Below are 56,346 nucleotides of genomic sequence, written 5' to 3'. Positions count from 1 at the left end.
AAGATATCGGCATCGACATTGCCGCCGGAGGTGACGGCGATGACCGTGTCGTTTTCCAGAGCATCGCCATGGAAGAGGGCGGCGGCAAGTGCCACCGCGCCGCCGGGCTCGACGACGATCTTCAACCGCGAGAAGGCGAGTGCCATGGCGCGCAGCGCCTCGTCGTCGGTGACGACGATGCCGGCGCCGGCGAGACGCTTGAGGATCGGGAAAGTGATGTTGCCCGGCTGCGGCGTAACGATCGCATCGCAGATCGAGCCCGATACCGCCGCGTTGCGTTCGATCTTGCCGGAGGCCAACGAGCGGGTGGTGTCGTCGAAATCCCTGGGCTCGCAGGGACGGACGCGAAAGCCGGGAGAACTGGCTTCAAGGGCGAGCGCGATGCCGGAGGTCAATCCGCCGCCGCCGCAGGGAACCAGGACTTCGGCTGATGTCACGCCTTCCTCTCCAGCCTGCTCGGAGATTTCAAGACCGGTCGTGCCCTGACCGGCGATGACAAGCGGTTCGTCAAAGGGCTTGATCAGCGTCAGGCCACGCTCGGCCGAAAGTCTCGCGCCGATCTCGTCGCGATCCTCGTTGACGCGGTCGTAAAGCACCACTTCGGCGCCGAAGGCGCGGGTGTTGGCGATCTTCAGCTTCGGCGCATCGCTTGGCATGATGATGACGGAGGGGATGTTGTGCAGCTTGGCCGCAAGCGCAACACCCTGGGCGTGGTTGCCGGAGGAGAAGGCAATGACACCTTTGGAGCGCACGGCCGGATCGAGGCCGGAGACGGCCGACCAGCCGCCACGAAACTTGAACGAGCCGGAATGCTGCAGACACTCCGCCTTCACGAACAGGCGCCGGCCGGCGATCTCATTGAGGAAAGGGGAGGAGAGAAGCGGCGTACGCCTGATATGACCGCGCAGACGGGCGCGGGCTGCGACAATCATTTCAATGCTGGCCATTCGGGAATCTTTCTGCTTGCGGGTTCGCCCATGCATAGGGCGAGGCAAGCCAATTGTGAACGGCGACTTTGTCACGGTGACATGAATGGTGCCACCGCTGCTTCTTCAGCCGCGTTGCGCTTCTACCGACTGTTTGATCAGGCGATCTTGAAGCGTCAGTAGCCGCTTGCCGAACCTTCCGCTGCGCGGCTGTCCATGGCGCCGTTGTAGCGAGCGCCGCCGCCTTTTTCGATGGCAGCAAGGCTTTTGCCGCCGACGAGGATGCCGGCGGCCTGGCCCCATTGCGGCGTGTCATTGCCGCCATCGAAGCTGTAGCCCATGGCGGCGAGCGTCTTTTCCGTATCCGGCGAAAGTGCATAAGGTTCGAGAAAGACCTTGTCGGGCTGCCATTGGTGGTGGAGACGCGGGGCGTTGACCGCCTGACTGATATCCATGCCGAAATCGACGACATTGAGGATCGTCTCCAGCGTGATGGTGATGATGCGCGAGCCGCCGGGGCTGCCGATGACCATGAAGGGCTTGCCGTCCCGGGTGACGATCGTCGGGCTCATCGAGGAGAGCGGCGTCTTCTTCGGGACAATGGCATTCGCCTCACCCTGCACCAGTCCGTAGAGGTTCGGCACGCCGGGCTTGGAGGTGAAATCGTCCATCTCGTTGTTGAGCAGGACACCCGTGCCGGGTGCTACGACGCCGGCGCCGAAAGAGCCGTTCAGCGTATAGGTGACGGCGACCGCATTGCCCGCGTCGTCGATGATCGAATAATGCGTCGTCTCGGTGCTTTCCTTGCCGCCGAGCGGCTTCAGATTCGCCGAGGTGCCGGCCTTGTAGGGGTCGATCTTGGCGGCAATTTCCGAGGCATATTTCTTATCGAGCAGTTTCTCGACCGGGTTCTCGACGAAATCGGGATCGCCGAGTGCTGCATTGCGGTCGACATACGCATAGCGCATCGCCTCGAGCATGATGTGCACGGTTTCGGCCGAGTTATAGCCGAGATAGGAAAGCGGATAGCCTTCGAGAACGTTGAGGATCTCGCAGATGATGACGCCGCCGGAAGACGGCGGCGGCGAGGAGATGATGTCGTAGCCGCGATAATTGCACTCGATCGGCTTCAACTCGCGCACGGCATATTGCTCGAAATCCTCCTTGGCGAGGATGCCGCCCTTGGCCTGGCTCGCCTTGACGATCGCCTCGGCGGGCGCGGCTTTGTAGAAGGCGTCGGGACCTTTTTCGGAGATGGCTGTCAGGACTGCGGCAAGGTCCGGCTGCTGGAGTTTTTCGCCCGATGCATAGGGTTTGCCATCCGGTTTCAGGAAGATTTTCGCTGCCGCCTCATCCCTGGCGAGGCGCTTGGCGCTGCCGGCAAAGCTTGCGGCATCGCCCTGTTCCAGCGTGAAGCCCTCCTTGGCGAAGCGGAGCGCCGGTGCGATCAGTTCCTCGCGCGGTTTGGTGCCGTATTTCTCGCGTGCGGTCTCGAAGCCCATCACGGAGCCCGGCACGCCGACGGCGAGATAGCCGTCGAGGCTGGCGCGTGGCACGACATCGCCCTTGGCATCGAGATACATGGTTTTTGTCGCGGCAAGCGGCGCGCGTTCGCGAAAATCGAGAAAGGTCTTGGTGCCGTCCTTCAGGCGGATGGTCATGAAGCCGCCGCCGCCGAGGTTGCCGGCCGTGGGATAGACGACCGCCAGCGCATAACCGACGGCGACCGCGGCATCGACGGCATTGCCGCCGCTCTTCAGCACCTCGACGCCGACATCACTCGCCAGATGCTGGGCGGTGACCACCATGCCGTGCTCGGCTTCGACGGGTGCAGGCGAGGCGGCGAAAGCCGAGGTCAGGCTCAGCGACAGTGCTGATATGACGGAGATCGTCCCGATATGCAGGCGGCCCATGATTTCCCCTCCGATGGACAATGATGGAAAAACATATGGGACCGGGGCCGCCCGAGGCAATGCAGGGGGTTGGCTTTATGCAGAGCATGATGCCGAAAAGTGTAAGAAGCGGTTTTCGGACGACATAGCTCCCACTCTTTAATTTAGAACAGGATTCAGATTTTAGGTCGACCCGTCATAAAATCATCCTGTTCTAGGAGCTCGGCGAGTTTCCCGTTGGTGTCGTCGTCATCGAGCGGCGTATAGACGATAACCTTCATCTCCGGCCGGTTTGTCAGCGTCAGGCCGGTATGTTCGAAGGACATGCGGCCCTTGACGGGATGGTCGATGCGCTTGATGCCGGACAGCGGGCTGATGACCTCGTGGCGCTGCCACCAGTGGCGAAATTCGTCGCTTGCCTGCTTCAGCAGCGCGATCAGCCGTTCGAAATCCGGATCGCCGGCATAACGCGCGCTGTCGGCGCGGAACATTGCCAGCGAGACGCGGGCGACCGATTCCCAATCGACGAGCAGCCGGCGATGCGCCGGGTCGGCGAAGAGACGATGCATGATGTTGCGCTCGTCGCGGTCGAGCGTGTCGTAACCACCGAACAGCATGTCGGCGGCGCGGTTCCAGGCGAGCACGTCCCACCGGCGGCCGAGCACATAGGCCGGTTGGTGGGTCAGGTTGGCGAGCATGCGTTGCAGCGGCTCGTCGACGCATTCGGGTGCGGACGATACAGCCTGCGGCGCATGGCGATTGTTGAGGGTGAAGAGATGCCGGCGTTCGGCCTCGTCGAGGCGCAATGCATCGGCAAGGGCGTTGAGCACCTGTGCGGAGGGCCTGATGTCGCGGCCCTGTTCCAGCCATGTGTACCAAGTGGTGCCGACGCCGGCGAGCATGGCGAGCTCCTCGCGCCGGAGACCCGGCGTGCGCCGACGAAAACCCTCCGGCAAGCCCACCTCGGACGGCGTCAGCCGCTCGCGGCGAGAGCGCAGAAAGGCTGCGAATTCACGGCGGCGGGCTTCGAGTGTGTCGGCTCTCTGGTCCATGACGGTGATCATATCAGTATAGATACCAGGATAAAACTGGAACTGTTTGCCGTTTCCAGGGCGCGCATGATGCCGGCGCTGCGGGTGGTTCAACCGCCTGCGGATCGATCAATTCAAGGAGCAGCATCATGTCTTTGCAGCATGTGGTCGTAATCGGCGGTTCTTCCGGCATCGGCCTCGCCACGGCGAAATTACTTTTGAAACAGAGATATACGGTCACGATCGCCGGCCGTGACGGTGAAAAGCTGGCGACGGCGAAGGCCTCGCTCGATGGTGATCTGCGCAGCTCGTCCTCGATGCGGCGGTGCTTTCCACACTCGGGGAGGCTTTTGCCGGGATCGGCGCATTCGGTCATCTCGTGCTGGCGATGGGCAGCGGTCACGGCGCCGGACCTTTTGCGACGCTCGACATGACGGACCTGCTTGCCGGTTTCCAGACCAAGCTCATTCCGCATGCCGCGGCAGCCCAGGCGGCACTGCCGCTGCTGCAGCCGGGCGGCAGCATCACCTTCGTTTCGGCGGTCAGCGCGCAGGCTGCGATGCCTGGGACGGCTGGGCTTGCGGCCGTCAATGCCGGCATCGAGGCGATGGTGCCGGTGCTTGCCGCCGAATTGAAGCCGCTGCGCGTCAACGGCGTTTCCCCCGGGGTCGTCGATACGCCGTGGTGGAGTTTCCTGCCGCCTGAGCAGCGCGGCAGCGTCTTTGCGGATTTCGCCGGCCGCACGCCGGTCGGCCGTATCGGCAGGCCGGAGGATATCGCGCAGGTGATTGCCTTCCTGATCGGAAACGGCTTCATGAGCGGCCATGTCGTCACCTGCGACGGCGGCATGCGTCTCGGCGCCTGAGGCAGGTTTCCGGCGAAGCTGGAACAAAATGATGCAGCAATTCAAAGTGCTAAAGCGTGTTTTGCGCGTCGGAAAAGACGTGCGGCGCTGTCGGCTCTAACGACGGTGCGGCTGCGGCTCTCTGATCGCGTGAGGCGGCGGCAAGCCTCTCCTCGGCCCTGCGGGCGATTGTCTGCAGGTCGCGCGGTTTGCCTGATATCTTCTCCATGGCGGCGATGGCGACATCGGTTGCGAGATAATCCGGCTTGTGGCCGACGCCGCTGACGGTGACGAGTTCGGAGCCTGATATATCGCGGGCAAGGCCGCGCGAGTGCAGGTGTTCCCAGACGATCTCGTCGCTGTCACCTGTTATGATGACGGTCGGTGCGGTGATCTGCGAATAGAGCAGCGACTGCTCCTTCACATAGGCGAGCAGCCTTTTGAAATCGGCGGCGTTGTTATGGAAAGCATTGGGTCGCAGCACCAGCGACGGCCCGGTTTTTTCGATGTAGTCGGCCGGGCGCGGATTGGGACGGAAGACATTCAGCGTGCCGCGCTCCAGCCGGCTCAGACCGAGAGGCACGACGATCGCGTGGTTGAAGAGCCATCCGACGATCGGCACGGTTGCCACATGATAGTACCAGTCGATGCCACCCGGCCATGGATGGGTGGCGGGCGCGAGGAAGAGCAAGCCCGCGGTCTTATCAGGATGACGCAGGCCGAAGGCGGCGGTGATCGCGCCGCCGAAGGAATGGCCGACGATAACAGCCTTTTCGATGCCGCGCTTCTCCATCAGTCTGGCGATCGCATCGGCCTGGCCGGAGGGGACGGCGTTCTCAGGGCCGCCGCGCTCGGAATAGCCATGACCGGGGCGGTCGACGAACAGCATTTCCGCCCGGCCTTCGAGTGCGGCGCGGAAGGCAACGACCTGGTCGAGCAAATTGCCGCTGGCGCCGTGAATGAAAACCAGGGCGGGCAGATCCGCATTTTCGGGACGCTCGATGTGGACGGCATTCATGCGGTAGCCGCCGACATCCGTCAGTTCGCCGATATTCGGATAGGCGTGTTCGAATTGCCGCGCCTTATAAGTGGAGTAACCGATGGCGGCGGCGAGCGGGGCGAGAAGAGCGGAAACTTCTGCAAGCATGATCTCAACGAGCGATAATTGCGGAACGACCTGCTGGCGGACAACCGCCATGTCGTTCCCTCCATATGCTAAAATTGCGCGGCGAGATCCGACGTCAAGATATCAGTCCAGGAATCAGGTGCGGTTGCCGGCGAGTTTTTCCGCAAGCGTGTTGGCCTGTTCCTGTGCAGTGCGCTCGGCGGGATAGACGTCGAGGAAACGCTCCCAAGCCTTCAAGGTCAGCTGATCGTTGCCGGAATTACTGAGGATCGCCGCCATGCCGGAGAGCGCGCCGAAATGGCGTGGCTCGAGATCGAGCACATGTTCGATGTCGGACATCGACTTGCGATAATTGCCCATGACGAAATTCAGCGTGGCGCGGCGGTTCCAGCTTTCGGCATAATCGGGCTTCAGCGCGATCGCCTCATCGAGGAAATCGAGGGCCGCGGGATTGCGCTTTTCCTCGATCGCCTTGTCGGCCCACTGCATCAGCAGATTGACGGTGGCGCTGCCGGAATCGTTCCATTCCATGCGGATTTCATTGGCGATGCCGCTGGCCTTTTCGGGATCGCGTTCACGCTTCAGCTGGCTGAAGAGCTGGTCGAGGTGCTGCTTTGGCGAACTGTCGGTATCCGCCTGCTCGACGATAACGTCCTTTTTCGCGGCGGCAGCGGGCTTTTCCGCGGCGGCGGCCGGAAAGGAGGCGGTGAGGAGAATGAGGGCGAGCGGCAGCGCCGCTGATGTCAAAGCAAAAAAACGCATGGCGGACATATTAGCCCGCCAGCGCCGAAGATCAAACAAATTTGACGTGATCACCGCAGCGACCCACCGGATATATCTGCCGGCGCAAGCTCACGCGGCAGGGCGATCCGGACGCGCGAAATCAGCCCTGACGAGCCTTGAAGCGCGGGTTCAGCTTGTTGATGATGTAGATGCGGCCCTTGCGGCGAACCAGACGGTTGTCACGGTGACGAGCCTTAAGCGACTTGAGCGAATTCTTGATCTTCATTTTTCTGATCCGCGATCTCTATGGGGGAATTCACATTCGCCCGTATCTTTAACAATCAAAAGCGCGCCATCGGGCGCGCTGTTTAGGTGGGGGAGCAGATACCCCGCCACCTTTTCCGTGTCAACCACATGAAGGTGTTTTTCCGAAGGCGCAGGGGTGTTTTCTCAGGCCAAAACCGGCGATTTCGGAGTCAAGGTGGTGACGTGACCCATCTTGCGGCCGGGGCGCCACTCGGTCTTGCCATAGAGATGAACCAGCGTATCGGGGCGCCTCAGCCAGTCGGGAACGGCAAGGATATCATCGCCGATCAGGTTCTGCATGATACAGTCGGAATGGCGTTCAGAACTGCCAAGCGGCAGGCCGGCGACGGCGCGGATATGCTGCTCGAACTGGCTGACGACGCAGGCCGCTTCCGTCCAGTGACCTGAGTTGTGGACACGCGGCGCCATCTCGTTGGCGATCAGGCCACCATCGACAAGCATGAAGAATTCGATACCGATGACGCCGACATAGTTCAACGCGGCAAGGATCTTTTCGGCCGATTGGCGCGCGGCGTCCGCCGTCGATGCAGAGATCGCGGCTGGAACCGTCGACGTGTGAAGGATACCGTCGCGGTGCACATTCTCGGCGGGATCGAAGCAGACGACTGTCCCGTCGGTGGCGCGCGCGGCGATGATCGAGACCTCGCGCTCGAACGCGATGAAGCTTTCGAGGATGAGCGGTACGCCGCCGAGTGCGGCATAGGCGCCATCCGGGCTGTCGGCCGCCGAGCGGAAAACCTTCTGGCCCTTGCCGTCATAACCGAGGCGGCGGGTCTTCAGCACGCCCTGGCCGCCGAAATCCTCAAGTGCCGTCTCAAGATCGGCCTGGCTGTCGATCGTGTGGAAGCGGGCGGTTGATATGCCGCAGTCATTGAGAAAGAGCTTTTCGAGGAGGCGGTCCTGGGCAGCTTCTAGCGCCTTCGGTGGCGGAAAGACGGATACGTTTGCTGAGAGCCTTTCGGCGGCTGCAACGGGCACGTTCTCGAATTCGTAAGTGACGACATCGCAAATATCAGCAAGTTCGGCCAGTGCCGCCGGATCGTCGAAGGCGGCGGTAATCTGCCGGTTGGCGAGCTGGGCGGCCGGGCAGTCCGCCTGCGGCTCGAGAATGACCGTACGAAAATTCAACCGGGCGGCGGCAATGGCCAGCATGCGGCCGAGCTGGCCGCCGCCGATAATGCCGATCGTTCTTGCCGTCATAGGTTGTCCATCGGGTATTCGGCGACGGCAGCACTCTGGCGCTCGCGCCATTCGTCGAGCCGGTCGGCGATTTCTTCGTCGGAAAGGGCAAGTACGGCAGCGGCGAGAAGCGCGGCGTTGACCGCGCCGGCCTTGCCGATGGCAAGCGTGCCCACGGGAATACCGGCCGGCATCTGCACGATGGAAAGAAGACTGTCCTGGCCGGACAGGGCTTTCGACTGGACCGGCACGCCGAAAACCGGCAGCGGTGTCATCGCGGCGGTCATGCCCGGCAGGTGGGCGGCGCCGCCGGCGCCGGCGATGATGACCTTGAAGCCCTCCGCGCGTGCGCCCTTGGCGAAATTGACCAGCCGGTCCACTGTGCGGTGCGCCGAAATAATGCGCGCGTCATAGGGAATTTCCAGCGCCTCCAGCGTGTCGGCGGCGTTTTTCATGGTCTCCCAGTCGGACTGGCTGCCCATGATGATGGCGACGGGTGGTCTGTCTGTCATCGATGCTGCTATTCCCTCTCAGGCGATAATGTCAGGGATGATCTGATCTTCCAGCTTGGAGAGCCTGTCCTTGATGACAAGTTTTTTCTTTTTCATTCGCTGGATTCGCAGAGCATCGCATCCGGTCTGGATCATGGCGTTGATCGCGGCATCGAAATCCTCATGCTCCTGACGCAGGCGCGCCACCGTGAGCCTGATTTCCGCCTGTTCCTGATCGGCCATATGCATTCCCCGTTACCGTCCCTGGACCTTGTCCGATCTGGCGATGATTTCCGCAAGCTCCTATCACCAAATACGGGTAACGGCTAGTTAGTCTTGATCATGAAATTGCCATCCAGTCTTCATCTTTTGGCCTTCGACAAGCCTTCAAAAATATGTCACAGTCCGGCCGTTGACACCTTGATCCCCGACGATGTTGGCCGGGGAGGGTAAGAGGAAGGAAGGGTCATATGACTGTTCAAGCTCATCTTGAGTCACTCCAGAAAAAGCATGTCGCTCTCGAGGAGGAGTTGCACGCGCTCAGAACATCTCCCTCTATTTCCGATACGGAACTTGCCGAATGCAAGCGCCGCAAGCTGCGCATCAAGGACGAGATTCAGCGTCTTAAATCATCCGTCCACTAATCTTCCCAAGGGTCGCCGGGCGATCATCTTGCGCAAGAAGGTAAATCCATCCATTCCGCCAAGAATTAGCAAGAACCGGTGATTTGACACCATATTTGCGCCAGTCCGATGCATCCGGCATCGTGGCTGGCGCTTTTGGGTCCGCCACGTCTCGCATCGCATTCTTATGATTCACATCGTATCCCAGATCTTATGGGAACCTGCATCAGGCCCAGAACTGATCCAGCCATAAATTGAGCTTGTCGAAGCCGCGGTTGTTGACCGTATAGATGCGTTTGGTGCCTTCCGAGGTCACGGAGACCAGATTGCTGTCGAGAAGCGCCTTCAGGTGCTGTGAAACAGCTGGACGGCTGATCGGCAGGCCTTCGGCGAGCTCGTTGACCGTCCGTGGCGCGCGACGCAATTCCTCCAGCAGAAACCGCCGGTTCGGATCGGCAATTGCAGAGAAAGGGTCCGTGTTCGACATGGCGGGAACGCTACGTCAAACCGGCCGCGCCAGCAAGGAAATTGTGCATTGCAGCGTGCCGCGCTTTAGGTCTTTGTTTTTACGCATGTCGTTAGCGTAAAACCGCCGCACACTTGCGCGACATGCTTTAGCGGTTTCTACCAGCCAAGGCCCTCGCGCACGATCAGGAAGGCGGCGATCAGCGCCATCGCATACATGAAGGGATAGAAGATCTGTGGCTTCATGCGGCGCACGCACCAGGCGCCGGCAATGGTGGCGAGCGGGGCAAAGGGCAGAAGCGTCGCGGAGGTCGCAAGATTCTGGTTGTCGAGTTGGCCGAGCGCAAAATAGGGGATCAGCTTGATGGCGTTGAGGATCGCGAAGAAGCGCACGCTGGTGCCGGTATATTCGCGTGGCTGCAATTTGAGCGGCAGGGCATAGATCTGGAAGGGCGCACCGCCCGCATGAGCAACGAAGCTGCCGTAACCGGAAAATGTCCCCCAGAGGCTGGCGGCCACCGGTCGCTGGCCGCGCGGCGGGATCACCTTGTCGGCGCCCGGGCCGAAATTGTTCCAGAAATAGCGCAGGCAGAACAGGATGGTCACCGCGCCGATGACGATGCGCAGCATGTTGCCCGGAACCAGCGCCGAGGTCGCCCAGCCCAGCGCAATGCCGAAGACGGCGCCCGGCAGCATGATCTTCAGCGTCGCCCAGTCGCCATGCTTGCGCCAGATGACGAGCGAGATCATGTCCATGAAGACCAGAATCGGCAGCAGGATGGCGGCCGCCTCAACCGGCGAGACGACGAGGGCAAGGAAGGGCAAGCCGATCAGCGACAAAGCGTCGCCCATGCCGCCTTTTGCGAGGCCTACCAGCAGAACGGCGGGCACGGCGGCGTAGTAGAATGACAAATCCTGCGGCATGCTTTCGACGTCCTCCTCTTGCAAGCCTCGTCTAACGGAACTACTCACACAAAACGAGTGCGGATCCCTCATTTCGAAGGGGAATTCGCAGGAAACGGAAAGACCTCATGACCGAACCGGAAAACCGCTGCCGCCTTGTGCTCATCGTACCTGATATCGCTGATGCCGATGAACAGGCAAAGGTCGTCGCCGACGCGCTGAAGGGCGGCGATGTCGCTTCGGTGATCGTGCCGCAATATGGGCTTGACGACGGCAGCTTCCAGAAACATGCCGAAAAGCTGGTGCCATTGATTCAGGATGCTGGAGCAGCCGCGCTCATTGCAGGCGACAGCCGTGTCGCAGGCCGCGCGAAAGCCGACGGCTTGCACATTTCCGGCAATGTAGCGGCGCTTTCGGAAGCGATCGACAAACACGCGCCGAAGCTGATCATCGGCGGCGGCAACGCGGCCGACCGGCACCATGCGTTGGAGATCGGCGAAGCCAGGCCGGACTATATCTTCTTCGGCAAGCTCGATGGCGACATCAAGCCGGAGGCGCATCCGAAGAACCTTGCGCTCGGCGAATGGTGGGCCTCGATGATCGAGATCCCCTGCATCGTCATGGGTGGCGCCGATCCGGCCTCGGCGCTCGCCGTCGCCGAGACCGGAGCGGAGTTCGTGGCGCTGCGGCTGGCGGTCTTCGCCGAGCCCGCCCGGGCACCGTCTGTCGTCGCCGAGATCAATGCGTTGCTTGACGAAAAAGCGCCACGGTTTGAGGATTGAAATCGCGCTCATGCCGATCCCACCCGTCCGCTTCCTGAAATATATCCTTGCCAGCATGGCCGTCCTCGTTGCGGCCGGACCGGATGTCGTCTTGGCGCAGGCGCCGGACAGCGTCGTCAGCCAGCCGGGCACGGCGCCGGCTTCGACCTTCCGCACCGACCGGCCTTCCGCCTCGGGCGCGGGGCCCTCCGATGGCGTCGGCGTGTTCGACCGCATGGGCGCGAAGCTGCCCGATCTGCCGCCGGAGAAGGATTACAAGGGGCCGATCGACGAGGCTTACGGTGCCTTCCAGCGCGGTTATTACCTGACGGCAATGGACAAGGCGCTACCGCGCGCCCAACTCGGTGATCCGGCGGCGCAGACACTGATCGGCGAAATCCTGTCGCAAGGCCTCGGCGTCAAGAAAGACGTGAAGAATGCTGCCTTCTGGTACGGCAAGGCGGCAGAAGGTGGCGATCCGGCGGCAATGTTCAAATATGCACTGATCCTGATGGAAGGCGAGGGCGTGCCGCGTGACAAGGTCAAGGCCGACGACTACATGCGCAAGGCGGCCGAGGCCGGCAATCCTTCAGCGGAATTCAACTGGGCGCAGCTTCTCATCGCCGACAATCCCGGCGACAAGGGACTGAAGCTCGCACTGCCGTTCTATGAGAAATCAGCCGAGCAGGGCATTGCCGATTCGCAATATGCCGTGGCGCAGATCTATGCGACGCTGAAAGACCTGCCGGAGGAAAAGAAGAAGCTCGCCCGCGAGTGGATGGTACGCGCGGCGCGCGCCGGCTTCGACACGGCCCAGCTCGATCTCGGCATCTGGCTGGTCAACGGCGTCGGCGGGCCGAAGGATTACGTCAAGGGCTTCGAATGGCTGAAACTTGCCGCCAATGGCGGCAATGTCGCCGCGCAGAACAAGCTCGCCCATCTCTATATCAATGCCATCGGCACGCCGCCCGATCCGATCGAGGCGGCGAAGTGGTACGTGCTGTCACGCCGGGCCGGGCTCGCCGATCCGGCGCTCGAGGATTTCTATCTCGGCATCGAAGAGGATCAGCAGAAGGCGGCGATCGAGGCTGCCAACAAATTCCGGCGGCGTTAGCGGCCGCGCGGTTTACTGGAGTTGCCCCAAAGCGCGCTACACACTGTTGCGCGACGTGCTTTAGAAAAGCGCGTCGGCGAAAAGATCCTCGTCGTTTTCGGCTTTGGCGATCTCGGCGAGAGCAGGGGGGCTGTCCTCGCTTGCCGGGATGATGTCGCGATGAATGTTGCGCTCCTGGACCATCGTATAGTGCTTGAAGATCTTGCGGTCGAGCGGCGCGATCATCTCGGCGAGATCGGAAATATCGGCGACATCGGTGCCGGCGACGCCTTCGAGCAGATCGGCGCAGCCGGCAAGGACTTCGCCGAGGTCATGCTGGAAATCGAGCTTGCCGATCAGCAGGCTGATCTTGGTGGCGACCTCGCGACCGTTCTCGGCGAGCACCTTCAGCTCGTTTTCCATCAGGTTGGCTGCAGAGCGGATGTTGCCGACGGCCGATGTCAGGCTCTCTCCCAGGTTGCCGGCTCCGGCATCGGCGGCGGGGGCGACGCGCCCGGCCGCGGCTTCGAGCGCCGGCAGGCCATTGACGATGGCGTCGGCGGAATCGTCGAGCTTGCCGGCGAAAATGCGCAGCTCGGCGGTGACGACGTTGATCGACCTGCCTTCTTCACCGAGGCGGCTGCAACGCAGGTTGGTATTCAAAGCCATATAGTGAATATCGGTCTTGACGGCGCGGATGTTGCCGATCGCTTCGGAGAGCTTGGCGGCCGTGCCGATCGTCGACTGGCTGACCTGGTCGGCCTGGCGGCTTGCCGCGTCGACCTGCCTGACGATTTCATGGGCGGCCGAAACGCTGGATTCCAGCGCGCGCATGAAGTTACCGCCGGCCTCGCCGCTCTCACCGTTCATCTGATCGCGCAGCTTGAGGATCTCCCGCATGTCGTGGTCGAAACTCGCGATCGTCTTGACGACGTTCTCAGAATCCCGCTGGAAATTTGCACACATGTCGCTCATCTGCGCGGCGGTCAGATGGTGAATGACGTTCTGGAGGCGCCGGCGCGCGCCGGCGTCGAGCTTTGCCCCATCCTCGCCAGCAAAGAAATCTTCAAGCAGCGAAAAAGTGGCCTGTACATGCTCGATACGCTGCCGGGTGATATCGCCGATCTGCAGGGCAGACAGCGTCGAGGCGACCTTGCTCTGCACGGCGCGGGCAACCGCGCCGACCTCGCGCGCAATGACGCCGAGATCCTTGCGGTGTTCGGCGATCTTGGCGGCATCATCACGCAAGGCCCCGGCGACGGCCGGAACGGTATCGGCATAACCCTTGGAAACGCTGGCGCCAAAGGAGGCGGCGAGCTTGACCTCCTTATCGAGACTGTCGAGGTGTGTGGCGAAACGGTTGACCTCATCGGTGCCGGAATAGATACGCTCCAGAATCTCCTGGGCGAAGCCGGCGAATTCGGCAATGCCGGCGCCGGTGATCTTCACGGTCACTGCGAAGGTTCTGAGATAACGCATCGTCTCCTGCATGTCAGCGACATGCTTGCGCAGCTCCCTGCCGGTATGCGCCAGCGAGACGAGCGCCTGCTGGCGGCCTTCCTCGCTGATCGGCAGCGCCGTCAGGCTCGCCACCGTGGCCCGAAGATCGGCACCGGTGTCGCTCGCCTCTTTATTGTCGAGCGCCGTGGTGACGCTCTCGAGCGAGCTCAGCAAGCGGTTGAGAACATCCATAACCGACAGCAGCACGGTGCCGCCTTCGAGGAAACGTTCCTCGACCTGGCCGCGGGCGGATTCCAGGGCCTGGCTGATGTCCCGTCCTGATGTGTAGGCTGCAGCGTTCGGCGATACCAGAGCGTGTGCCACTTTTATACCTTTTGTTAAAATTCAGGCAATTCCACTCTATTTTTACGGGTAGGATGGAAACATCCGGTAAATGCGCCGGACTCGCTAGCGTTGTGATTAACGAAAGATGTTGATGGCGTGTCGGTGAAAGCCCAACGCTCGACTTGATGATTCAACATATTGTTTTTATTTTATTTATTTCTAAATTTTGAGAGAAAAATACAACTTATCCCGGATGAGAATTGGGAGTCCCCGAGCTCGCTATACGGCAGTTTCCTACAACCGCTGTTTACCCCGCATTAACGCTGCCGTGAGAGTCCTTTTAGGGTTATCAAGTATTTCTCTGGCCCGGGAGGCTGCATTGGATACTCAAAAGCAATATTACGAATCTATAAATTTGCCGGACGTACTCAGCATTCGTAACGTGTCCGAACTATATTTCAAGCTTAACGACGTATTTCATAACCGTGATACAATCATCATCGGCATTCCCGACGGCGCGGAAGCGGATCTGAGTTTCATTCAACTCATCGAATCGTCGCGCCGCCAAGCAAAGGCTAAGGGAAATACGTTCAAACTTTCTTCGCCGGCCAGTGGCTCCGTTCTGAATGTACTTGAACGCGCAGGTTTCATCGAATCTTTCGATCACGAAGACGCAAATTTCTGGTTGCATAAAGAGGTGACTTTATGAGTGCAAATATCCTGACTGTCGACGATTCCGCCAGCATTCGTCTGACCACCAAGGTCACGCTGACCAATGCCGGCTATAGCGTCACCGAGGCGGTCAACGGGGCGGAGGGCCTCGCGACGGCCAAGGGCAGCAGCTTCGATCTGATCGTGACCGATCTCAACATGCCTGTCATGGACGGGCTGACGATGATCGAGGAACTGCGCAAGCTGCCGGCGCAAGCCGGCGTTCCGATCATCTTCCTGACGACGGAATCGGACGCCGATCTCAAGGCGCGCGCCAAGGCCGCCGGCGCAACCGGCTGGCTGACCAAGCCGTTCGACCCGGAAAGCCTGGTGAAGATCGTGAAGAAGGTTCTCGGACGATGAGTACGCTCGATCCCGTCGCCGTATTCCGCACGGAGGCTGCCGAATGCCTCGAAGCGATCGAGGCCGGTCTTCTCGACCTGACTCACCAGCTCGACAACAAGGATGTCGTCGACGCCGTGTTCCGCGGGCTCCACACGCTCAAGGGCTCCGGCGCGATGTTCGGTTTCGAGGCGCTCGCTGCCTTCACCCATCATTGCGAAACAGCCTTCGACCGCGTCCGCAAGGGCGAGGTTTCGGCGACCAGCGAACTCGTCGCCGCCGTCCTTGCCGCTCAGGACCATATGCGCTCCCTCGTCGACCAGCCGGACGCCGATCATGGCGATATTGGGCACAAGCTTCTGGCGCAGTTGCAGGCCGCCGTCGGCGGCAAGGAAGCGGCGCCGGCCGCTGTTCCAGTACCCGCAGCCGTGCGCGAGGCACCGGCGAAGAAGAAGAACAGCTGGCGCATCCGCTTCAGCCTGCCCGCCAATTCGATGGCCAACGGCACCAACCCGCTCGGTCTGCTGGACGAGTTGCGCGATCTCGGCGAATGCAACGTGCGCGCCAATACCTCGGCCATTCCGGTGCTCGACGAGCTTACTCCGACGGATCTCCATATTTCCTGGGATGTGACGCTAACTAGCGAGCAAGACCGTTCGGCGATCGACGACGTCTTCATCTTCGTGCTCGATGACATGGAACTCAGTGTCGAGGAGATCGACGGGCCGACAGCGGCAGCCGTCGCTCCGGCCGATGAAGAGGCAGCCCCTGCGCCTGTCGCCGCGGCATCGGCGGCGCCCGTTCCGCCGGCGGCTGTCCCGGAATTCCGTCCTGTCGAGGCGGTTCCGGCCAAGCGCGAGGCGCCCGCCGCTGTCAGCCAGGCGAAGGCGGCCGAGAATGTCCGCGTTCCGGCCGAACGTCTCGACGAGCTGATGGATCGCGTCGGCGAACTCGTCATCGCGCAATCGCGCCTCAGCCAGCTCGCCAGCGCCAGCACCGATATCGCGCTACGCTCCGTTTCGGAAGAAATCGAACGCCTCTCCGGCGAATTGCGCGACACGATGATGGTGTTGCGCATGGTGCCGGTCGCCACCCTGTTCTCCCGTTTCCGCCGCCTCGTCCATGATCTCGCCCGCGAGACCGGCAAGGTGATCGAACTGGTGACGGAGGGCGAGAGCACAGAAGTCGACAAAACAGTCATCGAGCGTCTGGCCGATCCGCTGGTGCATCTGGTGCGCAACTCGATCGATCACGGCCTCGAAACGCCCGGCGATCGCCTTGCCTGCGGCAAGATCGAAGCCGGCACGGTGACGCTTTCGGCCCGCCAGGCCGGCGGCGAAGTGATCATCTCGATCAAGGACGACGGCCGCGGCATCAATCGTGAACGGGTTCGCGCCAAGGCGGAATCCTCCGGCCTCATCCAGCCCGGCCAGCCGCTTTCCGACTCCGAGCTGCTGCAGCTGATCTTCGCCCCTGGCTTCTCGACGGCTGCCGCGATCACCAATCTGTCCGGCCGCGGGGTCGGCATGGACGTGGTGAAGAAGACGGTCGAAGCGCTCCGCGGCGCGATCGACATTGTCAGCGTGCCGGGACAGGGTTCGGAAGTGTCGCTGCGCATTCCGCTGACGCTCGCCATCATCGACGGGCTGCTGGTGCGCGTCGGTTCCGGCCGCTACGTCATCCCGCTCTCGGCGGTCGAGGAATGCCTCGAACTGTCGCTCGAGGAAGATCTCCGCTCGCGCGGCCGCAGCTTCATCTCGCTGCGCGACAGCCTGGTGCCGTTCCTGCGCCTGCGCGATCTCTTCCGCACCGGCACCAAGCCCGACGTGCACCAGAAGGTCGTCGTCATATCCACAGGCACGGAGCGCGTCGGTCTCGTCGTCGACCAGATCATCGGCGACCACCAGACGGTCATCAAGTCGATGTCGAAACTGCACAACAACGTTGCGACCTTCTCGGGCGCGACCATTCTCGGCGACGGCAGCGTCGCGCTTATTCTCGACGTCGGGCACCTGGTTGCCGCGGGTCAGCAACAGGAGGCGCAGTTGCGTGTAGCAGGATGAGTGCAAGAGCAGCAGCCGAACGATTCGACAATCACTGGAGCTATGCCGAGGAAGTCGAGGTCCTGACCTTCGATCTCAACGGCGAAACCTTTGCGCTGGAAGCCGTCATCGTCCAGGAAATCCTGGACCTGCTTCCCGAGACCGCCGTGCCGGGCAGCCAGCCCTTTGTCGCCAGCGTCATCAACTTTCGCGGCAAGGTCATTCCGCTCGCCGATCTGCGTCTCGCCTTCGGGATGGAAGCAGCGGAGGCGACGATCGACAGCCGCATCATCGTCATCGAGATCGATCTGCAGGGCGAGCAGACGCTCGTCGGCCTCAGAACCGACAAGGTGAACGAGGTGACGACACTTGCAAAGTCCGCGAGCGAGGCGCCGCCGAGCATCGGCATGCGCTGGCGCGCCGACTACATCAACTGCCTGGTGAAGAGGGGCGGAGAATTCATCATTCTCCCTAATTTGCAGGCGATTTTTTCATCGAGGCACAATGCGGCCGGAGCCGCCAGCTGATGTCGGCTGAGTTCAAATTGGAGTTAGACCGATGCGATTGACAATCAAGACAAAATTGGTGACCGCGTTCACCTTCATCATCCTCATGCTCATGGGCACCGCTGCCTACGGAATCGTCAGCCTTGGATCGCTGAACGACACGATTGGCAATCTCCTCGCCGGTCCGGCAGCCCGCCTCGACCTCGCCCAGCAAATCAACATTGCCCAGCTCGAGGCCATCCGCCAGCAGAAGAACCTGCTCACCGCCCGCACTGCCGACGAAACCGCGGCTGCGATCGCCAAGGGCAATCAGGCCCGCAAGGACTTTACCGATGCCTTCGGCCAGGTGCTGGCGCTGGCAACGGACGAAGGCAAGGCGCGCTGGGCGCGCATCGCCGAACTTTCCAAGACCTTCAATGCGGCTGACGATCAGATCCGCGACTATGTGAAGGCCGGCAATGCCGAAGGCGCAAATACGATTTCCGTGACGGCTGCGCGGGCCGCTGCCAACGATATCGACTCGACGCTTGGCGAAATCCTGGCACTTGAAAAGCAGCGCATGAAGGCTGCCGACGACGGCGCCGAGGCACAGTACACGACGACGCGCACAATGATGGTTGCCGTCGCCGCTGTCGCTCTGCTGGTCGCCGCCATTACCGCTTTCTGGATCGCCAGCACGATCAGCAAAGGCCTCAGCCGGGCCAACACCGTGGTTCGCGAAGTGTCGGAAGGCGATCTGACGAAAATGGCCGACATCACCAGCCGCGACGAAATCGGCGAGCTTCTCAGTAACGTGAACACGATGATCGAACGCTTGCGCGGCGTCGTCGCCGACGCACTGTCGGCCGCCGACAATGTCTCATCCGGCAGCCAGGAACTTTCGGCGAGTTCGGAACAGGTATCACAGGGCGCAACCGAACAGGCCGCTTCGGCCGAGGAGGCTTCTGCCTCGATGGAGCAGATGGCCGCCAACATCAAGCAGAACGCCGATAATGCGGCCCAGACCGAAAAGATCGCCCGCCAGTCGGCCAAGGACGCGGAGATGAGCGGTGAAGCGGTGACCCGCGCTGTCGACGCCATGCGGACGATCGCCCAGAAGATCGGCATCGTCCAGGAGATTGCCCGCCAGACGGATCTGCTGGCCTTGAACGCCGCCGTCGAAGCCGCGCGTGCCGGCGAACACGGCAAGGGTTTTGCGGTGGTCGCCTCCGAGGTACGCAAGCTTGCCGAACGCAGTCAGTCGGCCGCTGCCGAAATCAGCGCGATGTCGAGCGACACGGTCAAAGCTGCCGCCGATGCCGGCGACATGCTCGGCCGGCTGGTGCCCGACATTCGCAAGACGGCGGAACTGGTCTCCGAGATCAGTGCGGCCTGCCGCGAACAGGATATCGGCGCCTCGCAGATCAACGAGGCGATCCAGCAGCTCGACAAGGTGACACAGCAGAATGCCGGTGCTTCCGAGCAGATGTCGGCAACCTCCGAGGAACTCGCCTCCCAGGCCGAAGAGCTGCAGACGTCGATTGCCTTCTTCAAGGTCGATACGGCAGGCCATCGCCAGCATCGCGTGCCGGCCGCCAAGGTCACGGTCCGCAGCGCGGCTCCCGCCGGCCGCAAGCCTATCTCCAAGAAGCCGGCTGCCAATAGCGTCGCCGGCCAGCAGGCGCGGGCGAAAGGCTTCGCTCTCGATCTCTCCATGGGCGGTCCCGATGACGGGGACGCCGAATTCAAGGAAAGCGCATGATCATGGCCACGACATCTCTGGAAGCGCAGTTCGTGACCTTCAGCCTCGGCGAGGAGATTTTCGCCGTACCGGTTGAGGTGGTGCGGGAAATCCTCGACTATGCGGAAGCTTTCAAGATTCCGAATGGTCCCGACTATCTGCTCGGCCTGCGCGACGTGCGCGGGCAGGGCGTGCCGACAATCGATCTTCGATTGAAGCTCGGCATGACGAAGACCGTGCCGACGCCGCACACGCGGGTGCTCGTCCTCGACGTGCCAATGGAAAGCCGGCTCCTGACCCTTGGCCTCGTTGCCGACCGCGTCTTCGAGGTCACGCCATTCCGGCGCGAGCAGATCGAGGCTGCGCCTGATATCGGCGTGCGTTGGCGCTCGGACTATATCGCCGGCGTCGTTCGTCGTGAAAACGGCTTCGTCGTCGTCATCGATCTCGCACGGTTGCTGTCGCGCGAGGACGCCTCGGCACTGCAATCAGCGGCCTGACCGCATCAACTCGGAGTATTGCGTTCTATGAGCATGGCAGCGGTGGAAACCCAATTGCCGGGCGACCGGATCAGCAAGCGCAATTTCGATAAGCTTGCCCGGTTCATCTACGATTATAGCGGCATCAAGATGCCGTCGACCAAGCTGACGATGCTTGAAGGGCGGCTGAGGCGCCGCCTTCGCGCAACCAACCATGCGACCTTCGACGATTATTGCGACTTCCTCTTCAATCATGACGGCCTCGACCAGGAAACCGTCTACCTGATCGACGTGGTGACGACGAACAAGACCGACTTCTTCCGCGAAGCCAAACATTTCGACTATCTGCAGACGGTCGCGCTGCCAACGATCGCCAATAGTGGCGTTCGGACCATCCGCACCTGGAGTTCGGCCTGCTCGACGGGAGCCGAGCCCTATACGATGGCGATGGTGTTGGCGGAATTCGCTGAAAGCCGCAATAACGTCTCCTACAGCGTGCTGGCCACCGACCTTTCCACCGATGTGCTGCAGACGGCGCGCCGGGGCATCTATCCGGAAGATCTTATCGCGCCGGTGCCGTGCAACCTGCAGCGCAAATATGTGCTGACGGCCAAGCAGCCGGGTCGGCGGGAGGTGCGCATCACGCCGAAACTGCGCAGCAAAGTCGGCTTTGCCCGCATGAACCTGATGGACGAGAAATACCCGATCGGCGAGTTGATGAACGTCATCTTCTGCCGCAACGTGCTAATCTACTTCGACAAGCAGACTCAGGCCGGCGTGCTCAACCGCCTCTGTGCCTGCCTGGCGACGGGCGGCTACATGTTCATCGGCCATTCCGAATCGATCACCGGCTTCGATCTGCCGTTGAAACAGGTCTCGAATACGGTGTTTCAGCGTATCTAAAGCGCATCGCGTCATCCCAAAACCGCTGCGCACTTCTGGACGGCATGCATCAGGGGCATTCATGGCTAAGAAAATCCGCGTCCTTATCATCGACGATTCCGCGAGCATCCGCCAGACGCTGACCCATGTGCTGGAGCAGGATCCCGATATCGAGATCATGGCGGTCGCATCCGATCCCTTCATGGCGGCGCGGAAGCTGCAGGAAGAGATCCCGGATGTCATTACGCTCGATGTGGAGATGCCGCGCATGGATGGCATCACCTTCCTGCGCAAGCTGATGGCGCAGCGGCCGATCCCCGTCGTGATGTGCTCGTCACTGACGGAGGCGGGATCGGAAACGCTGCTCCAGGCACTGGAGGCAGGCGCCGTCGACGTCATCCTGAAATCGAAGATCGGCGCCGCCGACAGCCTTTCCGACGACGCGATGCGCATTCGCGAAGTCGTCAAGAGCGCCTCGCATGCACGGCTTTCCAACGTCCGCCGCGCCGCCGGAACTATCCGCTCCGCTTCGGCGGAGGGGCCGGCCAAAAAACTGACGGCGGATGTGATGCTGCCGCCACCGACGGGGCGGGCCATGGCGAAGACGACGGAGATGGTCGTCTGCGTCGGCGCCTCCACCGGCGGCACCGAAGCACTGCGCGAGTTCCTGGAGGAACTGCCGGCCAATGCGCCTGGCATGGTGATCGTCCAGCATATGCCGGAGAAATTCACCGCCGCCTTCGCCAAGCGGCTGAACGGGCTCTGTGAGGTAGAGGTCAAGGAAGCCGGCGATGGCGATCCGGTGCTGCGCGGTCATGTGCTGATCGCGCCCGGTGACAAACATATGCTGCTCGAGCGCCAGGGTGCGCGCTACTATGTGAGTGTGAAGACCGGGCCGCTGGTGTCGCGCCACCGGCCTTCGGTCGACGTGCTCTTCCGCTCGGCGGCGCGCTCGGCCGGCTCGAACGCCATGGGGATCATCATGACCGGCATGGGCGATGACGGCGCGCGCGGCATGCTGGAAATGCATCAGGCCGGCGCCTACACGGTGGCGCAGGACGAGGCGAGTTCCGTTGTTTTCGGCATGCCGAAGGAGGCGATCGCCAAGGGCGGTGTCGACCGAATCCTGCCGCTCGATCAGATCGCTCGCGAAGTGCTGATGACACAGCAGAAGTTCTGAGATCGATTTCGACGAAACGGAGCATAGCCGCCGGTTTCCGGCACCGCAGGGCAGCCATGCGTGGCTCCCCTTGAAATTTCCGCGATTTTGTGGTCTTGAGGCCGCCAATCAATGCAGCGCTGCATGTCTTGCATGTTCAGGGACACTTCCCGCCCCTGGCAGCGCGCACCTCGTATCAGTCCCAAGGAAAATGCCCGATGGCTCGTTCAGCTCTTCTCAATGTCATGGTTCAGGCTGCCCTCAAGGCAGGAAAGTCGCTGGGGCGTGATTTCGGCGAAGTGCAGAACCTGCAGGTTTCCGTGAAGGGACCGGGCGACTTCGTTTCCACCGCCGACCGCAAGGCCGAAAAGATCGTCAGGGAAGAGCTGCTCAAGGCGCGTCCGACCTATGGCTTCCTCGGCGAGGAAAGCGAAGAGATCAAGGGCACGGACGGAGCGCATCGCTGGATCGTCGACCCGCTCGACGGCACGACGAACTTCTTGCATGGCATCCCGGCCTTCGCTGTCTCGATCGCGCTCGAACGCAACGGGGAGATCGTTGCCGCCGTCATCTTCAATCCGGCGACCGACGAGCTCTATACCGCCGAGCGCGGCGGCGGCGCCTTCCTCAACGATCGGCGCCTTCGCGTTGCCGCGCGCCGGGCGCTGTCGGATTGCGTCATCGGCTGCGGCGTGCCGGCGCTCGGCAAGCGCAATCACGGCAAGTTCCTGGTCGAGCTTCGCCACGTGATGGGCGAAGTGGCGGGCATCCGCCGCCTGGGTTCGCCGACGCTCGATCTTGCCTATGTTGCTGCCGGGCGATTCGACGGCTTCTGGGAAGCGGAGCTTGCGCCGTGGGACATGGCAGCCGGCATCCTGCTCATCCGCGAAGCCGGCGGTTTCGCCACCGACTGGGACGGTGGCGCAACGATGCTGGAGAGTGGCACGATCGTCGCCGGCAACGAGATCATCCACAAGGCGCTGATCGAAGTCGTCAAGCGGCCGGTTCCCGCCAAGTGACCGAACGAAAATCTGGCTGTTGTAAAGTCACGGTTTTCGCCCCGGCATACTTCAATTCGGCACAATGTTGCTCTAGTCTCCGCCAGCAGTGACTCCGGAGGCAGCGACCCTATGGAAAATGTGAATGTGGCGGAGATCGGCTCCACCGAAAAGACGGCGGGCACTTATGCCTACAGGCTTTCGAGCCCAATGCCCTTCCTCTGGACGATGCTGCTTTTCCTCGTCATCGTCGGGTTTATCGCCGCCATCCTCTTCCGGCAAACGCAGACCGCCTTCATGCACAATCCGGGCCTCAACGGGTTGATCGTCGGCGTTCTCGCGGTCGGAATCATCCTTGTTTTCAATCATGTACTGGCACTTCGCCCCGAGGTGCGCTGGTTCAATTCGTTCCGCGCCGCGGGCAGTGCCGACAAGGTCAACCGCAATCCGCGGCTGCTTGCGCCAATGCGGGCACTGCTTGGCAGCCGCAAGTCCTCATTGGCGCTGTCGACGACGGCGCTGCGCTCGATCCTCGATTCCATTGCCACCCGCCTCGACGAATCGCGCGATGTTTCACGCTACCTGATCGGCCTCTTGGTCTTTCTCGGCCTGCTCGGCACCTTCTGGGGCCTCATTGGCACGATCGGTTCGATCAGCGTCGTCATCCAGTCGCTCGATGCCGGCTCGAACGGCACGGGGGACGTGCTCTCGGCGCTGAAGGAAGGGCTTTCCACGCCGCTTTCGGGCATGGGCCAGGCCTTCTCCTCCTCGCTGCTCGGCCTTTCAGGTTCGCTCATTCTCGGCTTCCTCGACCTGCAGGCAGGCCGCGCGCAAAACCGCTTCTACATGGAGCTGGAAAACTGGCTGTCCTCGGTCACGGATGTCGGCTCCGATCTTGCCCCGGCTCTCGACGCCGTTTCCGGTGCTTCCTCGGACGACATGCGCGCGCTCTCCGATTATTTGCGCAAGGTCGCCGAAGAGGGGGGCGCCGGCAGCCAACGTTCCGTCGCCGCTATGGCGAGCCTTGCCGAAGGTATTCAGGGCCTCGTCAAGAACATGCGCAACGAGCAGCAGATGCTGCGCGACTGGATCGAGGCACAGCAGGACGAGGCGAAGGCGATGCGTCGCACGCTCGATCGGCTTGCCGAACGCATCGGCGTCCAGGAGCGCGGAGGGGAGAGGGGGGAGCGCATGCGCGACCGCGCCGCCAGCCATGCGGAAAAGAGCGAGGGCAAGTAGGCCATGGCTCTTGCCCGCAACCGGCGCCGCGAACGCACGGTGGATTACTGGCCGGGTTTCGTCGACGCGCTGTCGACGCTGCTCATCTCGATCATGTTCCTGCTGACGGTCTTCGTCGTCGGGCAGTTCATCCTCAGCCGCGAGATCACCGGACGCGATGAGGTGCTCAATCGCCTCAACAGCCAGATCAACGAGCTGACGCAGCTTCTCGCGCTCGAAAAGGGCAGCAACCAGGATCTCCAGGACTCGGTCGCCAACCTGCAGGCGTCGCTTGCCAGTGCCGAAGGCGACCGTTCGCGGCTGCAGGCGCTGCTGAATGCCGGTTCGGGCGGCCAGGATGCGGCGCAGAAGCGGATCGGCTCGATGACGCAGGAGCTTGACGAGCAGAAGCAGGTGAGCGAACGGGCGCTCAGTCAGGTCGAACTGCTGAACCAGCAGATCTCAGCGCTTCGCAGCCAGATTGCCGCCGTCGAAGCAGCCCTTCAGGCGTCGGAGGAGAAAGACCGGGTCTCGCAGACCAAGATCGCCGATCTTGGCAGCCGCCTCAACGTAGCGCTCGCCGCACGGGTGCAGGAGTTGAACCGCTACCGTTCCGACTTCTTCGGCCGTCTGCGCGAGATCCTCTCGGATCGCGAGAATATCCGCATCGTCGGCGACCGGTTCGTCTTCCAGTCGGAAGTGCTGTTTCCCTCGGGTGGTGCCGATCTCAACCCGCAGGGGCAGACCGAGATGGCCAAGCTTGCCGCCGCCCTTCTCGATCTCGCCAAGGAAATCCCGCCGGAGATCAACTGGGTGCTGCGCGTCGACGGGCATACCGACAATGTGCCGCTTGCCGGAACGGGCCGCTATCGCGACAATTGGGAGCTCTCCTCGGCGCGCGCGATTTCGGTCGTCAAGTTCCTGATCGCACAGGGCGTGCCGGCCGATCGGCTGGTTGCCGCCGGCTTCGGCGAGTTCCAGCCAATCGCGCCGGGCGATACGCCGGATGCGCGCTCTACCAACCGCCGCATCGAGCTGAAGCTGACCGAGAAGTGATTACAGCGCCGTGCGTCTTTGAAGACGCGCAAACGACGCTATAACACTTTGAAAGACTGCATAATTCCTCAAATCGATTCCGATTTAAGGAATTATGCAGTGGGCTGCCATTACCGCTGGACGGTCTTTAACCGGCCGGCGAGAAAGTTGCGTACGGCGGGGCTGTCGCTGAGGCCGATCGCCGTCATATAGGCGTCGGCCGCGGCGGCCTTGTCGCCGGCTTGCGCCTGAAGATAGGCACGCACGGCCCAGTAAGGCTGATAGGCTGCGACGTCGCGCCGATCGAGCTTGTCGAGCTGCTCCAGCCCGGCAGCGGCGCTCGAGGCCCTGCCGATTACAGCAGCCTGGCTGACGCGTGCACCCAGCGTCGGCTTCATCATCACCAGCGCCGCGTAGAGCGTCGTCAACGCCTGCCAGTCAGTCGTTCCTGACAACCGGCGCGCCGCATGCACGGACTGGATTGCAGCCTGGCACTGGAAGGGGCCGAAACGGTCGAAGTTTCCGGCTTTGCGCAGCAGCGCATCCGCCTCTGCAATCATGATCGCGTTCCACGCGGCCGTATCCTGCTCGTCTAGCGGCACATATTGGCCGTTGCTGTCGCGCCGGGTGCTGCGGCGGGCTTGGCAGTGAAGCATCAGCGAGAGGAGGCCTATCGCCTCCGGTTCGTCCGGCAGCACCGCCAGGAGCGCACGGCCGAGCCAGATCGCCTCGCCGGCCAGCGAATGGCGTTCGTTCTCCCCGTCGAGCCCGTCCCATCCGAGACCGTAGGCGGCGTAGATCGCCGAAAGCACGGCGGCGAGCCGCCCGGGCAAGTCGGGGCGAGGGGGGACGGCGAAGGGAATGCCGGCGTCGCGGATCTTTGCCTTTGCGCGCACCAGCCGCTGGCTCATTGCCTCTGGTGCGACGACGAAGGACCGCGCGATGGTCTTTGCCTCGATGCCGAGAACGGTCTGCAACATCAACGCCGTATGCACGGAGCTGTCGATGGCGGGATGGGTGCAGGCGAAGAGCAGCTTCAGCCGCTCATCGGGAAAGACGGCGTTGCCGGCTTCGTTCATGCGTTCCTCCGCTTCCTCGAAGGCGACCGATATCGTCGTTTGCGCATTGGCCTCGACGGTGCGGTGGCGGGCCGCCTGCATGAGGTTGCGGCGGGCGGCCACCAGCAGCCAGGCTTCCGGATTGCCGGGAACACCGCGCTCCGGCCAGACGCGAAGCGCCGAAGCCAGCGCTTCCGACAACGCATCCTCTGCCGCCGGCACGTCGCGCGACCGGGCGGCGAGGAAGGCGATCAGCTTGCCGTAGGACTGACGCGCCACCTTTTCGGCAACGCGTCCGGCATCGGGCGGCATTGCCGCCTCACATCTGCAGGCGCGGGCGCACCTCGACCGAACCCTTGTCAGAGATCGGGACGCGGGTCGCCCATTCGAGCGCGGTATCGATATCGGGAACATCGATCAGATAGAAGCCGCCGAGCTGTTCCTTGCCTTCCGGATAAGGCCCGTCCTGAACATCGTGTTCCTCGCCTTTGCGGCGCACGATCGTGCCGGTCTCCGGGCCAGTCAGCCCGGCGCCACCGGTCATGATCCCCGCCTGCACAAGCGCCTTGCTGTAGGCGACCCAGCCGTCGCGATAGACGGGATCGCCGCGGCGGGCGAAATCTTCGGCGGCTTCGCGAATGATGAGAGCATATTGCATGGAGAACTCCTGATCTCGTTGTTGCGTTGATCCAGGCATGCCGGCCGGATTCTCCATCCGAAACCTCCTGCCCGGCGGAGCGGCCCGGCTTTCGGGATATCCGTTCCGTGACAATGAGACGCGGCCACCCGTCGTTTCGACATGGCCTCATAAAAAATATGCAAAAAGAGAAATGGCGCAGAAAGTCGGAAGCAAGCGTCCGGGCTCAAGGGCGCCGGCGCTGCTCAAGGGCGCGAAAGGGCAGGGCGGCAGTTCAGGCCGCCGCTGCCGGTCTGCTCAGGACTCGGCCTTCGTCTGGTCGACTACCTCGGCGCTTGGCGTGTTCTTCTTGATGGATTCGATGGCACTCATGGCGGACGCCTTCGCCTTGTAGCCCTCGGACGAGAACATGGCCTCCCCGTTCGATGCCTTGAAGCGGAACCGGAACTCGCCGGCCTTATCCTTATAGACTTCGAATTTATACATAGATGTCTCCCGAAATCCCAAATCGCTGAATTGCAACCATCAGCTTAGCGGAGGCTAGATCAAAATGGCGAGCTTTTCCACTGCCTTAATAAGAATTGGGTTGCCAAGCGTCCAATTGCCACCGTTTCCATTGCACGCAAGTGAAGGAGGGATGCCGGTACATGCTCTTTCACATTACTCCATCTGGATATTCGCGCCTTTGACGACCGGCCCCCATTTGGCGAGTTCGGCCTTTACATGGGCAGCCAGTTCGTCCGGCGTCGAGCCGACGATGGTGGCGCTGAATTCTTTCATGCGTTCAGCGACGGCAGGGTCGGCAAGCGCCTTCTTAGCCGAGGCGTTGAGACGCGTTACCACCTCATTCGGTGTCTTGGCCGGCGCGAAAAGCGCATTCCAAGTATAGGTCTCGTAACCTGGAATGCCCGACTCGGCGACAGTCGGCACGTCGGGGAAGGAGGGTGCACGCTCGGCCGTGGTCACCGCCAGCGCCCGCAGGGTGCCAGCCTTGATGTGGCTCGACGAGGAGGGCAAATTGTCGAACATGATTGGCACCTGGTTGCCGATGACGTCGTTCAATGCCGGACCGGCGCCCTTATAGGGTATGTGCTGCATGCTGACACCGGCCATGGATTTGAAGAGTTCTCCGGAAAGATGCAACGGCGTGCCGTTGCCCGATGAGGCGTAGCTGTATTTGTCGGGCTCGGCCTTCAGCAGGGCGATCAGCTCCTGCACGGTCTTTGCCGGCAGTTCCGGATTGACGACCAGCACGTTCGGCACGACGACGAGCAGCGAGACCGGCGCAAAATCCTTTTCGGCGTCATAGGGCGTCGATTTCAGGATGAGCGGATTGAGGGCGTGGGTCGCGACCGTGCCCATCAGGATGGTGTAGCCGTCCGGTTCGGCGCGGGCGACGTTACCGGCGCCGAGATTGCCGCCGGCGCCGGCGACGTTCTGGACGATCACTTGCTGGCCAAGATCCTCCGACATCTTCTGCGCAACGATGCGAGCGACGACATCGGTTGAGCCGCCGGCCGCGAAGGGTACGACCATGGTGATCGTGCGATCGGGAAAATCCGCAGCAGCGGCAGACGCGCCGACGGCAAAGGCCGCAAGCACAGCGAAACCGAGCGCAAGGCCCGTACGTCGCGTTATATCGGAAAGCGCCATTCCTATCTCCTCCCAAGGATTTCAGCCGCAATATCCCCACCCCCGGGGAATGAAGAGGTTAGGGCGGGACGCGCGAAAGACAACCGCGGAGATGTGCGGCGGGTTCAGACTTTAGTCGCTGTCGGCCGGAGAAGTAGCGCCGGCTATTTCGCCGCGGCGAGCACATCCTCATTGGCGGCGTCGAATTGCAGCCGCGCCAGCCGCGCATAGAGGCCGCCATGGCGGATCAGGCTCTGATGCGTGCCCTCCTCGACGACGCGGCCCTGATCCATGACGAGGATGCGGTCGGCCTTCAGCACGGTCGCCAGGCGATGGGCGATGACGAGCGTCGTGCGGCCGTCCACCAGGCCGTCGAGCGCCTTCTGCACCAGCGTCTCGCTTTCCGCGTCAAGCGCGGAGGTTGCCTCGTCGAGCAGCAGCACCGGCGCGTTCTTCAGGATGGCACGGGCAATGGCGATGCGCTGGCGCTGGCCGCCGGAGAGCATGATGCCGCGTTCGCCAACCTCGGTCTCGTAGCCCCTGTCCAGCCGAGCGATGAATTCGTCGGCCTGCGCGGCAAGGGCTGCAGCGCGGACCTCGTCACGCGAGGCGCCGGGACGGCCGAAGGCGATGTTGTCATGGATCGAGGCGGCAAAGATGGTGACATCCTGCGGCACGATGGCGATGCGCTGGCGCAGCTCGTCGGGCGTCGTCAGCTGCGCATCGACACCGTCGATCCTCACGCTGCCCTGCTGCGGATCGTAAAAGCGCAGCAGCAGCGAAAAGACGGTGCTCTTGCCGGCACCGGAAGGGCCGACAATGGCGACCGTCTCGCCTGGCGCGACGGCGAAGCTTAAGCCATGTAGCGCCGATTTGCCGGGGCGCGAGGGATAGGCGAAGTGCACGCCTGAAAATTCGACGCGGCCGCGGCTGGGCGAAGGAAGCGGCTCAGGGCTGGCGGGGGCTGTGATCGGCGAGACCTCGTCGAGAAGCTCGGTCAGCCGGTCTGCGGCACCGGCTGCCTGCGAAAGTTCGCCCCAGACCTCCGACAGCGCGCCCAGCGAACCGGCGGAGATGACGGCATAAAGCAGGAACTGGCCGAGCGTGCCGGCCGACAGCGTGCCGGCGAGCACGCTGTGGGCGCCGACCCAGAGCACGGCGACGACGCTGCCGAAGATCAGCGTGATGGCGATCCCCGTCAGCAACGCGCGCGAGCGGATGGCGGCGCGGGCGGCCTCGTAGGCGGATTCGACGGCAGTGCCGTAACGCGTCGCTGCGGCATCTTCGCCGTTGAAGGCCTGAACCGTGCGGGTCGCGGCGATCGTCTCGTTGGCGAAGGCGGAGGCATCGGCGAGCGTATCCTGGGCGGCGCGCGAACGTTTGCGCACCGAGCGGCCGAAGGCGACGAGCGGGAAGACAATCAGCGGGATCGCTCCGATGACGAGGCTCGAAAGCTTCGGCGAGGTGACGATCATCATGCCCATGGCGCCGATACAGAGGATGAGGTTCCTGAGCGCTACAGAGGCAGTGGCGCCGACGGCGGACTTGATCTGCGTGGTATCGGCGGTCAGCCGCGAGACGATCTCGCCGGACTGGTTGACATCGAAGAAGGAGGGCGACAGCCTCGTCACATGGGAAAAGACATCGCGGCGAAGATCGGCGACGATGCGCTCGCCAATGGTGATGACGAAATAATAGCGCAGCGCGCTGGCGACCGCGAGCACGATGGCCATGACCATCAGCATGGCGAAGTAACTGTTGATGAAGCGACCATCCGACTGGGTGAAGCCGTGATCGATCATGCGACGCACGGCGAGCGGCAGCGCCAACGAAGTGACGGCGGCAAGCGCCAGCGACATCAGCGCACCGGCCACCATGGCGCGATAACGCATGACGTAGGGCGTCAGCCTGCCGAGCGGCCGCAGCGATCGTCTTTTGTTTTCCTCAGCCCGTGCCTGCTCTGCCAAATCGTCTCCGATCGCCCGCAGGACCCGCGCAATGCGGCCTGTAGGCTCTTGTTATCTAGGCGTCCTTCATGTATAGGCACCGCATCCTAATGGGAAGCCGTAGCCATCACGACTGCGGCTTCATTTATTCAATCGGTTCGGTGGCTGCAACTGCATGCGGCAATTTGAACTCCGGTATCGCAGGAAGATTGTTATGAAGGCAGGCATCCATCCCGAATATCACATGATCAAGGTGGTCATGACCGATGGCACCGAATACGAAACCCGCTCGACCTGGGGTTCGGAGGGCGCTGTCATGAACCTTGAAATCGATTCCAAGTCGCATCCGGCCTGGACCGGCGGCAACCAGCAGCTCATGGACCGCGGTGGCCGCGTCTCCAAGTTCAACAAGCGTTTCGGCGGCCTCGGCCTCTAATCGCTTCTGCTCGACGGAATTCGAAGAGAGCCCGGTTACGCCGGGCTTTTTGCGTTCGCAATGCCCTACTGCGCCACGCGTCTTTTCAGACGCGCAAAGGACGCTCCAGGGATGCCGGTGTTCAGAGGCAAACAAAAAACCGGCCGCGTATAAGACGCAGCCGGTCTGTTTCGAAGAAGTCTGCAGATCCGGTCAGTTGTTGCCGAAGGCGGTCTGCAGCAGGGAAAGCTGAGCCTGGACGCTGTTCTGATTATCATGAACGATCACGGCTTCGGACGGGCGGTAGATCTCGCGGTCGAGCAGGGCAATGCGGTTCTGCAGACGCAGTGAGCGCTCGACGAGGTCGCGGAAGGATTCCGGCAGGTCGCCCCAGCCGGGCGCAGCGCGGTCGACGTTGAAGCCGTCGAGACGGACCTTGTTCTTTTCGGCCAGTACCTGGTCGCGGGACATTTCGCCATTGTTGACGGCGCGCTGCAGCAGCAGCCAGGAGGCCATCTGCATGAGGCGGGTGGTGAGACGCATCGATTCCGCGGCGTAAAGGACCGAGGCCATCCGCGGCAGAACCTTGGAGGCGGCGCGGCCCTGGCCGTCGAGGTAGGCGGCAGTCTCTTCGACCAGCGACATGCCTTCCGCGTAAAGTGCTTTGAACTGCGAGGATGCAGCGGCGCGGCCTGCAAAACTGATCGTGTTCAATCCAACTTCCGACATCGCAATAGTCCCTGTTTGCACGCAGCTACATATATTCAGGTAACGCCGGCACCGACGGAAAAGTTTCCGGGCCCCGTCTTTATGACTTTAAGATGGTATCATTAGCTCAAATGCGCAAGCCGTTTCTTAAGAAAGGGTTAATCTCCACAGTTTCGTGGAAGTGCGCCGGCCATAGGAAAAAGAAGAGCCGCAGACGCGGCTCTCAAGGTAAAACAGGGAGAAAAATCAGACCAATTCACCGCTTGGAAAACTGTCTGAGATCCAGAGAAAATCCGGATGAATATAGTAATACCTTATAAAGCTTAATATTTTATTAACATTGTGCTGAATTAAGACTTGAGGCGGTCCGTTTTATCCACCTATAACCTTGTTTTCGGAGTTTTGGCGGGTTACGAGCGGAAGAAGCTTTCCGCCGCGCGCCGCCCGGAGGCCTTGCGAGTGGCCTCAGCCTCGAGACGGGCGATCTCCGTCTTCAGCAATTCCACCCGCGCCTTCAATTCGTCGACCGAAAGCATAGAGAGATCGGCGCCGATCTCATGGGCGACCTTCTTCTGCGGCCGGTCGTCATCGATGAAGCTCATGGGTTCGTCCTCCGTTGGCTGCATATAGCTTGTTACGCAACTCCCGGCAAAATCGCTTCGCAGTTTTGCTGGAATTGCTCCGGAGCATGATGCCGAAAAGTGTGATCGGCTTTCGGACGACATCACGCTCTCACTACATAATGTAGAACAGGATCCAGATTTTAGGCCGACCCGGCCTAAATCATCCTTTTCTAGCCGAACTTTACAGCAGGATCGTCGCTTTCGGGAGACTTTCCGGTTTCCGGAGGTTTGCTGGTGCCGCGGTCGGCAAGCGACATGCTTTGCGGTGTCAGCATCGGCGAGGTGCCGGTCGGGATCGTCGTGTAGGCGTCGCGGTCGCTGGCGGGGATCGCAGCGCGGATGCGGCTTCGGATGATGGCGTAAACGGTGATCAGCACATGGGCGATGGCGGTGACGAGGAAAAGCGCATGCGGGGTGATCGCCGACATGACGGGACCGCTGATCGTCGGGCCGATCACCGTGCCGATGCCGTAGAGCAGCAGCAGGCCGCCGGAGACCTTGACGAAGTCCTCCGACGCCGCGAAGTCGTTCGCGTGGGCGACGGCGATCGGATAGAGCGTATTCGCCACTGCGCCGTAAAGGACAACGAGCCCGATCAGAAAGGCGGGGGACGTGGGGTGAAGCAGAAAGATCAGCAGGCCGGCAAGGGCGGCGATCCCCGACATGGCGGCGAGCACGTAGCGCCGGTCGATGCGATCGGAAAGCCGGCCGGCGGGCAGCTGCATCACTGCGCCGGCGAAGATGGTGGAGCTCATCATGACGGCGATACTGGTGTCGGAAAGGCCGGCGCCGGCACCGAAAACGGCGCCGAGCGTGCCGTAGGCACCGTTAGCGATACCGACGAGCAGGATGCCGAGGCAGGAGACCGGCGAGTTGCGATAGAGCGCCGGCAGGTCGAGGCGCACTGCCTTCAGCGGCTGCGGCGAAGCGGCGGTCGACAGCGTCGTCGGCAGCATGGCGATGCAATAGAAGATGCCGCAGATCATGAACAGCACCGGCGTGCGCACATCCTCGAGCGGGATCATCATCTGGCCGCCGACGACGCCGAGCAGTGTGATGCCGATATAGAGCGAGAAGATCGCGCCGCGGCTCTCGTTGCTGGCGCGCTCGTTCAGCCAGCTTTCGATGATCATCGACGTGCCGGCGGTGGAGAAGCCGGTGACGGCGCGCAGAACCACCCACCAGACCGGATGAATGATGATGCCGCTGACCAGCGCGATGATGGCGATGATCGAGATGAAGCCTGAAAAGGCACGCACATGGCCGACGCGGCGCACGATCTTCGGCGCAACCAGGCAGCCGATGACGAAGCCACCGGCCCATGAGGTGCCGAGCAGGCCGAGCGTCGTCGTTGCGTAGCCTTCGAGATTGCCGCGCACAGGAAGCAGGATGCCCTGCAGGCCGTTGCCCATGAAAAGGAAGAGCGTGCCAAAGAGCAGCGCGGCGACGGACAGCAGATTTCTCTTCATTTCCCCAGACTCGGTCTTAGCGATTTGCAATGAGATAAGGCAGGACCTGCTTCAGCCCAGCCTCAAGATGATTGATTGTGCCCCGGAATGTCTTTACGGCGTGTCGAGATCCTCTTGTTCGCGCGGAAAAATGTCCGTCCTGTGACATTCCGAAAAACGGAAAAAATAAAGCATGACAAAGCTGATAGCCTTGCTGCTCATCCTTGCCATGGCGATACAGGTGATCAAACCGCTCGGCCTTCCCGGCCTCAGGCGGCGGATGGATTTCTGGAAGCTCGCGCTGATCGCTTTCGCCGTCTGGGCAGTGGCTCTGCTTTCGCGCGATTTCCTGATGTAGCCCCTGGATTACATATAACCCAGGGGCGACGACCCGATCCGGGATCGTCAGTCTTGCAAGCTAATTTCTCCGCGCATGACGGAAACGCAGCCTCCCGAGATGACCACATCGGTGACGATGCCGTCGGATTTCACGACATCAAGAGTGATGACGCTGCGGCGGCCCATTTCGACGCCCTGTTCAATGGCGATGCGGACGTTGATATCGACCTCGGGCGCAAGCGAGACGAGATAGGCGCCAAGCGCAGCTGACGCGCTGCCGGTTGCCGGATCTTCGGGCACGTTGTCGAGGGGCGCGAACATGCGGGCGCGAATCTTCCATGGATTTTCGGCTGTTCGCACATAAAGGAAGAGCGAGAAGTCGTGGCCGCTGGTCGTCTGGCGGCCGGCAGCTGCCTGAAACCCGGCAAGGTTCGGGCGGGTAGCGGCCAGCGCTTCGAGCCCGTTCAGTTCCGCGACGGCGAAGTTCAGGCCGACCGAGGCAAAGACCGGGGCATGGGTGGTGCTGACGATGACGCCGGGGTCGAGTGAGACGCAGCCGGCGACGGTTTCCTCGGCGATGGTATCGCCGATCGTCAGCGGCTGCGGCGCGCGGATGGAGGCAGCAGTAACCTTTCCGCCGCTGCGTTTCAGGTTGACCTCGACAATGCCGGCCTTTTCCTCGAAGCGCAGCGTATCGCCGACCGGCTTGCCGAAGATCTCCGCCTGCTGGCCGAGCACATAGGCCGTGCCGACGTTCGGGTGGCCGGCGAAAGGTATTTCCATCGTCGGGGTGAAGATGCGCACGCGGGCGGAATTCTGAGCGTCTTCCGGCGGCAGGACGAATGTGACTTCGGAATAGTTGAACTCGGTGGCGATCTTTTGCATCGCCGCGTCGCTCAGACCGCGCGCATCGGAAATGACGGCAAGCGGATTGCCCTCGAAGCGGGTGGAGGTGAAGACATCGACGGTGACATAGGAGAGGGTGTTCATGGCGGCTCCTGTTGTGACAGGGCGCTATGAGTAATCACGGTTTTTCGCGGAACGAAGCAGTTTCTTGTCGCCGTGACAATGAGGGGAAAGGAAAGGGCTGAGGGCAGGAAGCTGCGTTTGCCGCTCCCTGCCTATCTCGAACGTGAAAAGTCACGCGGCCTTTTCCAGGTCCTTCTTCCAGTTGCCCTTGGCGGCGAGGCTGTTCATCTCGGCGCGGTGGGTGAATTCGCGCTGGCCGGCGGCGACATTTTCCTGCTTGCCGTTCCAGGCCTTGAGCGCGCTGTCCTGCAGGGCGCGACCGTAGGAGAAGGTGACGAACCAGGGCAGGTGGCCGATGGCATTGATCGCCGAAAGGTGGGCTGTCGCTTCTTCGGTCGTCTGGCCGCCGGAGAGGAAGGCGATACCGGGAACGGCAGGCGGAACGGTCGCCTTCAGCACCTTGACGGTGCGTTCGGCAACTTCCGCGACCGAGGCCTTGCGAGCGTTCTTGCCGTCGATCACCATGTTCGGCTTGAGGATCATACCTTCGAGATTGACGCGGGCGTCGGCGAGTTCCTCGAAAACGATGCGCAGCGTGAACTCGGTCACTTCGGCGCAGCGGTCGATATTGTGGTCACCCGGCTTGCCGTCCATCAGGCATTCCGGCTCGACGATCGGAACGATCCCGGCCTCCTGGCAGAGTGCGGCATAACGAGCAAGCGCCTGAGCGTTGGCGCGGACGGAACCGCGGGTCGGCAAGGTCGGCGAGATGGCGATGACGCCGCGCCACTTGGCGAAGCGGGCGCCTGCTTCATAATATCTGGCAAGGCGTTCGCCGAGACCGTCGAGGCCTTCGGTGATGGTTTCATCGGGATATTTAGCCATCGGCTTGGCGCCGGTATCGACCTTGATGCCGGGAATGGCGCCGGCGGCGCGGATGATATCGACGAAGGGCGTGCCGTCCGCAGCCTTCTGGAACAGCGTCTCTTCGAAGAGGATGACGCCGGAGATATATTTCTTCATCGCTTCGTCGGAGCGGAAGAGCATTTCGCGGTAGTCGCGCCGGCTCGTTTCGGTCGATTCGAGATTGATCGCGTCGAAACGCTTCTTGATGGTGGAGGTCGATTCATCGGCGGCGAGCAGTCCCCGGCCGCCCGTAACCATCTGCACTGCAATGTCTTCCAGTCGTTCGCTCATTTCGTTCTCTCCACAACAATAAACATCGGCACTTCAGGAATATAGAATGCGGATAACAGAAGTTTATAGGGAGGAAAATGCAAGGCTAAGTCATTGAAACGATTGAATTCAATTCAATCGTTTGAAAGTTGGGATTTTTTTCGTCCTCTGAGCAAAAGACCGCGGAAGCTTCTTTTCTTCCGCGGTCTATCCACATGTAAAATCTGCGCAATCAGTCTTGGTGCCTATTTAGCAGCGTTGAGGACGGCGACGCCGGGAAGCTCTTTGCCTTCCATCCACTCAAGGAAGGCGCCGCCGGCGGTCGAGACATAGGTGAAACCGTCGGCAACGCCGGCATGGTTGAGCGCGGAGACGGTATCGCCGCCGCCGGCAACGGAGGTGAGCTTGCCGGCTACCGTGCGCCCAGCGGCATATTTCGCAGCAGCGACGGTTGCAGCATCGAAGGGTTCGATCTCGAAGGCACCGAGCGGACCGTTCCAGACCAGGGTTGCGGCGCGCTCGATCCAGGCGTTGATGGCCTCGACGGACTTCGGGCCGACATCGAGCACCATGGCATCGGCGGGAATGGCGTTGATATCGACCGTCTCGTTGGCGGCGCCCGCCTTGAACTCGCGGGCGATCACGCCATCCTCCGGCAGGATGATGGCGCAGCCGGCAGTGGCGGCCTCGATCATGATCTGCTTGGCGGTTTCGGCGAGATCATGTTCGCAGAGCGACTTGCCGACGTTGGTGCCGCGGGCGGCGATGAAGGTATTGGCCATGCCGCCGCCGATGACGAGCGCATCGACCTTCTTCACGAGGTTCATCAGCAGGTCGATCTTGGTGGAGACCTTGGCGCCGCCGACGATCGCAACGACAGGGCGAGCCGGATCGCCGAGGCCCTTTTCCAGCGCCTCCAGCTCGGCCTGCATGGTGCGGCCGGCATAGGCCGGCAGGTGGTGGGCAAGCCCCTCGGTCGAGGCATGGGCGCGGTGGGCGGACGAGAAGGCATCGTTGACATAGATGTCGCCGTTGGCGGCAAGTGCCTTGGTGAAGTCGGGGTCGTTCTTTTCCTCGCCCTTGTGGAAGCGGGTGTTTTCCAGAAGCAGGATATCGCCGTCATTCATTGCGGCAACGGCGGCGGCGGCGGCCTCGCCGATGCAGTCGGAAGCCGTCAGCACGGCATGATCAAGCACTTCCTCGACGGAAGGGGCGATCAGCGACAGCGACAGCTCCGGCGAAGGGCCATCCTTCGGCCGGCCGAAATGGGCCAGCAGGATCACCTTGGCACCCTTTTCGGACAGTTCGAGGATCGTCGGCGCCACACGCTCGATGCGCGTCGTATCGGTAACCTTGCCGTCTTTCACCGGGACGTTGAGATCGACGCGGACGAGAACGCGCTTGCCGCTGAGGTCGGAAAGATCGTCGATGGTCTTGAAAGAAGGCATGGGGAGGATCCTGTCGTGGTTGGCGAAAGTTGCGCCGAACATAGCAAGGATCATTCGAGACGCAAGGCGTTCAACGGCCGTTTTCGCGTGTGCCTTCGTCGCGTCCGGCTGGCGCTTTCGGCGTGCTTTCGGAGGCTGCGGTTTCCCGGTTCCGGCGTCCGTTCAGCCGGTCGCGGATGCGCTGGATGATGTCCTTGAGATTGATGAAGATCGGCAGCGTAATTGCTGGTTCGACCGCTTCGAGCGACATGCCGACGGAGGTGATGTGGTCGTGCTCGTCGAGATCGCGGACGATGAGGATAATCGAGCCGAGGCGGACGCGGTCGGCATAATCGGCCTTGCCGCCGAGGCGCTGCCGCATCAATTCGGCGATCGTCAGGCCTTTTTCGGATTCGTTGAGCAGGCCGGGGCCATAGGCGGCGTCGAGATCGGCGGCGGGGCGGGCGGGAGAGAGCGCGAAGGCGCCGAAGAATTCGGCATCGTCATCATCGACAGGCGCACGGCTAGCGAAAAGCCGGTCGAGCAGCCGGGAGTAGCTCGGCACGATGAAGAGGTAGACGAGATCGTTCTCGCGCAGCCGGCCGGCATATTGATAACGCATCGACTTGCCGTCGCGGATGACGAGCGAGGGCGTCGCCCAGCGCGGAATGCGCTCGCCGCGCAGCACCGGGCTATCCTTGATGACGCGATAGGAGAGCAATTCGTGGTGGGCTGCGCCCGGCAGGTCGACCTCAACCTTGTCGACAGCGCCGATGCGCGGCGGAATGATCAGCCCGAGCTTCTTGGCGACGGGCTTGATCGTCCAGCCCTGGACGAGCAGCGAGACCAGCACGATGATGAAGGCGGTGTTGAAATAGATCTGTCCGTTCTCAAGCCCACCGAGGATCGGCATGATGGCAAGCAGGATGGAAACGGCGCCGCGCAGGCCGACCCAGGCGACGAAGCCGATCTCCTGCTGCGTGTAATCGAAGGGAAGCAGCGACAGCCAGACCGCCAACGGCCGGGCGACGAAGATCAGGAAGAGGGCGAGCAGGATGGCCGGCACGATGATGACAGGGAATTGCGACGGCGTGGCGAGCAGGCCGAGCACCAGGAACATGATGATCTGCGCCAGCCATGTCATGCCGTCCTGGAAGCGTTTGATGGTGCCGATCGCCTGCATCTTGCGGTTTCCGGCGTAGATGCCGGCGACATAGACGGCGAGGAAGCCGCTGCCGCCGACTGCGCCGGTGAAGGAGAAGACGAGAAGGGCGAGCGCCAGCACGAAGATCGGCGTCAGGCCGCGATCGGTATCGAGCTTGCTGACGATCAGCACGATCATCATGCCTCCGAGCAGGCCGAGGATGACGCCGAGGCCCATCTGCTGCACGAACATGGCGAGCATGCCGATATTGATGCCGGCATAACGCTCGCCGCTTGCCAGCACCTCGACGAGGGCGATGGTGAGGAAGATCGCCATCGGGTCGTTGGTGCCGGATTCGACTTCCAGCGTCGAGCGCACCTTATCGCGGATATTGATGCCGCCGATGCGCAGCAGGAAAAAGACGGCGGCGGCATCCGTCGATGCGACGATCGAGCCGAGCAACAGGCCTTCAAGCCAAGTGAAATTCAAAAGCCACATGGCGGCCAAGGCAAAGAGCGAGGCGGTGATCAGCACACCGACCGAGGCGAGCGCCAGAGAGGGCACGGCGGCCAGCCGGAAGGCCTGCATCGGCGTGCCGAAGCCGGAATCGAAGAGGATCACGGCCAGCGCGATGGAGCCGAGAATATAGGCGAGATAATTGTTGCTGAACTCGATGCCGAGGCCATCGACGCCGGCAGCAAGGCCGATCATCAGGAAGAGCAGCAGCAGGGGAGCGCCGAAACGGAAGGCGAGCAGGCTCGAAAAAGCGGCAAGAAGCACGAGTGCCGTCGAAACCAGCACCACGATATAGAACGCTTCCATGCCCACCCCTTTCCATCGACTGCTTCGCGAACACAGCCGCACCCGGCCGATCCGCCTTTATTCAACCCCTCCGTCACGCGCGGCGATCCATCAGTAAACGGCAAAACGTCAGAGAAGGGTAGGCCTTGCGGCTTAACCTCGTCGCGATGCTGCATCATGCTGCTGAACGGCCGCCGGACGGCCAACCGACACGGAATGCTACGGGAGAAAGTCTCTATAAAGAATGTATAGGAAAATCAGGCGAGAGCAGGGCAAAAGAGACAGGCACGGATTTTTCCTGCCGGTATCTGCGAATGGCAAGAACATAAAACACGCTCCTCTTTTCACGCGGCCCGCTTGCCCTGTCCGGGAAGAATGGATTGCATGGGCGGGTGCGGAGAGCGGGGAAAATGAAGGCTGAGATATTTCGATATCGGGTGGAAGTGCCGGCCGCCCAGCGAGAGCAGCCGGCTATAGTTTTGCGCCAGAAGCGGCCGACCCTTGCTCTGCTATCCCAACACCGCCTGAAGTATGACGATCGCGAGAAACGAGAGGCCAATGAACGCGGCGACCCAGATGACCAGGCGATTGGCCCTTGCCAACACGGCAGGTCTGACGTCCCGCTTGGGGTGAAACCGCTGCCGCCGCTTGAGAGTGGTGTGGGACAAGCGCTTTTGTGCCTCTGCCATTTATCACCTCCCTTGGCTCACTAGCCATTGTGCAGCGCTGTGCATTTCCTCAATCTAGCACGCTTGGCCAGCGGATTGCCAACCCGTGATCATCCTTGCGGCCAAGGAATTCGTCGACGATGGTTTCGTGTAGAGACGCCTATCGAATTCGAACCCGAGTAGCGTCAGCACCGCCATCCTGTCCTGCGAACGGCGGCGTCATATCGAACCCGCCGCTTCGATATGACTTCGAAACCGGAAAAAGATGCGGATCGTCGATCAGTCTTCGACGGTATCGTCTTCGCCAGCGGTCAGATCCGCGACCGGGACGAGGAACACGACGAACTCGTCCTCGATGGTCCGTTCAGGATCATCGTCGAATTCATAGGCGTGCTCGACTTCGCTTGCTTCCTCGGTGGTCGCCTTGCGCAGGCTCAGGGCCGCTTTGCGGTCCCAAAGAGGCCTGCCTTCGGATTCCAGGACGGTCAGATCGTCGCGAAAGTCTTCCGCCTCGAAGAAATGCGTCGCTTCCTCGTGATTTTCCGAACGAAAACTGGCAACGGCACGGCCGGCGATTTCAACGGTAAAGTAATCCATCCATCTCTCTCATTTTCATCCGGGCGACAGTGTTGCCGCACGGTATTGGCATTCCGCACCTGGCCGGTGGCCGATGCGGCGTGAGGAAACTGGGCATTTTGGAATGTCCAGGGTGACGTATTCTAGCAGATCTCATCCGGGCAATGGATGAAAAGATACCAATGCGGGGGCGGTTTCGTTCGGAGGCACGGCAACAAAAAGCGGCCCGGTTTCCCGGGCCGCTTGTATGTCGATGCCTCAAGAGCGCTCAGATGAGCTTGGCGAAAGCGACTGCCGTGTCGGACATGCGGCTGGAGAAGCCCCACTCGTTATCGTACCAGGACAGCACGCGCACGAAGTTGCCTTCCATGACCTTGGTCTGATCGGTTGCGAGGATCGAGGAGTGGCTGTCGTGGTTGAAGTCACGGGAGACGAGCGGCTCGTCGGTGTAGCCGAGGATACCCATCAGCTTGCCGTTGGCAGCGGCCATGATGGCTTCGTTGATTTCACCAACGCTGGTCGCCTTCTTGGAGACGAACTTGAAGTCGACGACCGAAACGTTCGGGGTCGGAACGCGGATCGAGGTACCGTCGAGCTTGCCTTTCAGATGCGGCAGAACGAGGCCGACTGCCTTGGCTGCACCCGTCGAGGTCGGGATCATGGAAAGGGCGGCCGCGCGGGCGCGATACAGGTCCTTGTGCATCGTGTCGAGCGTCGGCTGGTCGCCGGTGTAGGAGTGGATGGTGGTCATGAAGCCGTGGTCGATGCCGACGGCGTCGTCGAGAACCTTCACGACCGGCACCAGGCAGTTGGTGGTGCAGGACGCGTTGGAGATGACCAAGTGCTCCTTGGTGAGCTGGTCATGATTGACGCCGAAGACGACCGTCAGGTCGGCACCATCGGCAGGCGCCGAGACGATGACGCGCTTGGCGCCGGCTGTCAGGTGAGCGGCAGCCTTGTCGCGGGCGGTGAAGATGCCGGTGCATTCCATGGCGATGTCGACGCCGAGTTCGCGGTGCGGAAGCGTTGCCGGATCCTTGATCGCCGTGACCTTGATCGGCTTGCCGTTGCCGACGATGATCGTGTCACCCTCGACCTTCACCGTCGCCGGGAAGCGGCCGTGGATCGAGTCGTAGCGCAGCAGGTGGGCGTTGGTTTCAACCGGGCCGAGATCGTTGATGGCGACGACTTCGATGTCGGTACGGCCGGATTCGACGATGGCGCGAAGGACGTTGCGGCCGATGCGGCCGAAACCGTTGATGGCAACCTTGACTGTCATGTTCATTCACTCCCGATAGAGTAGGGCCCGATAGCGAGGGCCTGGAATTGAGGAGATGGAGAGCGCCTCAAGGCGCCCTCATTAAAGCTTTGCTTCCGCGGCCGCAACGACGGCGTCGGCGGTGATGCCGAAATGCTTGTAAACTTCCTTGACCGGGCCGGAAGCGCCGAAGCTCTTCATGCCGATAAAGGTGCCTTCCGGTCCGATGAACGCATCCCAGCCTTCGCGAACAGCGGCTTCGACGGCGATCTTGACCGGCGAGTTGCCGAGGATTTCCTTGCGATAGGCTTCCGGCTGCTCGAAGAACAGTTCCGTGCAGGGAACCGATACGACGCGGACGGTGACGCCCTTGACTTCGAGTGCCGTACGAGCCGCAACAGCGATTTCGACTTCGGAGCCGGAGGCAAAGATCGTCACCTTGGCGTCGGCATTGCCGGCGAGGACATAGGCACCCTGTTCGCACAGGTTCTTTTCGCTGTATTCGGTGCGGGCTGCGAGCAGGTTCTGACGCGTCAGAGCAAGGCCCGAGGGACGGTTATGCGTCTTGATGGCGATCTGCCAGCATTCCGCCGTTTCCGTGGCGTCGGCCGGACGGAAGACCATCAGGTTCGGGATGGCACGCAAACCGGCGAGCTGTTCGACGGGCTGGTGCGTCGGGCCATCTTCGCCGACGCCGATCGAGTCGTGCGTCAGGACGTGAATGACGCGGATGCCCATCAGCGAAGCAAGGCGGATCGGCGGGCGGCAATAATCCGAGAAGATCAGGAAGCCGCCGCTGTAGGGGATGAGGCCGCCATGCAGCGCAATGCCGTTCATGGCAGACGCCATGCCATGCTCGCGGATGCCCCAATGCATGTAACGACCGGCGAAATCCGTCGGGGTGATCGAATGCATCTGGCTGGTCTTGGTGTTGTTCGACGGCGTCAGGTCGGCGGAGCCGCCGAGTGTTTCCGGCAGGAAGCCGTTGATGACCTCGAGCGCGTCTTCCGAAGCCTTGCGGGTCGCAACCGTCGGCTTGGTCTCGGCGAGCTTCTTCTTGTATGCGCTGATTGCGGCGTCGAAGCCTTCCGGCAAATCGCCTGCCATGCGGCGGATGAACTCGGCCCTGGCCGGAGCCTTGGCGAGGCCATCTTCCCAGGACCCGACGAGGTCCACCGAGCGGGCGCCGGCCGCACGCCAGTTGTCAAGGACGTCCGACGGGATGACGAAGGGTTCGGCTTCCCAGTTCAGCGCCTTGCGGGTGGCCGCGATTTCCTCGGCGCCGAGCGGGTTGCCGTGGACCTTGTGGGTGCCCTGCTTGTTCGGGGCGCCGAAGCCGATGGTCGTCTTGCAGGCGATGAAGGTCGGGCGGTCGGACTCATGGGCAGCTTCGATCGCGTCGGCGATAGCGGCCTGATCGTGACCGTCGATCTCGATGGTGTTCCAGTGTACTGCCTTGAAGCGGGCGATCTGGTCGGTGGAATCCGACAGCGAGACGGCGCCGTCGATGGTGATCGAGTTGTTGTCCCAGAACAGGATGAGCTTGTTCAGCTTCAGGTGGCCGGCGAGCGCGATGGCTTCATGGCTGATGCCCTCCATCAGGCAGCCGTCGCCGCAGATCGCATAGGTATAGTGATCCTGGAGATCGGAGCCGAACTCCTCGCGCAGCTTGCGTTCGGCAATCGCCATGCCGACGGAATTGGCAATACCCTGGCCGAGCGGTCCAGTCGTCGTTTCGATGCCGGTGGCATGACCGTATTCCGGATGGCCGGCGGTCTTTGAGCCGAGCTGGCGGAACTGCTTCAGATCTTCGATCGTCATGTCCGGATAGCCGGTCAGATACAGCACCGAATAGAGCAGCATCGAACCATGGCCGGCCGACAGCACGAAGCGATCGCGGTTCGGCCAGTGCGGCTTCTTCGGATCGAACTTCAGATATTTGGTGAACAGGACCGTCGCGACGTCAGCCATGCCCATCGGCATGCCCGGGTGGCCGGAGTTCGCCTTTTCAACGGCGTCCATGGCGAGAAAACGGATCGCATTCGCCATCCGGTCGTGTTGTTCGGGAGAGGTCATGGCTTTTCCGCAAGCTCCGGGTGTCGGGGGATGGCCTCGAGCCTCCAAGACCATCGAGTGAAAGCGGCAGAGACATAGCAGTTGGGACGGGCAAGTCAATAAATGGCAGGTCAAATCCGGGCGGGCAACGGCGATTTTTGACATTTGATCGCGCGATTGTACAAATGACGAATCTGATGTGATGAGCCTATGTAAAACGCTCATCCACAGGATAGGCCGGCGGACAGGTGACGGGATTTATTGACGGGCCGTCGGCGAGCTGCATATCCTTTTGAAATCGCAGGGTCGGCGCGGAGTGCCGATTCGCGGATCCTGCGCGGGAATCGGAAAGGCATGATGCCCACAGGCAAAACCATGGAAGCAGCGCTCAACGAGTTGAGACAGGCGATTTCGAGCCTCGAAAACGCCGTCGACATGCGCGTCGAGCGGCAGCGCGAGCAGGGCGAGATCGAAGGCGAGGTGCGGCGCGTGCACGCCGACCGTTCCCGGCTGGCGCAGGAGCTCGACCAGGCCGAATTCCGCGCCAACCGGCTGGAAGAGGTCAATCGCGAGGTATCGCGGCGGCTGGTGACGGCGATGGAAACGATCCGCGCGGTTCTGGATCGCTGATAGAAAGAGTTTGGCATGGCGCAGGTGACGGTAACGATCGACGGCAAGGCCTATCGCATGGCCTGCGAGGAAGGGCAGGAGGATCACCTGAGCGATCTCGCCACTCGTTTCGACAGCTATGTCGGCCATCTCAAGGGCCAGTTCGGGGAAATCGGCGATCTCAGGATCACTGTAATGGCCGGCATCATGGTCATGGACGAGATTGCCGAGCTGACGCGCCGCGTCGCCGGGCTGGAATCCGAGCTCGAGTCGCTGCGCGGCAACCGCGATACGGTGCTTGCAGCGACCGCCCGAACCGAAGAAAATCTTGCGGCAGCGCTGAGCGAGGTGTCGAGCCGAATCCGCGGCATCACCGACAAGTTGAATGGCCGGTCTGCTCCCGAACTCAATTGATCTCAATTAAATAGGGGCGGGCTTCCGTCGCCACTGGCGCGTCGGCGCAAACGACCTTATATATCGCCATGCGGTCTGCGCCTCTCGACAGGAACCACAATCCCTGGGGCCATACTCGATCCAAAGGGAGCTGTCCCTGGCCAGGCCCGTGGGCCTGGACACACGGCGCCCACCTACGTTTGTAGGCACCCAGGATCGTAAACATCCATCGGTGGTCGTGGATCGCACCTTTTCCTTTTTATCGTCGGCAGGAAACCCGGATTTGGCGGGCGAACGCGTCTACAGCGCCGCGCGTCTTTTCAGACGCGCAAAGGACGCTGTAACACTTTGAATGGCTGCATAATTTTGTCCTTAAATCGGTGTCGATTTAACGAATTATGCAGCTTGCGCGTCCACCTTTTTGCGCGTCCGTTACTTCTTCAGGCCTGGAAAGGTGACCTGGAAGACCTGGAACATGGTGTCGACGTCGGCACCGCCATCCGCCTTGTAGGCGGCACCCACCTGGAAACCATCCTGCGTCAAGAAGTCGTTGTCATTGGCGACCAACAGGAAGTAGTCGTCCGGCAGGTTCGGGTCGAGAACGCTCGCCAGACCCATGGCTTCCCATTTTTCCGATAGATTGTTCTTGTCGTTCGGTGCGCCGTTGTGCAGGCCGAAGCGGGCAAGCTCGGCCTTGTCGTTGAGGTCGATGAAGGGCGTCGGCGTTGCCGGCGTCAGCGAGGGATCGACGACGCCTTTCGGCGCGATCGGCTTGCCGGCGTCGAAATCGCTGCCGGCGATGTCGGTCGCGGCGGAAACGTCGACGATACCGACCTTGCGGTAGAGCGAGGTGTCGCCTTTCAAACCCTGGCCGTTGCCGCTGTCGCGGGCGAGCATCAGGAAGGTCTTGTCGGACAGGGCGACGATTTCGCTCTCGGCGGCGATCGTCGTCTTGTCCTTGGCGTCCTTGAAGACCGGCAGCGACACGACATATTCGTGCACCAGTTTCAGGTGATCGGGATCGGTGGCGTCATAGATCATGGCGCGGGTATTCTGGCGGGTCGAGCTGGAATCGCCGCCGTCCTGGCGGGCGGCCGATTGCAGCACTGATATGATGAACTTACCATCAGGCGTCATCGACATACCTTCGAGACCCTGGTTGTTCTGGCGGCCAGTCTCCGGATCCTTCGGGTCCGGAGCGGATGCGCCGGGGCCGGGATTGTTGGAGGCAAAGCTCAGCGCGCCCTTGCGCATCGGCAAAAGTGCCTTCGGCGGCTGCGTGGCCGACAGCAGGTGGCCGTCGGCCGAAAAGTGGTAGATGTAAGGACCATATTCGTCGCTGACGAACATGGTGCCGTCAGCCATGCGGATGATGGCTTCATTGTCGAGTGCGATCTTGCCGTTTACCGCTTGCGGCAGCGGCGGAAAATCACCGGCAGCGGGGCGGACGCCGGATTCCGGGTCGAGACCAGTCATGTCGCCACCCTTGTCGTCGACGAAGAGCATGGAATCGACGAGCTTTGCGTCGACGCCAGACTGTTCCTTGCCGGCCCCGGGTGTCGCACCCGGAGCGGTCGGCTTCAAGCCGATCGAGATGGTGTTCAGGCGCGGCCGGTAATCGGCGGTGCCGACGGCGTTGTAACCGCGATCGGGCAGCAGGTAGAGCGTGCCCTTGTAGCCGGCGCCGTCGCGGCTCCAGGCGGCGGGATCGACCGCCATGCCCGAGCCGGAACCAAAGGTCTCGCCGAATTTGTCACGCTGGTTGGCCGCAATGCGGCCAATGCCGACGAGGCCCTTGTTGACGAAGATGAGGCCACCGACGGTGGCGGAATTCTCGGCCATTGCGACGACTGGCAAGGCGGCGGATGCGGCTAGAACCGCGGCGAAGAGCCGCAATGCGTATGGTCTGACATTCTTCATGGAAATACCCTCTCGGTCAAAAGCGCTCTCGAAACGGCTTCCCGCCCGCAGGCTGGACACCGCTTCAAATGACACCCCCGCCTTGGATTCGATTTCCCGATGGCACAACACGCCCTGGAATTCTTCGCCCCATATCCCCGGCAGACGGTCTATGACGGGATCATGATATCTGGATGACGCTTTTCAGCGAAAAGGCCATGCCGAGAGGATGTCGGGCTTTCGCATGGCCGCATTCCAGCTCGCGCTCTATCCGACCGGATAAGGCCCTTCGGCAAAGACCTCGTCGTGGTAGCCTTTAGAGCCGACGTCGAGTCCCAAGGGGCTTCGCCACTCCCTGTTGTCGCGCAGGCAGTCGAGCACGAAACGGAAGTCATATCGCGGCTGCCAGCCGAGTTCCCGTCTTGTGCGTTCGTTGACATAGACGCGGTCGAGCGCCGGAAACATCTTCCAGCCGCGTGATGCGTAGAGGGCGCCTGCATCCGGGAACAGTCGTTCGACGACGTGAGGCGCGTCGCGTCTGATCTCGGCGAGATCACTTGCCGAAAACGGCGTCGTGGCCGAGACGATGTAGCGGCCAAAGCCGATTGCCGGCGCCTTTTCGAGCGCCAGCAGATGGGCGCCGACCACGTCGCTGATATCGACGCGGCGGTGAAGAAGCTCGTTGGCCTGGGCATTCTCTGCCGAATAGCCGTTGCGAATGTCAGGATCGTCGTCGTTTTCGGGAAAGAAACGCGACGTCCTGAGAATGACCACCGGCAGGCCGGACTTGCGGGCGAAGAGTTCGCACAAGCCTTCGGCGGCGAGTTTCGTTATGCCGTAGATGTTTTTCGCGACGGGAAGCACGTCCTCGGTCACCCATGCCGCCGGTTCGCCGGCAGCCGGCGTCAATGCCGCACCGAAGGTGCTGGTGGTGCTGGTGAAGACGAAGCTTGCGACCTCCGCAGCGACCGCTTCCTCAAGCAGGTTGAGTGTGCCGGCGATATTGGTCTCGAGGAAATCGTAATTGCCGTGGGTCGCCACATGCGGCTTGTGCAGCGTCGCGGCATGGATGACGTGGCTGATGCCTGACATCGCCTGCCTGATGAAGGCGCGATCATTGATCGAGCCGACCATGTCGGTGAAAGCCGAGGGCTTGATATCGATGCCGCGCACCCAGCGGCTTTCCGCCCTCAAGGTCCGCATCAGCGCCTCGCCGAGATGGCCGGCACTTCCCGTCACCAGTATCGTCATCACATCGTCTCCTGACCCTTCGGCGGCGGACGCTATAAAGACTGAGGTTTCCAGACAACGCATAAATTATGCATGGGGATGCAGGAAAGCTTGAGGCTCAGCCGATGGTCGTGACAAGGCGGCCGGTGCTGCCGTCGGAAAGCATGATCCGTTCCCAGGTCACGCGGCCGGCGGCGATCGGCAGCAGCGCATTGCCGTTGGCGCCGGTATCGAGGGTCAGCGACGAGAGCCTGCCCGCATGCCAGCCGCGCTCCTCCAGCGACTGCTCGGCGGCGGCGATCTCGGCGGAGGCGTAGGAGAACAGAGAACGGCCGAGAAAGGCGCCGAGTGGCGCCCGCCACTCCGCTTGCCGCGGGCGAGAGGCGGCGAGCAGCCGGTGGGTGCGGTCGCAGATCAGATGCACCGGCCGGACGGAATCCTCGACCAGCCGCTTCAGCGCCGTATCGACTGCTTCATGTGGCGGCGCGGCGAAAATCCGCTCTAGCTTGATGGCTTGTTCGACCGGCAGGGCGAGCTGATCGCGCTCCCAGCGCGAGACGGTCGCCTGGTTGACGCCAAGGAGTTCGGCGAGATGGCCTTGCTTCATGCTGCGCAGCAGCCGCATGCGGCGTATGCCGGCTCCTGATAGCGTCATCCGTCTGATCCCCGTTTTTGGTAGCATAAGGCTTCGCCAGACCGGGCGGCAAGGCCGGTTTACAGCCGCGTCATTATTCGGGCTGACCTTCCAAGTCGCCTTTCAGCCGGTCGAGGATGGAGAGCGCATGGCCGGCATAGACGCTGATCCAGCGGTCATAGATGTGCTTGATCGGCAGGCTGTTCAGGTGGTTCCAGCGCTCGCGACCTTCCTTCCTGGCGACGACCAAATCGGCCTCCTCCAGCACCTTCAGATGCTGCATCACCGTGCAGCGGTCCATCTCCGGAAACATCTCGCAAAGATTTCCAGTGGTTCGGGGGCCATCCTTGAGCAGATCGAGGATGTCGCGGCGGCGATGATGCGCCAGCGCCTTGAAAACCGGGTCGTCGGCTGATTCGCTTGACATGTTATGTTTTTATAACATAATGATGCCAGGCACAATGGAGAAGAGGAGAAGTATCATGTCTCTCGGAATCCGCGTTTCCGGCCGCATCGGCCGTCCCGTTGCAGAGGTGTTCGATGCCGTCGTCAATCCGAAGAAGCTCAGCAGCTATTTCACCACGATCGGTGGGGCGAGCGCGCCGCTCGTGAAGGGCACGACGGTGACCTGGTGGAAGGATACGCCAGTCGAGGTCGTCGAACTCGTGCCGGAAAGCCGCATCGTGCTGCGCTGGGATGGCGGCACTGGCGAGGACGAGGCAAGATACAAGACGATGGTAGAGATGAACTTCAAGCCGCTGGAGGATGGCGGCACGCTGGTGACGATCGCCGAGACCGGCTGGCGCGAAGACGATGCCGGCCGGCGTGGCACCTATCTCAATTGTGAAGGCTGGACGCAGATGCTCTGCTGCATGAAGGCTTTCGTTGAATACGGCATCAATCTGCGCGAGGGCATGTTCCTCAGCGAAATGAAGGGTGAGCCGGCCAGCGCGCCGGACATTTGACGATACGTCGATCTCAGCGAGGTCGGCGGTGCAATCGTCGCATTCGCCGATATCACCGAGACTTTGCTTGCCTGTCACACTGCGGGTGCTAATTTCCGGATTCGATACTTCATTTCGGTTTCCAGGAGATTCATTATGCAGCTTGGCATGGTCGGTTTGGGCCGCATGGGCAATTATATGGTCCAGCGCTTGATGCGGGGCGGTCACGAATGCGTCGTTTACGACGCCAGGCCGGAAAGCGTTGCCGAGCTCGCCGGCCTCGGCGCGACCGGCAGTGCTTCGCTCCAGGAGTTCGTCTCGAAGCTCACCCATCCGCGCGCGATCTGGCTGATGCTGCCGGCGGCGATCGTCGACAAGGTGCTGGCGAGCCTGATGCCGCTGCTCGAGAATGGCGATATCGTCATTGACGGCGGCAACTCCTACTACCACGACGACATCCGCCGCGGCGCCGAACTCATCACCAAGGGCATCCACTATGTCGATGTCGGCACCAGCGGCGGCGTCTTCGGCCTCGAGCGCGGCTATTGCCTGATGATCGGCGGCGAGAAGGGTATCGTCGAACACCTTTCTCCGATCTTCGCAACGCTGGCGCCCGGTGTCGGCAAGACGGAAGCCTCGCCGAACCGGAGCGCCGAAGCGGCTGCTGCCAGCACCGCGGAGCAGGGTTACCTGCATTGCGGTCCGCATGGCGCCGGTCATTTCGTCAAGATGGTGCATAACGGTATCGAATACGGCCTGATGGCCGCCTATGCCGAAGGTATCAATATTCTGAAACATGCCAATATCGGCGCCGCCTCGCACGAGGCCGATGCGGAGACCGCGCCGCTCGCTCATCCGGAACATTTCCAATATGATTTCAACCTGCAGGATGTCGCCGAAGTCTGGCGCCGCGGCAGCGTCATCACCTCCTGGCTGCTCGATCTCACGGCCGATGCGCTGCATGCCGATCCCGCACTTTCGAAATATGCCGGCCGCGTCTCGGACAGCGGCGAAGGCCGCTGGACGATCATGGCGGCGATCGACGAAAGCGTGCCGACGCCGGTGCTGAGCGCTGCGCTCTACGGCCGCTTCTCCTCGCGCGATAACGACGAATTCGCCAACAAGGTACTGTCGGCGATGCGCGCGGGCTTTGGTGGCCACGTGGAAAAACCGGTCGCGAAATCCTAAAACAATAAAAAGCGCTACTGCGCCATGAGTCTAAAAAGACGCGTGGCGCAGTAGCGCACCCGCCGTCATAGCTGAGGCCGCCGTCCCCAAATTCAGGCCCTGAATTCAGGGCCTGAATTTGGGCTCTGAATTTGAGATCGACGGTCCCGCTGCTCCACCGCCTGCCTTCCCGATGATCTTCGCCTCCACCCTCCTTGCTGGCAGCATCGGTCGAGGCTATCGATGCTATCGAAAGACGTTGGCCTGCATCGGCGGTCGGCGGCCCATCGGAGGACGGCAATGAAGCGTGGCATGGCAGGGATCTCCAGGATCGCCATATTCTGCATAGTGGCGCTGTCGGCGCTTTTTTCGGCAGACTTGCCGGGTGCTGCGCAGACCTCACCTGCGGCTCCTGTTACGGCAGGTCCGCCGGCCGAGGTGCGTCAGATGATGGAACTGATGCAGACGCCTCAGGTCAAACAATGGATGTCGACGCAGATGACGGCGGCGCCCGCGAGCGATTCGGCGGCCGGCGACCAGATGTCGGTCTTGTCGGGTCTGCTTCAGCATGCCCGCCGGCACGTCTCGATGGTCTCCGATGCGGCGATGATGCTGCCCTCACAGGCCGGCAATGCTTCCTCGCTGTTCTTCGGTGAAATCGCCGCCGCCGGTTGGCCGCGCATGGCGGCGCAGTTTCTGGCGATCTTCCTGCTCGGCACCATCGTCGAGCGCATCGCCCGCTATGCCTTTCGCCGCCGCCGCCAGGCGGCGCAGATGGCGGGCATGCATCTTGCCCCGCGCGTCATCCCGGGGCTGATCTTTGCCGTGGCGACGGCGCTTGCTCTTCTCAGCGTCAGCTGGCCGCCGGTCAGCCAGAGCATCGCGATCGTTTGCGTTGTCGCGCTCGTGGTCCAGCGCTTCACGATTTGCCTCGGAGGCGTCCTGGTTGATCTCATCGGGTTGGCGCGGATGGAGGAGGAACGGCAGGGTGTCACCGCTGCGATCATGCCGGCGCGCGCGGTTGCATTCTTCTGGTATCGACGCTGTGCGACTTTCGTCATCTATTTCATTTTCGGCTGGGCGGTGATCCAGTCGATGGAGCCGCTCGGCTATTCCTCGAGCGTGCGGCTCCTCGTCGGCTATATCCTGGGCATCGGCCTGCTGCTGATCGCGATCGCGGCGGTCTGGTCGCGGCCGCACAAGGACGAGAGGCGCGGCCACGGGACCTCCTGGGCGCTTACCGTCTATTTCCTGGTGCTCTGGAGCCTCTGGGTCGCAGGCTTCAACTGGCTGCTTTGGCTCGGCGTCTATGTGCTGTTGCTGCCGCGCGTGCTCGCCGTCTCGACGATTGCGGTAAAATCGCTGCAGCAGACCGAAGCGAGCTTCCTTGCTACGCGCCGCATTGCAGCCGTGCTGCTTGACCGGGGTGTGCGGGCGCTGATCATTGCCGTCGCCGCCGTCTGGCTTGGGCATATGCTCGGCGTCGGTGCCGATACGATGGCCGCCGGCGAAACGATGATCGACAAGATCGCGCGCGGCGTGATCGGCGGCATCGTCATCCTGCTTGCCGCCGATCTGCTCTGGCATGTCATCAAGGCCTATATCGAGGGCAAGCTGCTCGATTCATCCGTGGATGGCGGAGCAACGGATGAAGAGAAGGCCAAACGCGCGCGGATACAGACGCTGTTGCCGATCTTCCGCAATATTCTCGCCGTCGTGATCGCCGTCATTGCTGCTCTGATGGTGCTCTCCGGCCTCGGTATCGAGATCGGGCCGCTGATCGCCGGCGCCGGTGTCGTCGGCGTCGCGGTCGGCTTCGGCGCTCAGACGATCGTCAAGGACGTCATCAGCGGCATGTTCTATCTCTGGGACGATGCCTTCCGCATTGGCGAATATATCGAAAGCGGCAGCCATAAGGGCGTAGTCGAGGCCTTCAGCCTGCGCTCGGTGAAGCTCAGACATCATCGCGGGCCGCTGACGACGGTGCCGTTCGGTGAACTCGGCGCAGTGAAAAACCTCAATCGCGACTGGACGATCGACAAGATCAGCCTCAACGTCAAATACGACACAGATCTCGTCAAGGCGAAGAAGGTGATCAAGCAGATCGGCCAGACGCTGCTCGAAAATCCGGAATTCGGTCCTCATATCATCGAGACCCTGAAGATGAAGGGTGTCGAGCAGTTCGGCGAATTCGCCATCGAAATCCGGCTGTCGATGATGACGAAGCCAGGCGAGCAATTCGTCATCCGCCGCAATGCGCTGGCGATGATCCGCAATGCCTTCCAGGAAAACGGTATCGAATTTGCCGTGCCGACGGTGCAGGTGGCGGGCGACCGCGACGCGGAGGTGGATGCTGCCGTCGCGCGCTACGCCGCGCATGCGCGAGCGGGCGGCGAGCCGGCGGCATGAACCGCCTCACATGGCGCCGGCGGCTGCGATCAGCAGGCCGCCAATGATCGCCATGTTGGTTTTCCAGGTATTGATCGCGCTGTCGCGCGCCGTTCCCTGCATGTCCCAGAAATTCAGCAGCATGATGGTGGCCGCCAGCGTGAAGACGATGAGACCGAATGCCGCTGCCGTGACGAAAAGGCCGAGCATCAGCAGGATGCTGGCGACGATCTGGAACAGGCTGCCCATGATCAGCACTCCTTTCGCAAAAGGAATGCCGCGGGCTTCGATCGCGTCGGTCAGCGGCACGATAACGAAAAAATGATGAATGCCGCCAGCGACATAGAGGCCGCCCAGCAGCAGACGTCCGAGGGCAAGCATCACAAAGGCCGAACCATCCTGCATATCGAACCGTTCTCCCGCCTCTCACATCTCCGTCGAGGGCAAGGCTCTGCCGAAGCTTACGAAAATGCAATGTGCGGAGACCCCCGCCTGCGCAAATTCGCCCCAATTGAGGATGATTGAGGCGCAGGCGGCGGGGCTGGGGTAGCGGCGGCATGGCTTCATAGAGCTTATATGCCTCTCATGTTACATCATCTGAAATGATTCCCGCCAAGCTGGCAGTTGCAGCAGGGTACGAGAATGTCGGGGCACGGCAATTTGGAAGAGATGGAAGAAGCGGACGGTTTTTCTTTTGGCGGGCTTTTCAGGCGTTACAGAACGCCTTTGCTGGCAGCCGCGTCACTGGTGGCTTTCTGCCTCGTCGGTTACGCGATCGTGCAGCTCACCAACGAGGTGCGCTATGACGACGTCGTCGGTGCGCTGGCGGCGACCAGGCCGAGCGCGATCCTGCTTGCTCTGTTCTTTACGGCGCTCAGTTTCATCTCGCTGATCTTCTACGATCTCAACGCCATCGAGTACATCGGCAAGAAGCTGCCCTTTCCGCATGTGGCGCTGACAGCGTTCAGCGCCTATGCCGTCGGCAACACCGCCGGTTTCGGCGCGCTTTCGGGCGGCGCGATCCGCTACCGTGCCTATACGCGCCTCGGGCTCTCGCCGGAGGATATCGGCCGCATCATCGCCTTCGTCACCCTGTCCTTCGGATTGGGGCTTGCGGGCGTCGCGGCAATCGCCCTCATCGTCATCGCCGACGAGATCGGCCCGCTCGTTAGCGTCAGCCCATTCGTTCTGCGGATAATCGCCGGTTCGATCGTCGCCATTCTGGCCGCGGTGATGATCATCGGCCGCGAGGGGCGTGTGCTCGATCTCGGGCCTGTGGCAATCCGCCTGCCGGATTCGCGCACCTGGTCGCGCCAGTTCCTCGTCACCGCCTTCGATATCGCCGCCTCGGCGTCCGTACTCTACGTGCTGCTGCCGCAGACGGCGATCGGCTGGCCGGTCTTCCTCGCCGTCTATGCGATCGCCGTTGGTCTCGGCGTGCTCAGCCATGTGCCGGCCGGGCTCGGCGTGTTCGAGACCGTGATCATCGCCTCGCTCGGCAGTGCTGTGAACATCGATGCCGTGCTCGGATCGCTGGTGCTCTACCGGCTGATCTATCATGTGCTGCCGCTGCTGATCGCGGTGCTCGCGGTCTCGGCGGCGGAGCTGCGTCGTTTCGTCGACCATCCGGCCGCCTCCAGCATGCGGCGCATCGGCGGACGGCTGATGCCGCAGCTGCTGTCGGCTCTCGCGCTGCTGCTCGGCGTCATGCTGGTATTTTCGAGCGTCACGCCGACGCCTGACCAAAATCTCGAATTCCTCTCCAACTATCTGCCGCTGCCGATGGTCGAAGGCGCGCATTTCCTCTCCAGCCTGCTGGGGCTGGCACTCGTCGTCGCCGCGCGCGGCCTCGGCCAGCGGCTCGACGGCGCCTGGTGGGTGGCCGTGTTCTCGGCGCTTGCCGCGTTGACTTTGTCGCTGCTGAAGGCGATCGCGCTCGTCGAAGCCGCTTTTCTCGCCTTCCTCATCTTCGGGCTTTTCGTCAGCCGCCGGCTCTTTAGCCGACAGGCCTCGCTGCTCAACCAAGCGCTGACGGCGTCCTGGCTGATGGCGATCGCCGTCATCGTCGTCGGCGCCGTCGTCATCCTGCTTTTCGTCTATCGCGACGTCGAATACAGCAACCAGCTCTGGTGGCAGTTCGAGTTCACCGCCGAAGCGCCGCGGGGCTTGCGCGCCGTGCTCGGCATTACCATCATCTCGTCGGCGATCGCCGTCTTCAGCCTGCTTCGACCGGCGACCTTCCGGCCGGAACCGGCGACGGACGAGGCGCTGGCGCGCGCCGTCGAGATCGTCATGAAGCAGGGCAATGCCGACGCCAATCTGGTGCGGATGGGCGACAAGAGCATCATGTTCTCGGAAAAGGGCGACGCCTTCATCATGTATGGTCGGCAGGGCCGCTCCTGGATCGCGCTGTTCGATCCGGTCGGCAACCATCGCGCCGTGCAGGAACTCGTCTGGCGATTCGTCGAAGCGGCGCGTGCCGCCGGCTGCCGTGCCGTGTTCTACCAGATCTCGCCGGCGCTGCTATCCCATTGCGCCGATGCCGGCCTTCGCGCCTTCAAGCTCGGCGAACTAGCGGTGGCCGATCTCCGGACTTTCGAGATGAAGGGCGGCAAATGGGCGAACCTTCGCCAGACCGCAAGCCGCGCCCAGCGCGACGGGCTGGAATTCGCCGTGGTCCAACCAGAGGACGTGCCTGATATCATCGACGATCTCGCCGCCGTCTCCACGGCTTGGCTGGAAGACCACAATGCCAAGGAAAAGAGCTTCTCGCTGGGCTCCTTCGATCCCGATTACGTCTCCTCGCAGCCCGTCGGCATTCTGAAGAAGGACGGCAAGATCGTCGCCTTCGCCAACATCCTTATCACCGAATCCAAAGAGGAGGGCACGATCGATCTCATGCGCTTCTCGCCGGCCGCGCCGAAGGGATCGATGGATTTTC

The 56,346-nt window shown here is 61.9% G+C and carries 55 protein-coding genes, 1 other RNA gene and 1 pseudogene (2 of these 57 running past the window's edge); 24 read left to right on the top strand and 33 right to left on the bottom strand.

The annotated features are described in order from the left end of the window. The 3 genes from N2600_RS18710 to N2600_RS18700 all read right to left on the bottom strand — a co-directional run. On the bottom strand, positions 1-947 hold the 5' portion of the coding sequence (locus tag N2600_RS18710) for a threonine ammonia-lyase (RefSeq protein ID WP_260297091.1). It extends 28 nt beyond the left edge of the window; the window shows 947 of its 975 coding nt (coding positions 1-947); its start codon is at positions 945-947; its stop codon lies off the left edge, out of view. Between the two features lie 155 nt (positions 948-1,102). Continuing rightward, positions 1,103-2,839 carry a gamma-glutamyltransferase gene (ggt, locus tag N2600_RS18705; protein WP_260297090.1) on the bottom strand — a complete coding sequence of 579 codons (1,737 nt, stop codon included), beginning with the start codon at positions 2,837-2,839 and terminating at the stop codon, positions 1,103-1,105. Positions 2,840-2,994: 155 nt separating this feature from the next. Beyond that, a complete protein-coding gene (locus tag N2600_RS18700) occupies positions 2,995-3,882 on the bottom strand; it encodes a helix-turn-helix transcriptional regulator (protein ID WP_260297089.1) in 888 nt (295 codons plus the stop codon). Positions 3,883-3,998: 116 nt separating this feature from the next. On the opposite strand from N2600_RS18700, the pseudogene N2600_RS18695 reads away from it, so the two are divergent. Beyond that, a pseudogene (locus N2600_RS18695) lies at positions 3,999-4,714 on the top strand (SDR family oxidoreductase). Positions 4,715-4,763: 49 nt separating this feature from the next. Here N2600_RS18695 and N2600_RS18690 read toward each other — a convergent pair. From N2600_RS18690 to N2600_RS18665, 6 genes are all read right to left on the bottom strand, one after another. Then, entirely contained in the window at positions 4,764-5,840 is a 1,077-nt protein-coding gene (locus N2600_RS18690) for an alpha/beta fold hydrolase (RefSeq protein WP_260298848.1), read from the bottom strand. Positions 5,841-5,954: 114 nt separating this feature from the next. Next, positions 5,955-6,590: a tetratricopeptide repeat protein gene (locus tag N2600_RS18685; protein WP_260297088.1), complete on the bottom strand. Its 636-nt coding sequence runs from the start codon at positions 6,588-6,590 to the stop codon at positions 5,955-5,957. 112 nt (positions 6,591-6,702) lie between these two features. Continuing rightward, positions 6,703-6,828: a type B 50S ribosomal protein L36 gene (gene ykgO, locus N2600_RS18680; RefSeq protein WP_003566454.1), complete on the bottom strand. Its 126-nt coding sequence runs from the start codon at positions 6,826-6,828 to the stop codon at positions 6,703-6,705. Positions 6,829-6,992: 164 nt separating this feature from the next. After that, positions 6,993-8,069: a 5-(carboxyamino)imidazole ribonucleotide synthase gene (locus N2600_RS18675; RefSeq protein ID WP_260297085.1), complete on the bottom strand. Its 1,077-nt coding sequence runs from the start codon at positions 8,067-8,069 to the stop codon at positions 6,993-6,995. Continuing rightward, complete coding sequence (gene purE / locus N2600_RS18670; protein WP_017968169.1) at positions 8,066-8,560, bottom strand: 5-(carboxyamino)imidazole ribonucleotide mutase; 495 nt, start codon at positions 8,558-8,560, stop codon at positions 8,066-8,068. Before purE ends, N2600_RS18675 begins: the two co-directional genes overlap by 4 nt. Before the next feature lie 18 nt (positions 8,561-8,578). Next, positions 8,579-8,782, bottom strand: coding sequence for a YdcH family protein (locus tag N2600_RS18665; RefSeq protein ID WP_017968168.1), 204 nt, complete (start codon positions 8,780-8,782; stop codon positions 8,579-8,581). Between the two features lie 227 nt (positions 8,783-9,009). Here N2600_RS18665 and N2600_RS18660 point away from each other — a divergent pair, with 227 nt between their 5' ends. After that, the gene (locus tag N2600_RS18660) at positions 9,010-9,183 is read left to right on the top strand and encodes a YdcH family protein (RefSeq protein WP_003542831.1); all 174 of its coding nucleotides are present in this window, start codon (positions 9,010-9,012) and stop codon (positions 9,181-9,183) included. A 205-nt stretch (positions 9,184-9,388) separates the two neighbouring features. On the opposite strand, the gene N2600_RS18655 is transcribed toward N2600_RS18660, so the two are convergent. After that, the gene (locus N2600_RS18655) at positions 9,389-9,649 is read right to left on the bottom strand and encodes an ArsR/SmtB family transcription factor (RefSeq protein ID WP_003542830.1); all 261 of its coding nucleotides are present in this window, start codon (positions 9,647-9,649) and stop codon (positions 9,389-9,391) included. Positions 9,650-9,786: 137 nt separating this feature from the next. Beyond that, entirely contained in the window at positions 9,787-10,551 is a 765-nt protein-coding gene (locus N2600_RS18650) for a sulfite exporter TauE/SafE family protein (protein ID WP_260109407.1), read from the bottom strand. A 107-nt stretch (positions 10,552-10,658) separates the two neighbouring features. Between N2600_RS18650 and N2600_RS18645 the strand changes: the two genes are divergently transcribed. Further along, positions 10,659-11,312, top strand: a complete 654-nt coding sequence (locus N2600_RS18645) for a thiamine phosphate synthase (RefSeq protein ID WP_260109406.1) — start codon at positions 10,659-10,661, stop codon at positions 11,310-11,312. Between the two features lie 10 nt (positions 11,313-11,322). Continuing rightward, positions 11,323-12,405, top strand: coding sequence for a tetratricopeptide repeat protein (locus tag N2600_RS18640; protein WP_260297082.1), 1,083 nt, complete (start codon positions 11,323-11,325; stop codon positions 12,403-12,405). 60 nt (positions 12,406-12,465) lie between these two features. On the opposite strand, the gene N2600_RS18635 is transcribed toward N2600_RS18640, so the two are convergent. Then, the gene (locus N2600_RS18635; protein ID WP_260297081.1) at positions 12,466-14,208 is read right to left on the bottom strand and encodes a chemotaxis protein; all 1,743 of its coding nucleotides are present in this window, start codon (positions 14,206-14,208) and stop codon (positions 12,466-12,468) included. A 340-nt stretch (positions 14,209-14,548) separates the two neighbouring features. Here N2600_RS18635 and N2600_RS18630 point away from each other — a divergent pair, with 340 nt between their 5' ends. From N2600_RS18630 to N2600_RS18580, 11 genes are all read left to right on the top strand, one after another. Further along, positions 14,549-14,878, top strand: coding sequence for an STAS domain-containing protein (locus N2600_RS18630; RefSeq protein ID WP_260297080.1), 330 nt, complete (start codon positions 14,549-14,551; stop codon positions 14,876-14,878). Continuing rightward, positions 14,875-15,243 carry a response regulator gene (locus N2600_RS18625; protein ID WP_003552634.1) on the top strand — a complete coding sequence of 123 codons (369 nt, stop codon included), beginning with the start codon at positions 14,875-14,877 and terminating at the stop codon, positions 15,241-15,243. Before N2600_RS18630 ends, N2600_RS18625 begins: the two co-directional genes overlap by 4 nt. Then, on the top strand, positions 15,240-17,285 hold the full coding sequence (locus N2600_RS18620) for a chemotaxis protein CheA (protein ID WP_260297079.1): 2,046 nt from the start codon (positions 15,240-15,242) through the stop codon (positions 17,283-17,285). Before N2600_RS18625 ends, N2600_RS18620 begins: the two co-directional genes overlap by 4 nt. Next, positions 17,282-17,791 carry a chemotaxis protein CheW gene (locus N2600_RS18615; protein WP_260109401.1) on the top strand — a complete coding sequence of 170 codons (510 nt, stop codon included), beginning with the start codon at positions 17,282-17,284 and terminating at the stop codon, positions 17,789-17,791. Before N2600_RS18620 ends, N2600_RS18615 begins: the two co-directional genes overlap by 4 nt. A 31-nt stretch (positions 17,792-17,822) precedes the next feature. Beyond that, a complete protein-coding gene (locus N2600_RS18610) occupies positions 17,823-19,511 on the top strand; it encodes a methyl-accepting chemotaxis protein (RefSeq protein ID WP_260109400.1) in 1,689 nt (562 codons plus the stop codon). After that, on the top strand, positions 19,508-19,990 hold the full coding sequence (locus tag N2600_RS18605; RefSeq protein WP_017968158.1) for a chemotaxis protein CheW: 483 nt from the start codon (positions 19,508-19,510) through the stop codon (positions 19,988-19,990). The genes N2600_RS18610 and N2600_RS18605 overlap by 4 nt, the downstream gene beginning before the upstream one ends. A gap of 27 nt (positions 19,991-20,017) precedes the next feature. Next, on the top strand, positions 20,018-20,872 hold the full coding sequence (locus tag N2600_RS18600) for a CheR family methyltransferase (protein WP_260109399.1): 855 nt from the start codon (positions 20,018-20,020) through the stop codon (positions 20,870-20,872). A 61-nt stretch (positions 20,873-20,933) separates the two neighbouring features. Further along, positions 20,934-22,031: a protein-glutamate methylesterase/protein-glutamine glutaminase gene (locus N2600_RS18595; protein ID WP_260109398.1), complete on the top strand. Its 1,098-nt coding sequence runs from the start codon at positions 20,934-20,936 to the stop codon at positions 22,029-22,031. A 197-nt stretch (positions 22,032-22,228) separates the two neighbouring features. Next, entirely contained in the window at positions 22,229-23,029 is an 801-nt protein-coding gene (locus N2600_RS18590; RefSeq protein WP_017968155.1) for an inositol monophosphatase family protein, read from the top strand. Between the two features lie 111 nt (positions 23,030-23,140). Then, on the top strand, positions 23,141-24,247 hold the full coding sequence (locus tag N2600_RS18585; RefSeq protein WP_260109397.1) for a flagellar motor protein MotA: 1,107 nt from the start codon (positions 23,141-23,143) through the stop codon (positions 24,245-24,247). Positions 24,248-24,250: 3 nt separating this feature from the next. Next, entirely contained in the window at positions 24,251-25,282 is a 1,032-nt protein-coding gene (locus tag N2600_RS18580; protein ID WP_017968153.1) for a peptidoglycan -binding protein, read from the top strand. Between the two features lie 110 nt (positions 25,283-25,392). Here the strand turns inward: N2600_RS18580 and N2600_RS18575 are convergent, their stop codons facing one another. From N2600_RS18575 to N2600_RS18555, 5 genes are all read right to left on the bottom strand, one after another. Continuing rightward, complete coding sequence (locus N2600_RS18575) at positions 25,393-26,631, bottom strand: RNA polymerase sigma factor (protein WP_260109396.1); 1,239 nt, start codon at positions 26,629-26,631, stop codon at positions 25,393-25,395. Positions 26,632-26,638: 7 nt separating this feature from the next. After that, positions 26,639-26,977, bottom strand: coding sequence for a YciI family protein (locus N2600_RS18570; RefSeq protein WP_222384593.1), 339 nt, complete (start codon positions 26,975-26,977; stop codon positions 26,639-26,641). A gap of 276 nt (positions 26,978-27,253) precedes the next feature. Further along, positions 27,254-27,442: a YegP family protein gene (locus N2600_RS18565; protein ID WP_017968150.1), complete on the bottom strand. Its 189-nt coding sequence runs from the start codon at positions 27,440-27,442 to the stop codon at positions 27,254-27,256. Positions 27,443-27,616: 174 nt separating this feature from the next. Further along, positions 27,617-28,609 (bottom strand): Bug family tripartite tricarboxylate transporter substrate binding protein, encoded by a 993-nt coding sequence (locus tag N2600_RS18560; protein WP_017968149.1) that lies wholly within the window; start codon positions 28,607-28,609, stop codon positions 27,617-27,619. Between the two features lie 143 nt (positions 28,610-28,752). Beyond that, positions 28,753-30,555 carry an ABC transporter transmembrane domain-containing protein gene (locus N2600_RS18555; RefSeq protein WP_017968148.1) on the bottom strand — a complete coding sequence of 601 codons (1,803 nt, stop codon included), beginning with the start codon at positions 30,553-30,555 and terminating at the stop codon, positions 28,753-28,755. Between the two features lie 193 nt (positions 30,556-30,748). On the opposite strand from N2600_RS18555, the gene rpmE reads away from it, so the two are divergent. Next, complete coding sequence (gene rpmE / locus N2600_RS18550; protein WP_003542805.1) at positions 30,749-30,970, top strand: 50S ribosomal protein L31; 222 nt, start codon at positions 30,749-30,751, stop codon at positions 30,968-30,970. A gap of 192 nt (positions 30,971-31,162) precedes the next feature. On the opposite strand, the gene rcdA is transcribed toward rpmE, so the two are convergent. The 3 genes from rcdA to N2600_RS18535 form a co-directional block, all read right to left on the bottom strand. Next, positions 31,163-31,678, bottom strand: a complete 516-nt coding sequence (gene rcdA, locus N2600_RS18545) for a protease adaptor protein RcdA (protein ID WP_003542804.1) — start codon at positions 31,676-31,678, stop codon at positions 31,163-31,165. Between the two features lie 389 nt (positions 31,679-32,067). Then, positions 32,068-32,259, bottom strand: coding sequence for a DUF1192 domain-containing protein (locus tag N2600_RS18540; protein WP_222280434.1), 192 nt, complete (start codon positions 32,257-32,259; stop codon positions 32,068-32,070). Positions 32,260-32,450: 191 nt separating this feature from the next. Then, the gene (locus tag N2600_RS18535) at positions 32,451-33,749 is read right to left on the bottom strand and encodes an MFS transporter (protein ID WP_017968146.1); all 1,299 of its coding nucleotides are present in this window, start codon (positions 33,747-33,749) and stop codon (positions 32,451-32,453) included. A 172-nt stretch (positions 33,750-33,921) separates the two neighbouring features. Between N2600_RS18535 and N2600_RS18530 the strand changes: the two genes are divergently transcribed. Beyond that, positions 33,922-34,086, top strand: coding sequence for a hypothetical protein (locus N2600_RS18530; RefSeq protein WP_003542801.1), 165 nt, complete (start codon positions 33,922-33,924; stop codon positions 34,084-34,086). Positions 34,087-34,133: 47 nt separating this feature from the next. Here N2600_RS18530 and N2600_RS18525 read toward each other — a convergent pair whose 3' ends face one another. The 8 genes from N2600_RS18525 to tkt form a co-directional block, all read right to left on the bottom strand. Next, entirely contained in the window at positions 34,134-35,057 is a 924-nt protein-coding gene (locus N2600_RS18525; protein ID WP_222280435.1) for a PhzF family phenazine biosynthesis protein, read from the bottom strand. 150 nt (positions 35,058-35,207) lie between these two features. Beyond that, positions 35,208-36,233, bottom strand: coding sequence for a class I fructose-bisphosphate aldolase (locus N2600_RS18520; RefSeq protein WP_260109394.1), 1,026 nt, complete (start codon positions 36,231-36,233; stop codon positions 35,208-35,210). Positions 36,234-36,457: 224 nt separating this feature from the next. Then, entirely contained in the window at positions 36,458-37,660 is a 1,203-nt protein-coding gene (locus N2600_RS18515; RefSeq protein ID WP_260297077.1) for a phosphoglycerate kinase, read from the bottom strand. Between the two features lie 70 nt (positions 37,661-37,730). Then, positions 37,731-39,605, bottom strand: coding sequence for a potassium/proton antiporter (locus tag N2600_RS18510; protein ID WP_026154567.1), 1,875 nt, complete (start codon positions 39,603-39,605; stop codon positions 37,731-37,733). Positions 39,606-40,093: 488 nt separating this feature from the next. Further along, on the bottom strand, positions 40,094-40,273 hold the full coding sequence (locus N2600_RS18505) for a hypothetical protein (protein WP_162119434.1): 180 nt from the start codon (positions 40,271-40,273) through the stop codon (positions 40,094-40,096). 258 nt (positions 40,274-40,531) lie between these two features. After that, positions 40,532-40,849 carry a hypothetical protein gene (locus tag N2600_RS18500; RefSeq protein ID WP_017968139.1) on the bottom strand — a complete coding sequence of 106 codons (318 nt, stop codon included), beginning with the start codon at positions 40,847-40,849 and terminating at the stop codon, positions 40,532-40,534. A 247-nt stretch (positions 40,850-41,096) separates the two neighbouring features. Next, positions 41,097-42,107, bottom strand: a complete 1,011-nt coding sequence (gap, locus tag N2600_RS18495) for a type I glyceraldehyde-3-phosphate dehydrogenase (RefSeq protein ID WP_260297074.1) — start codon at positions 42,105-42,107, stop codon at positions 41,097-41,099. 81 nt (positions 42,108-42,188) lie between these two features. Then, complete coding sequence (gene tkt, locus N2600_RS18490) at positions 42,189-44,162, bottom strand: transketolase (RefSeq protein WP_260297071.1); 1,974 nt, start codon at positions 44,160-44,162, stop codon at positions 42,189-42,191. A gap of 333 nt (positions 44,163-44,495) precedes the next feature. On the opposite strand from tkt, the gene N2600_RS18485 reads away from it, so the two are divergent. The 3 genes from N2600_RS18485 (at position 44,496) to ssrS (ending at position 45,392) form a co-directional block, all read left to right on the top strand. After that, complete coding sequence (locus tag N2600_RS18485) at positions 44,496-44,771, top strand: DUF4164 domain-containing protein (RefSeq protein WP_012758879.1); 276 nt, start codon at positions 44,496-44,498, stop codon at positions 44,769-44,771. Between the two features lie 15 nt (positions 44,772-44,786). Next, entirely contained in the window at positions 44,787-45,164 is a 378-nt protein-coding gene (locus N2600_RS18480; protein ID WP_018072888.1) for a cell division protein ZapA, read from the top strand. Positions 45,165-45,233: 69 nt separating this feature from the next. Continuing rightward, a non-coding RNA gene (ssrS, locus tag N2600_RS18475) (6S RNA) lies at positions 45,234-45,392 on the top strand. A gap of 183 nt (positions 45,393-45,575) precedes the next feature. Here the strand turns inward: ssrS and N2600_RS18470 are convergent. From N2600_RS18470 to N2600_RS18455, 4 genes are all read right to left on the bottom strand, one after another. Further along, positions 45,576-47,063, bottom strand: coding sequence for an esterase-like activity of phytase family protein (locus N2600_RS18470; protein ID WP_260297070.1), 1,488 nt, complete (start codon positions 47,061-47,063; stop codon positions 45,576-45,578). A 246-nt stretch (positions 47,064-47,309) separates the two neighbouring features. Further along, a complete protein-coding gene (locus tag N2600_RS18465; RefSeq protein ID WP_260297069.1) occupies positions 47,310-48,293 on the bottom strand; it encodes an NAD-dependent epimerase/dehydratase family protein in 984 nt (327 codons plus the stop codon). A gap of 97 nt (positions 48,294-48,390) precedes the next feature. Further along, positions 48,391-48,927 (bottom strand): helix-turn-helix transcriptional regulator, encoded by a 537-nt coding sequence (locus tag N2600_RS18460; RefSeq protein ID WP_260297068.1) that lies wholly within the window; start codon positions 48,925-48,927, stop codon positions 48,391-48,393. 73 nt (positions 48,928-49,000) lie between these two features. Further along, positions 49,001-49,333, bottom strand: a complete 333-nt coding sequence (locus tag N2600_RS18455; protein ID WP_170262166.1) for an ArsR/SmtB family transcription factor — start codon at positions 49,331-49,333, stop codon at positions 49,001-49,003. A gap of 55 nt (positions 49,334-49,388) precedes the next feature. On the opposite strand from N2600_RS18455, the gene N2600_RS18450 reads away from it, so the two are divergent. The 3 genes from N2600_RS18450 (at position 49,389) to N2600_RS18440 (ending at position 53,426) form a co-directional block, all read left to right on the top strand. Next, positions 49,389-49,871 carry an SRPBCC domain-containing protein gene (locus tag N2600_RS18450; RefSeq protein ID WP_260297063.1) on the top strand — a complete coding sequence of 161 codons (483 nt, stop codon included), beginning with the start codon at positions 49,389-49,391 and terminating at the stop codon, positions 49,869-49,871. A gap of 135 nt (positions 49,872-50,006) precedes the next feature. Then, positions 50,007-51,038, top strand: coding sequence for a phosphogluconate dehydrogenase (NAD(+)-dependent, decarboxylating) (gene gnd / locus N2600_RS18445; RefSeq protein ID WP_260297056.1), 1,032 nt, complete (start codon positions 50,007-50,009; stop codon positions 51,036-51,038). Positions 51,039-51,317: 279 nt separating this feature from the next. Next, complete coding sequence (locus tag N2600_RS18440) at positions 51,318-53,426, top strand: mechanosensitive ion channel family protein (RefSeq protein WP_260297054.1); 2,109 nt, start codon at positions 51,318-51,320, stop codon at positions 53,424-53,426. 6 nt (positions 53,427-53,432) lie between these two features. Here N2600_RS18440 and N2600_RS18435 read toward each other — a convergent pair whose 3' ends face one another. Continuing rightward, positions 53,433-53,810 (bottom strand): DoxX family protein, encoded by a 378-nt coding sequence (locus N2600_RS18435; RefSeq protein ID WP_260297052.1) that lies wholly within the window; start codon positions 53,808-53,810, stop codon positions 53,433-53,435. Positions 53,811-54,047: 237 nt separating this feature from the next. Between N2600_RS18435 and mprF the strand changes: the two genes are divergently transcribed. Next, positions 54,048-56,346: the 5' portion of a bifunctional lysylphosphatidylglycerol flippase/synthetase MprF gene (gene mprF, locus N2600_RS18430; RefSeq protein ID WP_260297051.1), read on the top strand. It continues 305 nt past the right edge of the window; 2,299 of the gene's 2,604 nt are visible here — the first part of the coding sequence; it begins with the start codon at positions 54,048-54,050; its stop codon lies off the right edge, out of view.

It is taken from the genome of Rhizobium sp. WSM1274 (assembly GCF_025200775.1).
GTDB lineage: Bacteria > Pseudomonadota > Alphaproteobacteria > Rhizobiales > Rhizobiaceae > Rhizobium > Rhizobium leguminosarum_I.
Note: the sequence above shows the minus strand (reverse complement) of the source record. Positions and strands in the feature narration are given on the sequence as shown.

Bases quoted from the DNA above. Each gene is read 5' to 3' on its own strand.
- N2600_RS18610 (WP_260109400.1), top strand. From the start codon at position 17,823: ATGCGATTGACAATCAAGACAAAATTGGTGACCGCGTTCACCTTCATC.
- tkt (WP_260297071.1), bottom strand. From the start codon at position 44,162: ATGACCTCTCCCGAACAACACGACCGGATGGCGAATGCGATCCGTTTT.
- N2600_RS18700 (WP_260297089.1), bottom strand. From the start codon at position 3,882: ATGATCACCGTCATGGACCAGAGAGCCGACACACTCGAAGCCCGCCGC.
- N2600_RS18520 (WP_260109394.1), bottom strand. From the start codon at position 36,233: ATGAGCGAACGACTGGAAGACATTGCAGTGCAGATGGTTACGGGCGGC.
- N2600_RS18540 (WP_222280434.1), bottom strand. From the start codon at position 32,259: ATGAGCTTCATCGATGACGACCGGCCGCAGAAGAAGGTCGCCCATGAG.
- gnd (WP_260297056.1), top strand. From the start codon at position 50,007: ATGCAGCTTGGCATGGTCGGTTTGGGCCGCATGGGCAATTATATGGTC.
- N2600_RS18640 (WP_260297082.1), top strand. From the start codon at position 11,323: ATGCCGATCCCACCCGTCCGCTTCCTGAAATATATCCTTGCCAGCATG.
- ykgO (WP_003566454.1), bottom strand. From the start codon at position 6,828: ATGAAGATCAAGAATTCGCTCAAGTCGCTTAAGGCTCGTCACCGTGAC.
- N2600_RS18675 (WP_260297085.1), bottom strand. From the start codon at position 8,069: ATGACGGCAAGAACGATCGGCATTATCGGCGGCGGCCAGCTCGGCCGC.
- N2600_RS18465 (WP_260297069.1), bottom strand. From the start codon at position 48,293: ATGACGATACTGGTGACGGGAAGTGCCGGCCATCTCGGCGAGGCGCTG.
- N2600_RS18485 (WP_012758879.1), top strand. From the start codon at position 44,496: ATGATGCCCACAGGCAAAACCATGGAAGCAGCGCTCAACGAGTTGAGA.
- N2600_RS18620 (WP_260297079.1), top strand. From the start codon at position 15,240: ATGAGTACGCTCGATCCCGTCGCCGTATTCCGCACGGAGGCTGCCGAA.
- N2600_RS18455 (WP_170262166.1), bottom strand. From the start codon at position 49,333: ATGTCAAGCGAATCAGCCGACGACCCGGTTTTCAAGGCGCTGGCGCAT.
- N2600_RS18505 (WP_162119434.1), bottom strand. From the start codon at position 40,273: ATGGCAGAGGCACAAAAGCGCTTGTCCCACACCACTCTCAAGCGGCGG.
- N2600_RS18525 (WP_222280435.1), bottom strand. From the start codon at position 35,057: ATGAACACCCTCTCCTATGTCACCGTCGATGTCTTCACCTCCACCCGC.
- ggt (WP_260297090.1), bottom strand. From the start codon at position 2,839: ATGGGCCGCCTGCATATCGGGACGATCTCCGTCATATCAGCACTGTCG.
- N2600_RS18625 (WP_003552634.1), top strand. From the start codon at position 14,875: ATGAGTGCAAATATCCTGACTGTCGACGATTCCGCCAGCATTCGTCTG.
- N2600_RS18535 (WP_017968146.1), bottom strand. From the start codon at position 33,749: ATGAAGAGAAATCTGCTGTCCGTCGCCGCGCTGCTCTTTGGCACGCTC.
- N2600_RS18655 (WP_003542830.1), bottom strand. From the start codon at position 9,649: ATGTCGAACACGGACCCTTTCTCTGCAATTGCCGATCCGAACCGGCGG.
- N2600_RS18570 (WP_222384593.1), bottom strand. From the start codon at position 26,977: ATGCAATATGCTCTCATCATTCGCGAAGCCGCCGAAGATTTCGCCCGC.
- N2600_RS18560 (WP_017968149.1), bottom strand. From the start codon at position 28,609: ATGGCGCTTTCCGATATAACGCGACGTACGGGCCTTGCGCTCGGTTTC.
- N2600_RS18440 (WP_260297054.1), top strand. From the start codon at position 51,318: ATGAAGCGTGGCATGGCAGGGATCTCCAGGATCGCCATATTCTGCATA.
- rcdA (WP_003542804.1), bottom strand. From the start codon at position 31,678: ATGTCGGAAGTTGGATTGAACACGATCAGTTTTGCAGGCCGCGCCGCT.
- N2600_RS18580 (WP_017968153.1), top strand. From the start codon at position 24,251: ATGGCTCTTGCCCGCAACCGGCGCCGCGAACGCACGGTGGATTACTGG.
- N2600_RS18690 (WP_260298848.1), bottom strand. From the start codon at position 5,840: ATGCTTGCAGAAGTTTCCGCTCTTCTCGCCCCGCTCGCCGCCGCCATC.
- N2600_RS18450 (WP_260297063.1), top strand. From the start codon at position 49,389: ATGTCTCTCGGAATCCGCGTTTCCGGCCGCATCGGCCGTCCCGTTGCA.
- N2600_RS18480 (WP_018072888.1), top strand. From the start codon at position 44,787: ATGGCGCAGGTGACGGTAACGATCGACGGCAAGGCCTATCGCATGGCC.
- N2600_RS18435 (WP_260297052.1), bottom strand. From the start codon at position 53,810: ATGCAGGATGGTTCGGCCTTTGTGATGCTTGCCCTCGGACGTCTGCTG.
- N2600_RS18585 (WP_260109397.1), top strand. From the start codon at position 23,141: ATGGAAAATGTGAATGTGGCGGAGATCGGCTCCACCGAAAAGACGGCG.
- N2600_RS18515 (WP_260297077.1), bottom strand. From the start codon at position 37,660: ATGCCTTCTTTCAAGACCATCGACGATCTTTCCGACCTCAGCGGCAAG.
- N2600_RS18660 (WP_003542831.1), top strand. From the start codon at position 9,010: ATGACTGTTCAAGCTCATCTTGAGTCACTCCAGAAAAAGCATGTCGCT.
- N2600_RS18575 (WP_260109396.1), bottom strand. From the start codon at position 26,631: ATGCCGCCCGATGCCGGACGCGTTGCCGAAAAGGTGGCGCGTCAGTCC.
- N2600_RS18595 (WP_260109398.1), top strand. From the start codon at position 20,934: ATGGCTAAGAAAATCCGCGTCCTTATCATCGACGATTCCGCGAGCATC.
- rpmE (WP_003542805.1), top strand. From the start codon at position 30,749: ATGAAGGCAGGCATCCATCCCGAATATCACATGATCAAGGTGGTCATG.
- N2600_RS18645 (WP_260109406.1), top strand. From the start codon at position 10,659: ATGACCGAACCGGAAAACCGCTGCCGCCTTGTGCTCATCGTACCTGAT.
- N2600_RS18565 (WP_017968150.1), bottom strand. From the start codon at position 27,442: ATGTATAAATTCGAAGTCTATAAGGATAAGGCCGGCGAGTTCCGGTTC.
- N2600_RS18650 (WP_260109407.1), bottom strand. From the start codon at position 10,551: ATGCCGCAGGATTTGTCATTCTACTACGCCGCCGTGCCCGCCGTTCTG.
- N2600_RS18510 (WP_026154567.1), bottom strand. From the start codon at position 39,605: ATGGAAGCGTTCTATATCGTGGTGCTGGTTTCGACGGCACTCGTGCTT.
- N2600_RS18590 (WP_017968155.1), top strand. From the start codon at position 22,229: ATGGCTCGTTCAGCTCTTCTCAATGTCATGGTTCAGGCTGCCCTCAAG.
- N2600_RS18500 (WP_017968139.1), bottom strand. From the start codon at position 40,849: ATGGATTACTTTACCGTTGAAATCGCCGGCCGTGCCGTTGCCAGTTTT.
- N2600_RS18615 (WP_260109401.1), top strand. From the start codon at position 17,282: ATGAGTGCAAGAGCAGCAGCCGAACGATTCGACAATCACTGGAGCTAT.
- purE (WP_017968169.1), bottom strand. From the start codon at position 8,560: ATGACAGACAGACCACCCGTCGCCATCATCATGGGCAGCCAGTCCGAC.
- N2600_RS18665 (WP_017968168.1), bottom strand. From the start codon at position 8,782: ATGGCCGATCAGGAACAGGCGGAAATCAGGCTCACGGTGGCGCGCCTG.
- N2600_RS18685 (WP_260297088.1), bottom strand. From the start codon at position 6,590: ATGTCCGCCATGCGTTTTTTTGCTTTGACATCAGCGGCGCTGCCGCTC.
- N2600_RS18470 (WP_260297070.1), bottom strand. From the start codon at position 47,063: ATGAAGAATGTCAGACCATACGCATTGCGGCTCTTCGCCGCGGTTCTA.
- gap (WP_260297074.1), bottom strand. From the start codon at position 42,107: ATGACAGTCAAGGTTGCCATCAACGGTTTCGGCCGCATCGGCCGCAAC.
- N2600_RS18530 (WP_003542801.1), top strand. From the start codon at position 33,922: ATGACAAAGCTGATAGCCTTGCTGCTCATCCTTGCCATGGCGATACAG.
- N2600_RS18460 (WP_260297068.1), bottom strand. From the start codon at position 48,927: ATGACGCTATCAGGAGCCGGCATACGCCGCATGCGGCTGCTGCGCAGC.
- N2600_RS18600 (WP_260109399.1), top strand. From the start codon at position 20,018: ATGAGCATGGCAGCGGTGGAAACCCAATTGCCGGGCGACCGGATCAGC.
- N2600_RS18605 (WP_017968158.1), top strand. From the start codon at position 19,508: ATGATCATGGCCACGACATCTCTGGAAGCGCAGTTCGTGACCTTCAGC.